General features: G+C 45.5%; 49 protein-coding genes (1 of these 49 cut by a window edge). 23 read left to right on the top strand and 26 right to left on the bottom strand.

Annotated features, from left to right (window positions below; genetic code table 11):
* The first annotated feature begins 243 nt into the window (after nucleotides 1-243).
* The 5 genes from Q1Q15_RS12590 (at nucleotide 244) to Q1Q15_RS12570 (ending at nucleotide 5,108) form a co-directional block, all read left to right on the top strand.
* Nucleotides 244-1,359, top strand: a complete 1,116-nt coding sequence (locus tag Q1Q15_RS12590; protein ID WP_300460339.1) for a branched-chain amino acid ABC transporter substrate-binding protein — start codon at nucleotides 244-246, stop codon at nucleotides 1,357-1,359.
* 119 nt (nucleotides 1,360-1,478) lie between these two features.
* Nucleotides 1,479-2,393: a branched-chain amino acid ABC transporter permease LivH gene (locus Q1Q15_RS12585; RefSeq protein ID WP_300460336.1), complete on the top strand. Its 915-nt coding sequence runs from the start codon at nucleotides 1,479-1,481 to the stop codon at nucleotides 2,391-2,393.
* 3 nt (nucleotides 2,394-2,396) lie between these two features.
* Entirely contained in the window at nucleotides 2,397-3,593 is a 1,197-nt protein-coding gene (gene livM, locus Q1Q15_RS12580; protein WP_300460333.1) for a high-affinity branched-chain amino acid ABC transporter permease LivM, read from the top strand.
* A gap of 26 nt (nucleotides 3,594-3,619) precedes the next feature.
* The gene (locus tag Q1Q15_RS12575; protein WP_300460330.1) at nucleotides 3,620-4,408 is read left to right on the top strand and encodes an ABC transporter ATP-binding protein; all 789 of its coding nucleotides are present in this window, start codon (nucleotides 3,620-3,622) and stop codon (nucleotides 4,406-4,408) included.
* Nucleotides 4,401-5,108, top strand: a complete 708-nt coding sequence (locus Q1Q15_RS12570) for an ABC transporter ATP-binding protein (protein ID WP_300460328.1) — start codon at nucleotides 4,401-4,403, stop codon at nucleotides 5,106-5,108. The genes Q1Q15_RS12575 and Q1Q15_RS12570 overlap by 8 nt, the downstream gene beginning before the upstream one ends.
* Before the next feature lie 68 nt (nucleotides 5,109-5,176).
* On the opposite strand, the gene Q1Q15_RS12565 is transcribed toward Q1Q15_RS12570, so the two are convergent.
* From Q1Q15_RS12565 to Q1Q15_RS12525, 9 genes are all read right to left on the bottom strand, one after another.
* Nucleotides 5,177-5,632, bottom strand: coding sequence for a GNAT family N-acetyltransferase (locus tag Q1Q15_RS12565; protein WP_300460326.1), 456 nt, complete (start codon nucleotides 5,630-5,632; stop codon nucleotides 5,177-5,179).
* A 2-nt stretch (nucleotides 5,633-5,634) separates the two neighbouring features.
* Nucleotides 5,635-5,820, bottom strand: coding sequence for a DUF2080 family transposase-associated protein (locus tag Q1Q15_RS12560; RefSeq protein WP_300460323.1), 186 nt, complete (start codon nucleotides 5,818-5,820; stop codon nucleotides 5,635-5,637).
* A 396-nt stretch (nucleotides 5,821-6,216) separates the two neighbouring features.
* Complete coding sequence (locus Q1Q15_RS12555) at nucleotides 6,217-7,128, bottom strand: DMSO reductase (protein ID WP_300460320.1); 912 nt, start codon at nucleotides 7,126-7,128, stop codon at nucleotides 6,217-6,219.
* Between the two features lie 18 nt (nucleotides 7,129-7,146).
* Nucleotides 7,147-9,756 carry a molybdopterin-dependent oxidoreductase gene (locus Q1Q15_RS12550; RefSeq protein WP_300460317.1) on the bottom strand — a complete coding sequence of 870 codons (2,610 nt, stop codon included), beginning with the start codon at nucleotides 9,754-9,756 and terminating at the stop codon, nucleotides 7,147-7,149.
* 15 nt (nucleotides 9,757-9,771) lie between these two features.
* Nucleotides 9,772-10,428 carry a 4Fe-4S dicluster domain-containing protein gene (locus Q1Q15_RS12545; protein WP_300460314.1) on the bottom strand — a complete coding sequence of 219 codons (657 nt, stop codon included), beginning with the start codon at nucleotides 10,426-10,428 and terminating at the stop codon, nucleotides 9,772-9,774.
* A 60-nt stretch (nucleotides 10,429-10,488) separates the two neighbouring features.
* Nucleotides 10,489-11,034 (bottom strand): 2-oxoacid:acceptor oxidoreductase family protein, encoded by a 546-nt coding sequence (locus Q1Q15_RS12540; RefSeq protein ID WP_300460311.1) that lies wholly within the window; start codon nucleotides 11,032-11,034, stop codon nucleotides 10,489-10,491.
* A gap of 15 nt (nucleotides 11,035-11,049) precedes the next feature.
* Nucleotides 11,050-12,009 carry a thiamine pyrophosphate-dependent enzyme gene (locus tag Q1Q15_RS12535; RefSeq protein WP_300460308.1) on the bottom strand — a complete coding sequence of 320 codons (960 nt, stop codon included), beginning with the start codon at nucleotides 12,007-12,009 and terminating at the stop codon, nucleotides 11,050-11,052.
* Nucleotide 12,010: 1 nt separating this feature from the next.
* The gene (locus Q1Q15_RS12530; RefSeq protein ID WP_300460306.1) at nucleotides 12,011-13,237 is read right to left on the bottom strand and encodes a pyruvate synthase subunit PorA; all 1,227 of its coding nucleotides are present in this window, start codon (nucleotides 13,235-13,237) and stop codon (nucleotides 12,011-12,013) included.
* Nucleotides 13,234-13,521, bottom strand: a complete 288-nt coding sequence (locus Q1Q15_RS12525) for a 4Fe-4S binding protein (protein WP_300460303.1) — start codon at nucleotides 13,519-13,521, stop codon at nucleotides 13,234-13,236. Before Q1Q15_RS12525 ends, Q1Q15_RS12530 begins: the two co-directional genes overlap by 4 nt.
* Nucleotides 13,522-14,035: 514 nt before the next feature.
* Here Q1Q15_RS12525 and Q1Q15_RS12520 point away from each other — a divergent pair.
* The 3 genes from Q1Q15_RS12520 to Q1Q15_RS12510 all read left to right on the top strand — a co-directional run bounded on the left by Q1Q15_RS12520 (nucleotide 14,036) and on the right by Q1Q15_RS12510 (nucleotide 15,896).
* The gene (locus Q1Q15_RS12520) at nucleotides 14,036-14,404 is read left to right on the top strand and encodes a VOC family protein (RefSeq protein WP_300460301.1); all 369 of its coding nucleotides are present in this window, start codon (nucleotides 14,036-14,038) and stop codon (nucleotides 14,402-14,404) included.
* Nucleotides 14,405-14,536: 132 nt separating this feature from the next.
* On the top strand, nucleotides 14,537-15,028 hold the full coding sequence (locus Q1Q15_RS12515) for a universal stress protein (RefSeq protein ID WP_300460298.1): 492 nt from the start codon (nucleotides 14,537-14,539) through the stop codon (nucleotides 15,026-15,028).
* Between the two features lie 130 nt (nucleotides 15,029-15,158).
* Entirely contained in the window at nucleotides 15,159-15,896 is a 738-nt protein-coding gene (locus Q1Q15_RS12510) for a winged helix-turn-helix domain-containing protein (RefSeq protein ID WP_300460295.1), read from the top strand.
* Nucleotides 15,897-15,924: 28 nt separating this feature from the next.
* On the opposite strand, the gene Q1Q15_RS12505 is transcribed toward Q1Q15_RS12510, so the two are convergent.
* The 6 genes from Q1Q15_RS12505 to Q1Q15_RS12480 all read right to left on the bottom strand — a co-directional run bounded on the left by Q1Q15_RS12505 (nucleotide 15,925) and on the right by Q1Q15_RS12480 (nucleotide 20,812).
* Nucleotides 15,925-16,380, bottom strand: a complete 456-nt coding sequence (locus Q1Q15_RS12505; RefSeq protein ID WP_300460292.1) for a universal stress protein — start codon at nucleotides 16,378-16,380, stop codon at nucleotides 15,925-15,927.
* Nucleotides 16,381-16,556: 176 nt separating this feature from the next.
* Nucleotides 16,557-17,327, bottom strand: coding sequence for an endonuclease/exonuclease/phosphatase family protein (locus Q1Q15_RS12500; protein ID WP_300460289.1), 771 nt, complete (start codon nucleotides 17,325-17,327; stop codon nucleotides 16,557-16,559).
* A 308-nt stretch (nucleotides 17,328-17,635) separates the two neighbouring features.
* On the bottom strand, nucleotides 17,636-17,923 hold the full coding sequence (locus Q1Q15_RS12495; RefSeq protein ID WP_300460287.1) for a hypothetical protein: 288 nt from the start codon (nucleotides 17,921-17,923) through the stop codon (nucleotides 17,636-17,638).
* Nucleotides 17,910-18,299 carry a type II toxin-antitoxin system RelE/ParE family toxin gene (locus Q1Q15_RS12490; RefSeq protein ID WP_300460284.1) on the bottom strand — a complete coding sequence of 130 codons (390 nt, stop codon included), beginning with the start codon at nucleotides 18,297-18,299 and terminating at the stop codon, nucleotides 17,910-17,912. Before Q1Q15_RS12490 ends, Q1Q15_RS12495 begins: the two co-directional genes overlap by 14 nt.
* 24 nt (nucleotides 18,300-18,323) lie before the next feature.
* Nucleotides 18,324-19,124 carry a thymidylate synthase gene (locus tag Q1Q15_RS12485; RefSeq protein ID WP_300460282.1) on the bottom strand — a complete coding sequence of 267 codons (801 nt, stop codon included), beginning with the start codon at nucleotides 19,122-19,124 and terminating at the stop codon, nucleotides 18,324-18,326.
* Between the two features lie 437 nt (nucleotides 19,125-19,561).
* On the bottom strand, nucleotides 19,562-20,812 hold the full coding sequence (locus Q1Q15_RS12480) for an amidohydrolase (RefSeq protein ID WP_300460281.1): 1,251 nt from the start codon (nucleotides 20,810-20,812) through the stop codon (nucleotides 19,562-19,564).
* A gap of 156 nt (nucleotides 20,813-20,968) precedes the next feature.
* Here Q1Q15_RS12480 and Q1Q15_RS12475 point away from each other — a divergent pair, with 156 nt between their 5' ends.
* The 3 genes from Q1Q15_RS12475 (at nucleotide 20,969) to Q1Q15_RS12465 (ending at nucleotide 23,938) form a co-directional block, all read left to right on the top strand.
* Complete coding sequence (locus tag Q1Q15_RS12475; protein ID WP_300460279.1) at nucleotides 20,969-21,328, top strand: metalloregulator ArsR/SmtB family transcription factor; 360 nt, start codon at nucleotides 20,969-20,971, stop codon at nucleotides 21,326-21,328.
* A gap of 153 nt (nucleotides 21,329-21,481) precedes the next feature.
* On the top strand, nucleotides 21,482-22,558 hold the full coding sequence (locus Q1Q15_RS12470; RefSeq protein WP_300460344.1) for an SO_0444 family Cu/Zn efflux transporter: 1,077 nt from the start codon (nucleotides 21,482-21,484) through the stop codon (nucleotides 22,556-22,558).
* Nucleotides 22,559-22,588: 30 nt separating this feature from the next.
* Nucleotides 22,589-23,938, top strand: a complete 1,350-nt coding sequence (locus Q1Q15_RS12465; RefSeq protein ID WP_300460277.1) for an MFS transporter — start codon at nucleotides 22,589-22,591, stop codon at nucleotides 23,936-23,938.
* A 99-nt stretch (nucleotides 23,939-24,037) separates the two neighbouring features.
* On the opposite strand, the gene Q1Q15_RS12460 is transcribed toward Q1Q15_RS12465, so the two are convergent.
* The 4 genes from Q1Q15_RS12460 to Q1Q15_RS12445 form a co-directional block, all read right to left on the bottom strand.
* Entirely contained in the window at nucleotides 24,038-24,805 is a 768-nt protein-coding gene (locus Q1Q15_RS12460; RefSeq protein WP_300460275.1) for a TSUP family transporter, read from the bottom strand.
* A gap of 79 nt (nucleotides 24,806-24,884) precedes the next feature.
* Nucleotides 24,885-25,448 carry an isochorismatase family cysteine hydrolase gene (locus Q1Q15_RS12455; RefSeq protein WP_300460272.1) on the bottom strand — a complete coding sequence of 188 codons (564 nt, stop codon included), beginning with the start codon at nucleotides 25,446-25,448 and terminating at the stop codon, nucleotides 24,885-24,887.
* Between the two features lie 242 nt (nucleotides 25,449-25,690).
* Nucleotides 25,691-26,461 (bottom strand): enoyl-CoA hydratase/isomerase family protein, encoded by a 771-nt coding sequence (locus tag Q1Q15_RS12450; RefSeq protein WP_300460270.1) that lies wholly within the window; start codon nucleotides 26,459-26,461, stop codon nucleotides 25,691-25,693.
* A 33-nt stretch (nucleotides 26,462-26,494) separates the two neighbouring features.
* Nucleotides 26,495-28,228, bottom strand: a complete 1,734-nt coding sequence (locus tag Q1Q15_RS12445) for a carboxyl transferase domain-containing protein (RefSeq protein ID WP_300460267.1) — start codon at nucleotides 28,226-28,228, stop codon at nucleotides 26,495-26,497.
* 223 nt (nucleotides 28,229-28,451) lie between these two features.
* On the opposite strand from Q1Q15_RS12445, the gene Q1Q15_RS12440 reads away from it, so the two are divergent.
* The 5 genes from Q1Q15_RS12440 (at nucleotide 28,452) to Q1Q15_RS12420 (ending at nucleotide 31,823) form a co-directional block, all read left to right on the top strand.
* Nucleotides 28,452-28,667, top strand: a complete 216-nt coding sequence (locus tag Q1Q15_RS12440) for a biotin/lipoyl-containing protein (protein ID WP_300460264.1) — start codon at nucleotides 28,452-28,454, stop codon at nucleotides 28,665-28,667.
* Nucleotides 28,668-29,011: 344 nt separating this feature from the next.
* On the top strand, nucleotides 29,012-29,794 hold the full coding sequence (locus tag Q1Q15_RS12435; protein ID WP_300460262.1) for an IclR family transcriptional regulator: 783 nt from the start codon (nucleotides 29,012-29,014) through the stop codon (nucleotides 29,792-29,794).
* Nucleotides 29,795-29,810: 16 nt separating this feature from the next.
* Nucleotides 29,811-30,974 (top strand): glutaryl-CoA dehydrogenase Acd, encoded by a 1,164-nt coding sequence (gene acd / locus Q1Q15_RS12430; RefSeq protein ID WP_300460259.1) that lies wholly within the window; start codon nucleotides 29,811-29,813, stop codon nucleotides 30,972-30,974.
* Nucleotides 30,975-31,050: 76 nt separating this feature from the next.
* Nucleotides 31,051-31,437 carry a carboxymuconolactone decarboxylase family protein gene (locus Q1Q15_RS12425; RefSeq protein ID WP_300460256.1) on the top strand — a complete coding sequence of 129 codons (387 nt, stop codon included), beginning with the start codon at nucleotides 31,051-31,053 and terminating at the stop codon, nucleotides 31,435-31,437.
* 182 nt (nucleotides 31,438-31,619) lie between these two features.
* Nucleotides 31,620-31,823 carry a cold-shock protein gene (locus tag Q1Q15_RS12420; protein ID WP_300460253.1) on the top strand — a complete coding sequence of 68 codons (204 nt, stop codon included), beginning with the start codon at nucleotides 31,620-31,622 and terminating at the stop codon, nucleotides 31,821-31,823.
* Nucleotides 31,824-32,012: 189 nt separating this feature from the next.
* On the opposite strand, the gene Q1Q15_RS12415 is transcribed toward Q1Q15_RS12420, so the two are convergent.
* The gene (locus tag Q1Q15_RS12415; protein WP_300460250.1) at nucleotides 32,013-32,837 is read right to left on the bottom strand and encodes a 50S ribosomal protein L11 methyltransferase; all 825 of its coding nucleotides are present in this window, start codon (nucleotides 32,835-32,837) and stop codon (nucleotides 32,013-32,015) included.
* A 123-nt stretch (nucleotides 32,838-32,960) separates the two neighbouring features.
* On the opposite strand from Q1Q15_RS12415, the gene prmA reads away from it, so the two are divergent.
* On the top strand, nucleotides 32,961-33,893 hold the full coding sequence (prmA, locus tag Q1Q15_RS12410; protein ID WP_300460248.1) for a 50S ribosomal protein L11 methyltransferase: 933 nt from the start codon (nucleotides 32,961-32,963) through the stop codon (nucleotides 33,891-33,893).
* Here the strand turns inward: prmA and Q1Q15_RS12405 are convergent.
* Nucleotides 33,865-35,394, bottom strand: a complete 1,530-nt coding sequence (locus Q1Q15_RS12405; protein WP_300460246.1) for a sigma 54-interacting transcriptional regulator — start codon at nucleotides 35,392-35,394, stop codon at nucleotides 33,865-33,867. The genes prmA and Q1Q15_RS12405 overlap by 29 nt on opposite strands.
* A gap of 236 nt (nucleotides 35,395-35,630) precedes the next feature.
* Here Q1Q15_RS12405 and Q1Q15_RS12400 point away from each other — a divergent pair, with 236 nt between their 5' ends.
* Nucleotides 35,631-36,113 (top strand): hypothetical protein, encoded by a 483-nt coding sequence (locus Q1Q15_RS12400; protein ID WP_300460244.1) that lies wholly within the window; start codon nucleotides 35,631-35,633, stop codon nucleotides 36,111-36,113.
* Between the two features lie 65 nt (nucleotides 36,114-36,178).
* On the opposite strand, the gene priA is transcribed toward Q1Q15_RS12400, so the two are convergent.
* Nucleotides 36,179-38,617 carry a primosomal protein N' gene (gene priA, locus Q1Q15_RS12395; protein WP_300460241.1) on the bottom strand — a complete coding sequence of 813 codons (2,439 nt, stop codon included), beginning with the start codon at nucleotides 38,615-38,617 and terminating at the stop codon, nucleotides 36,179-36,181.
* Nucleotides 38,618-38,760: 143 nt separating this feature from the next.
* On the opposite strand from priA, the gene upp reads away from it, so the two are divergent.
* Complete coding sequence (gene upp / locus Q1Q15_RS12390) at nucleotides 38,761-39,387, top strand: uracil phosphoribosyltransferase (protein ID WP_300460238.1); 627 nt, start codon at nucleotides 38,761-38,763, stop codon at nucleotides 39,385-39,387.
* 149 nt (nucleotides 39,388-39,536) lie between these two features.
* Here the strand turns inward: upp and Q1Q15_RS12385 are convergent, their stop codons facing one another.
* The 3 genes from Q1Q15_RS12385 to Q1Q15_RS12375 all read right to left on the bottom strand — a co-directional run bounded on the left by Q1Q15_RS12385 (nucleotide 39,537) and on the right by Q1Q15_RS12375 (nucleotide 42,456).
* Nucleotides 39,537-40,892, bottom strand: a complete 1,356-nt coding sequence (locus tag Q1Q15_RS12385) for a uracil-xanthine permease family protein (protein WP_300460236.1) — start codon at nucleotides 40,890-40,892, stop codon at nucleotides 39,537-39,539.
* A gap of 242 nt (nucleotides 40,893-41,134) precedes the next feature.
* Nucleotides 41,135-41,572 carry a YqaA family protein gene (locus Q1Q15_RS12380; RefSeq protein WP_300460235.1) on the bottom strand — a complete coding sequence of 146 codons (438 nt, stop codon included), beginning with the start codon at nucleotides 41,570-41,572 and terminating at the stop codon, nucleotides 41,135-41,137.
* Between the two features lie 5 nt (nucleotides 41,573-41,577).
* On the bottom strand, nucleotides 41,578-42,456 hold the full coding sequence (locus tag Q1Q15_RS12375; RefSeq protein WP_300460234.1) for an NAD(P)-dependent oxidoreductase: 879 nt from the start codon (nucleotides 42,454-42,456) through the stop codon (nucleotides 41,578-41,580).
* Between the two features lie 384 nt (nucleotides 42,457-42,840).
* Between Q1Q15_RS12375 and Q1Q15_RS12370 the strand changes: the two genes are divergently transcribed.
* Complete coding sequence (locus Q1Q15_RS12370; protein ID WP_300460232.1) at nucleotides 42,841-45,972, top strand: NAD-glutamate dehydrogenase domain-containing protein; 3,132 nt, start codon at nucleotides 42,841-42,843, stop codon at nucleotides 45,970-45,972.
* 95 nt (nucleotides 45,973-46,067) lie between these two features.
* Here the strand turns inward: Q1Q15_RS12370 and Q1Q15_RS12365 are convergent, their stop codons facing one another.
* Nucleotides 46,068-46,781, bottom strand: coding sequence for a GntR family transcriptional regulator (locus Q1Q15_RS12365; RefSeq protein WP_300460229.1), 714 nt, complete (start codon nucleotides 46,779-46,781; stop codon nucleotides 46,068-46,070).
* A 202-nt stretch (nucleotides 46,782-46,983) separates the two neighbouring features.
* Between Q1Q15_RS12365 and Q1Q15_RS12360 the strand changes: the two genes are divergently transcribed.
* The 3 genes from Q1Q15_RS12360 to Q1Q15_RS12350 all read left to right on the top strand — a co-directional run.
* Nucleotides 46,984-48,699 (top strand): thiamine pyrophosphate-binding protein, encoded by a 1,716-nt coding sequence (locus tag Q1Q15_RS12360; protein ID WP_300460225.1) that lies wholly within the window; start codon nucleotides 46,984-46,986, stop codon nucleotides 48,697-48,699.
* A gap of 44 nt (nucleotides 48,700-48,743) precedes the next feature.
* Nucleotides 48,744-49,769, top strand: a complete 1,026-nt coding sequence (locus Q1Q15_RS12355; RefSeq protein WP_300460223.1) for a TAXI family TRAP transporter solute-binding subunit — start codon at nucleotides 48,744-48,746, stop codon at nucleotides 49,767-49,769.
* Between the two features lie 83 nt (nucleotides 49,770-49,852).
* A protein-coding gene (locus Q1Q15_RS12350) for a TRAP transporter fused permease subunit (protein WP_300460220.1) crosses the window boundary here: on the top strand, nucleotides 49,853-51,573 show its 5' portion. Its footprint extends 193 nt past the window's final position; 1,721 of the gene's 1,914 nt are visible here — the first part of the coding sequence; it begins with the start codon at nucleotides 49,853-49,855; its stop codon lies beyond the right edge, outside the window.

Genomic DNA, 51,573 nt, shown 5'->3' with positions numbered 1-51,573 from the left:
AAGTGTAAAAACGAAAAGATTGAATGCAGCTTTAGACCCGAAATATCTGGAGGAAGTCATGTTCGGCTGACCATTGCCAGTTACCAAGACCATAGGGACCTTATAATATTTACTTGCGTTGGCCCTGAGGATTGCCGTAAAATGACTTGACTAAGGGATGCCATATTTTTATAGTCAAAAAATAATATTTTTAATGGTAGGCCAGCTGTAAAAACAACTATATTTTAAAAAAGGGAGAAAAAGATGAAACTGTATTTCAAAATTTTAGTGCTGTCATTATTTGTCTTGATTGGTTTTTCCGCCCCCGGCTTTGCCGGTGATACAATCAAACTGGGTGTTGCCGGTGCACACAGCGGCGATCTTGCATCGTATGGAATTCCATCGGTACACGCAGCTGAACTTGTTGTGAAAAAGATCAATGCCCAGGGCGGGGTTCTGGGTAAAACCGTAGAACTGTTAGTGGAAGATGATGTCTGTAAACCTGAAGTTGCGGGCAATACGGCAACAAAACTTGTTTCAGACGGGGTTGATGTCGTTATGGGTCACATCTGCAGTGGCGCAACCAAATCAGCCATGGGAATTTACAAGGATGCAGGGATTATTGCCATATCCCCTTCTGCCACAAATCCTGATTTAACCCTGTCCGGCGAATATCCCAATTTTTTAAGAACCATTGCCCACGATGCGGTCCAGGCCCAACTCCAGGTAAAATTTGCCACCAACGTTCTCAAGGTTAAAAAAATTGCCATTCTCCATGACAAGGGAGATTATGGCAAAGGACAGGCCGAGCTTGCCCAGAAATATTTTACCACTGCCGGTGTTGATGTGGCGCTGTTTGAAGGGGTAACACCCGGCGCTGTGGATTACTCAGCCATTGTCATGAAAGTCAGACGCGTAAAACCGGATCTTGTTGTATGGGGCGGGTATCATCCGGAAGCATCCAAAATTGTCACATTGATGCGCAAGAAAAAAATGGACACACTTTTCATGGGTTCTGACGGTGTAAAAGATGATACCTTTATAAAGGTTGCAGGAAAGTATGCTGAAGGCGTTTTTGCCACAGGCCCCATGGATGTTTCCGGCAACGCCATGGCCATTGCAGCAAAAAAAGCCCATCAGGAAGCATATGGGTCTGACCCCGGCGCCTTTTTTGATGCCGCATATGCCGCAACCCTTGCCCTGCTCAACGCCGTTGAAAAAGCAGGCAGCACCGATTACAATGCTGTAATGAAGGCCCTTAAATCAGAATATGTTGACACGCCTCTTGGAAACATCAGCTTTGATGCGAATGGGGATGCCATTGGCATCGGCTTTTCTGTTTACCGGGTAGAAAACGGTGTGTTTGTTGAACAAAAATAAAACACAAGATAATTATCAATTCAATCATTTCAGGGGATAGGGCCTGTTTGGCCCCCCCCCTGATTCTTGCTTAAAACTCAGAAAAAGATCTGAACCAGGTAGAAAGAAAAGCAGGTTATATGGATTTTGACTATTTTTCATACCTTTTTTTTGGCGGGCTTACCCGGGGCAGTATCTATGCCCTTATAGCCTTAGGCTATACCATGGTCTATGGTATCATACAGCTTATCAATTTTGCCCATGGTGAAATCTACATGATTGGTGCGTTTACCGGCCTGATCATCGCCAGTGTCCTGACAATGATGGGACTTCCAAGCCTTGCGGTTATTATTATTGCCGCTGCAGCCGCCATTATCTATGCCAGTGCCTATGGGTTCACCATTGAAAAAATTGCCTACAAACCGCTGAGGGATGCCAATGCACCCCGTCTTTCCGCACTTATCAGTGCCATAGGCATGTCACTGTTTCTCCAGAACTATGTGCTGTTAGCCCAGACATCTGATTTCCTGCCGTTTCCAAGCCTGATTCCGGATTTCGAATTCTGGGAACCTTATTCACATATCTGGACGTCTGCTGAACTTGTTATTTTCATTACAACGGTTATTGTAATGATCCTTCTCACCTTTCTCATCAAATTTACAAAAATCGGTAAAGCCATGAGGGCCACGTCCCAGGACAAGACAATGGCATCCCTGCTGGGCATCAATGTCAACAGAGTGATCACTTTCACTTTTGTTGTGGGGTCTGCCACGGCGGCCATTGGCGGTATTTTAATTGCTTCCCACATCGGGCAGATCAATTTTTACATGGGATTTATTGCAGGGATCAAGGCGTTTGTTGCAGCCGTTCTTGGCGGCATCGGTTCCATACCCGGAGCGGTGATTGGCGCATTGATCCTTGGATGGACAGAAAGCTTTTTTACCGGGTATATCTCCAGTGATTACGAGGATGTGTTTGCATTTTTATTTCTTGTGGGGATCCTGATACTGAGACCTTCAGGAATTCTGGGCAAATCTGAGACACAGAAGGTATAAATTATGACAGCAACAGGTGAAATAAAAAAATCGGTACTGGTATCCTTGTGGTTTATGTTTCTGACATTTCCCATAATGGTGATCCGTGTAAATACGGTACAGGATGTTGTGGAGTGGCGCTGGTTAAATATGGCCTATATCGGGATAGGCACTTTTTTTATCAGTATGCTCTGGCGATATATGATACGACGAAAAGAGAGGGAAGGGAAAAAAGAAAAAACGGATAACCTCTCTTTTGCTCAAAAGATTATCCTGGACAAAAAGATCTTTATTCCCTTGGTCGCCCTGACGGGACTTTTCATTATTGTCTTCCCGCACATGTTCTCCATGTACCAGACCAATATCATGATATCCGCATTGATCTATGTCATGCTGGGGCTTGGCCTCAATATTGTCATCGGCCTTGCTGGCCTCCTGGATTTAGGATATGTGGCCTTTTTTGCCGTGGGTGCATATTCCTATGCCCTGCTCAACCTTCACTACGGGTTAGTTTTCTGGCTGGCACTGCCCCTGGGTGGATTTTTAGCCCTGATATTCGGTGTCATTCTCGGCTACCCTGTATTAAGGCTCCGGGGCGACTACCTGGCCATTGTGACCCTGGGATTTGGAGAAATCATCCGTCTGGTTCTTGAGAACTGGAACGAATTTTCCTTTGGCCCCAGCGGCATCCCCAATATTCCCAAACCGCCACTTTTCGGCGTGGACCTCTCCCTTTCAGGGTCCATCATTTATTTGTACTATATTATTGTGGGACTGGTTATCTTTACCATTTTTGTGATAAACCGGCTGGAGAATTCAAGGATCGGCAGGGCCTGGATTGCGCTTAAAGATGACGAGATCGCCTGCCAGGCCATGGGCATTGACAAGGCAAGGACAAAATTAAGGGCCTTTGGACTGGGTGCCATGTGGGCCGGCATGGCAGGGGTTATTTTTGCAGCCAAAACCACCTTTATTAATCCGGCAAGTTTTACTATCTGGGAGTCGGTGATTATTCTGTGCACCGTTGTTCTCGGGGGTATGGGCTCCATCACCGGTGTTATTTCCGGGGCATTGCTTCTCATTCTTTTGCCGGAATACTTAAGGGCCTTTTCCGAATTTAGAATGATCATATTTGGTGCGGTTCTCGTATTGATGATGGTCTTTAGACCCGGTGGAATCATAAATAATGTGCGCAAAACCTATAAATTCCAAAAAACATAACTCTTTTCACATGGCAAAGTGTTTAAATGAAACCAATTCTTGAAGTAAAAAATATGACCATGGCGTTTGGGGGCCTGAAGGCAATTGACAGCCTTGATATCTCCATTCATCAAGGGGAGATTGCGGCACTGATTGGTCCCAACGGGGCCGGAAAAACAACCTTTTTCAACTGCATTACAGGCATTTACAAGCCAACCAGCGGGGATATTTTTATCTGTCCCCATGAAAAGCAGGAGCGGTTGAACGGGCTGAAACCAAACATTGTGACCAAAAAAGGCCTGGCCCGGACGTTTCAGAACATTCGCCTCTTCAGTTCCATGACCGTTCTTGAAAATGTCATGATAGGATGCCATTCCATTACAAAGGCTGGCGTTCTGGGTGCCATATTCAAAAACGCTGCCACAAAGGCCGAAGAAAATTTCATTGTTGAAAAAGCCTATTCCATCCTTGAAAAAATCGGCATTGAAATGTATGTGGACGAACTGGCCACAAATCTTCCCTATGGTGCCCAGCGACGACTTGAAATTGCCAGGGCAATGGCGACGGATCCGTTTCTGCTTCTCCTTGATGAGCCTGCAGCCGGCATGAATCCCATGGAGACCAAAAGCCTGGATGATCTTATCATAAAGCTCCGTGATGAGGAGAATGTCTCAATTCTTCTCATTGAGCACGATATGAAACTTGTCATGAGCCTTTCTGATAATATACATGTTGTGGATTATGGCAAAAAAATTGCAGAAGGTACCCCGGAACAGATAAAGTCTAATCCAGATGTAATCAAAGCCTATCTTGGAGATGAATCTGAAGATGCTTAAATTAAACAATGTACACTCATTTTATGGCAATATTCACGCCCTCAAGGGGATAACCCTTGAGGTGATGGAAGGAGAGGTTATTTCTTTGATTGGCGCCAATGGTGCCGGCAAATCCACCGCGTTAATGACAACATCCGGCATCGTCCCTGCCAAAAGGGGCAGTGTTGAATTCAAGGGGGAGGACATCACCCACATGCCGCCGGATGAGATTGTTAAGAAAGGCATCTGCCAGGTGCCTGAAGGTCGAAGGATTTTTTCCTACCTTACGGTGGCAGAAAATCTTGATATGGGTGCTTTTTTGAGGAATGACACCCGAAAAATCAAAACCGACATGGACTATGTTTACGATCTTTTTCCCATACTAGCGGAGCGGAAAAACCAAGCCGGGGGAACCCTCAGCGGTGGGGAACAGCAAATGCTGGCCATATCCCGGGCCTTGATGAGCCACCCCAAAGTTCTTCTGCTGGACGAACCCTCCCTTGGGCTGGCCCCCATCATTGTCAAACAGATTTTTGGCATCATCAAAAAAATAAATGAAGAGCAGAAAACCACTATTTTTATTGTTGAACAGAATGCTAACCTGGCCCTGAAAGCAGCCCACCGGGGATATGTCATGGAAAATGGGTTGATTTCACTATCAGACACCGGTGAAAACCTATTGGCCAACGAAAATGTTAAAAAGGCCTATCTGGGCATATAAACAAAAGATAATGGACATATGAAAGCCGCTGAATCCCACTGTATTCAGCGGCATGCAATCCCCTTGATTTATAATTTTTTCTTAAGATTGATAAAATCGCTTCGCTCAAACCCCAGTTTTTTAAAGAAAGAAAGAACATCCGTGGAATCCCAGACCACAGAGGAGTATATATTCTCAATCCCTTTTTCTTTGTATATCTCACAAATTCTTCTGCCCAGTTGCAATCCAATGCCCTGTCCCATATAATCCGGATGAACACCAATGGCCATTATCCAGGCGCTCTTTTTAATCCCAAACCCAGCGTAAAGACTTGTGCTGATCATATATCCGATTACATCCCCATTGATTTCAGCGACCAGGCTTGACTTGCCTGCGCCTTCTAAAACCTGCTGCTCAATAATCTTCTCAGAATCCACTTGTGCATCATCTTCTGAAATGGCTTTTCGTATCGCTTGAATTGCCGTTGAGTCATTGCGCGTGATTGCCCTTATTTTGACTGTGCCATCCTCCACTAAATCCTCCATTTTTATTCCACTTTTATGATCTTCACAATATGTCCAACCCAGTTGGGCGGTAGATAAATCCGGCCACTGTTACCACTTGATTTTACTTCTTTTTCAATCATCTCCTCACCATACACCTCGAATTTTACCTTGGTCTGGCTTAAGGATTGCTTTTCCGTAATTTCATCTTTTGTCTCTTTGTCTGCCATAGAACATCCTAAGTTTTACAAATGTTTGATATCGGTTTTTTGGTCCACAGTCAATTTTTTTGTTTAACAATAGCTTATTTTCATCTGTTATATAGCTACATTATATCTTCCTGTGATTATTTTCAACATCAAAATCATTTTTTTCGCATAATCAATGACTCCCCTTTGGGTCTTCAGCTTTAATGGCCAGCCCCGAAAGTTGAATCAATGAGAAATAAAAAAGGGCAGGCAGAAATAATTTTCCTGCCTGCCCTTTTGAAAAACGATCGGACAAATGGATGAGGCCCGGGCAACGCCTTACCCCATTTCCATCCGCTCTATTTTTTTCAAACTCTCAATGGATCTATTGGGACAGGGAGAACCGTTGCCTCCTTGTCCCAATGTCTTAAACATGACCTATTGCCGTGTGAGCAATGGTTTATATAATGCACTTTTCATGATCACATAACGAAGGGCCAAATCCCCGGCAAAAACGCATGCCAGTCTTAAAAAAATCAAAACCCCATTGGTATCTCCCCCCCACATGATAAGGGTAAACAGCAGGGGAAGGACAATACCCAGCCCCCCAACACCGATCCATGTTATTTTTTTAAGTTCGTCATCAGTTGCCTGCATGACAATGGATGCTTTCCCAATGTCATCACTGTGATAGGTTCCCCAGGCATAGAGCAGGACACACAGGAAATACGCAAAAAAGAATGTTTCTGCCCAGATCTCCATTCCCGATGCCATTGCAGCAGAACCTGACACCGCAACCATAAACTGAAGGACCTGTTGTCCCACCCATATCCCTGAAACAATGGACAGGGGCAGCACCATGGTGGAACTCCATGCCGGCAGCGCCCGGACCACATTCATGGTGGCGAATCCATGGGAAATGATCAAAAGGCAAAGAATGCCCGAAATAGTATTTAACACAATATTAAAGCTGCCGGTCACCATCTGCAAAAAGCCGAACACGGCATAAATTCCGATAATCCATATCCCCCGGGACAGTTCCGAGGTCTGGGGTTTCATGATCATCCGCCAGGCCCTCATGGGCTTACCCAGATACAGCACGTGAATAAACCCGCCCAGGACAAGGGTGATCAGCCACCCCAGGATCAAACCGGCTTTATATTCATAAAACATGGAGACAAAGTAAAGTCCTGCCCCTATTTCTGAAAAAAAGAATGCCAGCCACAGGAAAATGCCTTTGTCATCGATCCATTGCTGTTGGCGGGTGGGCAGCACCATCCATTCGTATGGCTTTAAGCCATTGCCGGAAGAACGGAACATAATTTTTTCAAGTTCATTTAATTCCTTCATAATTGTTCAATCCTCCTTTTAGTCTTTATAAACTTTAACAGCAACAGACGTTTCGATGTTTCCGGTGATGGGGTCATAGTGTCTCAAGTATGACGGAAGCAGTTTACAGAAATTACTACCCTTCCCCTTGGCAATCGGTCGTCCATCCGCCCATAACCCCCCTTGTCCACAAATGCCGATTACTTTTGGATGCTGAGCTTCCATTGTCTTTACGATACCGTTTTCTTTGACGCCATATTTATTTTCCAGCCAGATAATATCACCATCTTTGAATCCTTTTTTATCTGCCAGGCCTTTATTCAAGGTAATGGTGAATGTATAAGGACTCATCTGGCTGACTTCATCAACCAGCGGATTTTGAAATGTAGAATTATTCGTGTGGAGTACATCCCGATAAGAAAAAGCCAGAAGATCATATTCATCATCCAGTTCTTTGTGAGATGTCGGCCAGAACCAGTTCGGCAACGGACCATATTGATCCATATCCATCTCAAGTTCAAACCCGGTATCTTTAATTATTTTTTCAGCAGCTCTTCTGTCATGGATGAGGAATTCCATATAAACCGGGCATCTTGTCGGCATGTTCCATCTCCAATAGACATCTTCGATGGGTTTATGCCAGGTGGCAAATCCCTGTTCTTGAATTTTTTCTTTATCATCCCCATACACCCATTCCAGAACTCTTTCACCAATTTCCTTCCAGGTCAGGACTTCTCCATGCTTGAGCTGAAGCCGTTCATCGGTAATGCTGTAATAATCGTTAAGGAGGTCATGGTATTTGTCAAGAACACCCACACGATTGGCAACATCCAGGTAAACGTTCATGAAGTCTCTGGATTCACCAATCGGTTTTGCAACAGGATTTTGCAAATGAACATACCAGTCTTCATTGGAGGGGCTTCCATTAAAGAAAAAACTGTCAATCTCAGAAGACCAGGTATCTTTTTCAAGATAACACGTATCCGGAAGGATGATATCACCGATGGCCTGGTCAGTTTCATTGACCCATATATCGCTTTGTACAACAAAACAATCTTTAAAATTATCCAGAGCAGCACTCCAGTCAGCTTGACTGATAAGAAAATTGACTGAGATGCCAAAAATCATCTCGGGCTGGACATTTTTAACACCGAATTTTTCCTGGATATAATCTTTTTCTTTAACATAGGGTATATGGGAAAGCGTAGAATGTGACCAGAATTCAACACATCCTGAATTGGTGCACGGATAACTTGGCGAATGCACAGGCCATGGATCATGTGAATAAAATACCGAAGGTACTATAACGCCGTCTTTCCCTACCTTAGGCAAACGTTCGTATTGACCACCCGGATATTTGCGCCGGATAGACGGCCACCCCATTGTTCCACCCGGAACATCTTCAGCACCGACAAGCTGGCTGATAAGGTCTATTGCCGCCACCTGATGAATCCCATTGGAATGTCCCTGGGAGCCACGGAAGGTGACAGAGGAAACCGGTCGGTAAGGAAATGTCTGGCCTTCGATTGTAATGGTGGATCCAATCTGGGCATTATCCACCCAGCCCTTGGCAACGTCAAGAATGGTTGCCACAGGAACCGTACTGATCTTAGAGGCCCATTCCGGGGTGAATTTTTTTAAATGCTCTTTTAAAGCCATAAAGCAAGGCCGGCATTTTTCCCCTTTATACTCACAGTCAGCCTCAAGGGCAAAATCTTCAAACGCCATGGATGGATCATCAAAGAGTTTGATCTTTTTTTCATTTTCATCATAAACAAGCGGCTTATCCGTTTCTTCGTCCCGGACAAACGTACCATCTTCCCGGATCAGGTAAACAAAATTTGTCTTTGCTCTAAGGTAAAGTTCGTCGATTTCTCCCCGGGTATTGAGGATGTAATTTGCGATGGCAAGTCCGACTGCCGTGTCGGTTCCAGGAAGTATCCCCACCCATTGTGTTGCTTTACCGCCTGCAAAGTTACCCATTGGATCAAAAACGATTTCTTTTAGTCCCCGTCTGATACCATCGGCTCTCAGTCTTGCATTGGTCATGGCAGAATGTCCGGAACCGGTACCTTTACTGGACCCCCATTTCAGAACATAATTGGTGTATCGCCAATCCGGTGCGATTGACCATGCACCATGAATCAACCCCCCCAGCATATGCGCTGCATTACCGCAATGCAGACTGCCGCCGCCAATGATAAAGTTACCATTGTTGGGTATGCCAAACGCCTTTGCATAGAAATAAAGATGATTATGAGGACCATCACTGGCGCGATTGGTCTGGTTTGTAAAAAGGATCTTGTTGGGATTGTCTGCCATGATCTTCTTCATGCGGGTGGAAATCTCTTCCAGCGCCTCTTCCCATTCAATTTCTTTCCACTTGGGATCAACCCCGAATCCCTTTTCAGGATTGGTACGTCGCAATGGTTTTTTAATCCGGCTGGGATCATGGTAGTACATCAATCCGGCAATGCCTTTGCCGCAGAGACCGGCACCGGTCCCCCCCATGGTACTTTCTTTAATCCCTTCGATTTTTACCGGCATACCGTTCACCACCCGAACCCTTGCCGCACAGCCGCAATAACATACGCCACAGGTGGTATTTACCCATTTGTCTTCCCAAATTTCATCTGTTTTATAGGTCATATTTCCCCCTGTTCATTAATCAATATAATAGACGGCCGGTTCAGTCCCAAATTCTTTCCGGAGTTGTTTCCCCTTCTTCTCCATGATCAGATGATTCACCTCACTGTCAGGATCATCAAGATCTCCAAAAATTCTTGCCCCCACCGGGCAGGCATTTACACAAGCAGGCGTGGCGTCATCGTCCTTACCCGGTATAAGCCCTCTTTTAAGGCCGGCATCAACTCTTTCCGAGCAGAAATTGCATTTGATCACGGTCCCCACTTTCAAGGGGTACAATTTTTCCCCGAGCAATTCCATCTCAGTTTTGCCCTGACCTGGAAAATATTCTCTGTCTTTTGTTTTCTGGTCATAATAGGTTCTTTGCTGATATGGACAAGCAACAAGGCAGGCCCTGCAACCGACACATTTGTCATCATCAACGGCCACAATCCCATCTTCCCTTACATATGTCGCACCTGTTGGACAGGCTTCCACACATGCCGCATCCGTGCAATGATTGCAGAGAATCGGATAAATCAATTTGCTGGATGATGGAAATTTGCCGCTTTCTCCAATCAATACCCTGTTAAAGAATACTCCCGGAGGAAGAAAATGTTCCTCTTTACATGCGATAGTACAGCCCCAACAAGCGATACATCTTTTTACATCAATTACCATTCCCCATCTAGGCATAACGGCTCCTTTAATACTGTTAATATTATCCCTTTATTGACCCTCTAAAAGATTATAGTTTTAAAGGTCAAACAATTCCACTTCTTCAAACCCTCTTTTGGCACACACGATATTGGCTGTAAGCTTTTTCCCGGAAAAATAATCCTGCAGCGCATCACAACACGGCTCAATATCCAACAACCCTGACATCCGGGCAAAAGCACCTACCACAACAGTGTTGGGGATGACCAGGCCGATCTCTTCCACCGCAATTTTATTGGCATCTATAATTCCCATTTTTTTAAGATTATCATGGGAAATAATCGTGTTATCGGAATCATTTAATAGCATCATCCCACCGGGCAACAAGCCTTGAAAAACCAATTCAGAGTTTCTCTGACTGGGATCAAGCACCACGATAATGTCCGGATTATAAATCTGTGTTTTTTCCCGGACGGGCTTGTCGGAAAATCTTCCAAAAGCCGTAACAGGTGCGCCCCTTCTTTCAAATCCGAACATGGGAAAACTGGCGCCGAATTGCCCGGTTCTGGCAAAAGCATTGGCAAGAATTTTTGATGTCGTTACGACACCCTGCCCCCCCCGACCATGAAATCTGACTTCACTCATTTTGCATTTCCTCCTTTAATCTTCTGAAGATACCGGAAGCTGACATTCGCCTTCCAGCGCGCTCAACCCACCCAACATGCAGAATTCATAATCCACGTCATCCTGAAGGATCTGGTGATCTTCTTTTGTCAAATGCACGAACTTCTTACTTAATTCAGTATAGGTTGATATCGGCTTGGGTTTTTTGACGGTCTTCGTCATTCTGATTTTGCCGTTTACCGCTTCCCAAAGGGGAAAGTAGTTTGTTTTTACCGCCCTTCGGCAGACCTCAATGGTATCTTCCGGGGCAAATCCCCATCCGGTGGTGCAGGGCGTAAAAATATGGAGAAAAGCAAAGCCTCTTTTTGTCGCTTCTTTGGCTTTTAACAATTTCTTGGCAAGATCGTCCAGATCACTGAGCGTTGCGGTGGCAGCATAGGGAATCTTGTGCATGGCCATTTTCAGGGCCAGATTCATGCGTCGCAAGTTCTTCCCTTTGGACGTCTTTCCATACGGCGTGGTGGTGGTGGTGGCGCCAAAAGGGGTGGTGCCGCTTTTCTGGATACCGGTGTTCATATAGCCTTCATTGTCATAACAGATATAAAGAAACGGTTCATTTCTTTCTGCCGCACCGGACAGGTTCCCAAACCCGATATCTGCCGCCGTTCCATCCCCGTTGAAACAGACAACCGTGTTATCAATACCCGCCTTTCTATAATATCTGGCAAGTCCGGTGGCATTGGCCGCAGCACCGGTCATCAAGGTTCCATAATAGGCCAGTTTATGCCAGGATTGATTGTTCTGTCCCAGCAGGACAGGCGCGGAACAGGAGGGCGTACCGGTTATGACGATATCATTGCCCAATACCTGGGGGATAAATCGTGCCAACAGTTCAAGACCGCAACCCGGGCAGAATGCCACACCTTTTGAAAAGGGATCCTCATGTTTGAGGTGATCCAAAACCTTTGTCAGTTTGCCTTTCTTTTTTTCTGTCATGCTAAAGCCCTCCATCTTCCTGGGCTTCAGGATATGAAACCCATGTGACTTCACGGACGTCTTTTCCCTCCGCCAGATCACAAGTTGTATCAATCATTTGCTCGACATTGGTTATGGTAATATCTGTATTGGCAATTCCATCAATAAAGCTGATCATCTTTGAACCGCCCAACTGTGTTTCAAAGGCTTTTAACTCCGTATAAATCGGGCCGCCCTTAAATCCAAAGCACAGACTTCTGTCCACCACACCAATGGCTTTTTTACCCTTTAGGGCTGCAATCATGGCTTCACTGGGAAAGGGTCTGTACATTCTCATTTTCAAAAGACCGACCTTGACGCCTGCTTCTCTTTTCGTATCAATCACCGTTTTAATGGTGCCGCACATGGAACCGGAACCCACCAGAACCACATCGGCATCCGCCATTCGATATTCTTCAACCAGACCGCCATAGCCGCGACCAAAAATCGCTTCATATTCTTTGTCAATCTCGTTAAATTTCGCTTTGGCCCGCTCCATGGCAGATACATGTTTGTACCGAAGTTCCATATAGCCCCCAAGGATACCATGGCTACCACAGCCCAATCCTGATCCGGGCAACAGTTTTGTTCTTTCGGGTTGATCTTTTAAAACAGATAAAAATTGATCCACATCTTCCTGGAAGGGAACATTTACACCTTCGGACAGATAGGACAGGTAGAATCCATCATAATGAACCATGACCGGCACCTGAATGTCGTAATCCTCTGCCAGGCGATAGGCCTGGAGAACCAGATCAAGCACTTCCTGGCAATCCTCGGCAATCAGGAAAATCCATCCGGCATCCCGTGTGGAAATCATATCCTGCTGGCCGGAGGATACGGCAATAATCCCGGGTGTTTCCCGGTTGACATTGACCATAACCACCGGTGCCCGGGCACCGGCTGTTGCCAGAACCGCATCATACATAAAGGCAAGCCCCCATGAAGAGGTGGCGGTAAAGACCCTTCCACCGGCAAGGCAGGCCGCTGTAACCGCATTCATGGCAGAGTTTTCACCCTCAACCGTAATCAGCTCGCAGTCCATTTCTCCGTTGGCATGAAACTGGGAGATTTGCTCAATAATTTCTGTCTGGGGAGTAATCGGGTAGGCTGCCACCACATCCGGGCGGGCTAGTTTGGCAGCAATAGCAGCTGCGGCATTTCCGGTGATAACCTTAATCTGTGATTTTTCTCGTGCTTTTGTATTCATTTTTTAAAATCCCCCTCCGGCTCCATGGTAATCGCATCCTTGGGACATTCTTTGGCACAAATCCCGCAACCTTTACAAAAGTCAAGATCAGGCGAAAAATGTGATTTTTCAACCATCTCCATGACCTGAACCGGACAATAGATCGCACAAAAACCGCAGAAAATGCATTTTTCCTTGTCGACTACCGGCCGTTTACTTCGCCAATCCCCGGTATCAGAACACATCAGGGGATCCTTTGCATCCGACCACGGTCCTTCATGTTTAAAATATTTATTTGATGACATACAACCCTCTCCTCCTTAGAAAATTTGATAACCCTTTATGAAATAGAACCCTGCTTTTTTATCAATTTCACAGATAATACATAGCGACAGTTCAATTGCATTGTCAAGTAAAAAATTTGTCTATAATTAAAAAAATATCAAATTTGAACAATAAGAAGTGATAGTTATAATATTTCTATCCATTTTAAAATTTTACGGATAGTTGATTGATCAACTATTTCTATAACATAGAACCCTATTGATGATTTCATTGAGATTATCCTTAATATAAACCGTCTTTTCTAAAAAAAGATCCTCACACAAATCGATTTATTCCAGTTGAAAAATAAATTTTGGCGGGATGGAATTCATCCCGGTCTTCAGGGGGCAATAAGATACAATTGGGGATGTTTAATTTTTTTAGTTCTTTTTCTTTCGTCACCTTTTTTTTATGCATTATTTTTTCTTCTTGACCTGTTAGAGATAATCTGGAATGAAATAACAATATGCCAACCATTAAAAGATAGGGGCCTCCATGAAATTTACCATCGACCATTTTAATATTAATGTACTTGATCTTGAAAAAAGTCTGTCCTTTTACAGTGCCGCATTGGGGTTAAAAGAGATCAGGCGAAAAGAAGCCCCAGACGGCAGCTATCGTATTGTTTTTCTGGGTGATGATTCGTTTGGCAGCAACATCGAATTAACGTGGTTAAAGGCGATGGATCGGCCTTATGACTTAGGGGATGAGGAATTTCATATTGCCTTTAAAACCCCTGATTTTGATGCGGCTCACCAACGCCACAAGGAGATGGGCTGTATCTGCTACGAGAATACAGATATGGGCATTTACTTTATCAAAGACCCTGATGGCTACTGGCTGGAAATCGTTCCAGAGCGGTAACCCCGTCTACGGACAACCAACAAAACCGGGTCAAAGACCTTGAAAAAACAAAACAAATGTCTATTACTTAGGCATAGATTTACAGTACAGGAATGCCCTGTATCTTTGGTTGATCAATCAAAAGGAGGCAAGATGGTCCCTGATATAAAAAAAATACTCTATGCAACAGATCTTTCCGAAAGTGCCAGGTATGCGTTTGCTTATGCCGCTGACCTGGCCCAACGCTATGATGCCATGATGACAATTTTATATGTCATGGAAAACATGAATCATACAGTGGAAATACAGATCAAAGATATGATGGGACAGGAAGAATGGGACCGGTTAAAATCGGAAAAGTCTGACTTTTTAACCCAACAGATAAGATCAAGACTGGAATCCTTTTGCCAGGAAATGGATTCCCAAATTGACTCCTGCCGGCTGCTGGTGGAAGACATCCGGATAACAAAAGGAAATCCCACGGAAGAAATCCTCAATTTATCAAAACAGATGGATGCAGACATGATTGTTATGGGCAGTTACGGACATAACATATTGTTGGACTCGCTGATCGGTGGAACGGCTCGAAAAGTGGTGAAAAACAGTCAGATTCCAGTGCTTGTCATCCGGCTGCCCAAGAATTAACTCAAGCTGGCAAAAGTGTCAATAACGAAAGCCTGAACCATTATCCGGTGACTGTTGCGTTTTATAATGGAAGAATTGCTGATTCTTTTTAATTGACAGATAAACAGGCAAATATGTATATAGACTTCCCATGAATATCAAAAGTCTGAAAAACTTTCCCATGGGGATCAAAGACCAAATAAAAAGACAGATAAAAGCCATGATAGACGACAATAGTTTAACCGCTGGTGAAATGCTGTTATCCGCCAAAGACATGGGACGGTTACTGAATATAAGCCAAAAGACTGTGGTCTCTGCTTACCAAGCGCTTGAGAGGGAAGGGTTTCTTAAAATCATCAAAGGGTCCGGGACCTTTGTCAGAGAAACGACCCTCAACAAAAGCATGGATCCGTTAAAAGAAATATTTCATCGGGCCTATGAACAGGCAGTCGAATCGGGTTATTCAACAGAAAGCATCAACCGTTTTTTTATCACAGAACTGTTAGAGAAATCTAAAGCCGCCCAGGAAAACAAAAAAATCATTCTCGTCGACAGTACCTACGAAGTATTAAAAACCCTGGATGAAAAGATAAAAAATCGATGCGATATTGATTCTCATTTCATGCTGATCCAGGATATTGAAAACATTCCCGATAAATTCTTAAAAAGGGCTAAAGCATGCGATCTGATCCTTTGCAGCACAAACCATATGGAATCGCTCAAAAAAATTTCACCCGATCTGCCGGTTGAAACGATTGGATTCCGCATCAATACCGATTTTCAAACCATGAATCAGGTCATACAGTTGCCGGACAAAAAAACCCATTGTGTGGATCTGGATATTGATCCGGAAAACCTTGATTTTATCCTATCAAAGCTTGACGTCTGAATACTGCCATGGGGCTCAATTCAATTGATCACGCAGGGATATCCGGAACCATGGGAACAAGCGTCACCGGCACAGGAGAATTCTTCAACACTTTTTCACTGACTGATCCAAAACGAAAGGTGCCTTTTTCGCCATGACTGGCCATCACAACCATATCAATGTTCTCCGTGTCTATGAGGTTTAAAATTTCTTCTGCAGGATCTCCCACTGCCACCCGTTTAACATACAGATGGCATCCATCCATGTATTTGTCACAAATTTGATTTAGCCTTTTGGTTGCAGATTTGTGAGCCCATTCCATGAGTTCGTTCATATGACTCTTTTCAAACTCCCCATACCAGGATTCATGATGCGCCATATCCTGAATAACGTAAAGGACGTATATTTCAGCGTCATATTGCTGGGTCAAAGATTGAACATACGGCAGTGCTTTTTCAGCATTTCCTGAAAAATCAGTGGGCCAAAGTATTTTTTTGATTTTCATGATAACTCCTTATTTTCAGTTAGGATGGAGATGTCATTGTTCTCCTTAAAATAACGACAAAATCCCCATTGTAAATATAAGAAATGACGATATGACCCATTATCTTCTGCTCTCATGATGCATTTGCAGGACAGGCACAGATGAAAAAGACCTTATTGTGCCGGTGTTGATTTCGTTTAGCCGTTATGATTCGGCATCATTGAAAAAGTTGCCATGACCGGATAATGGTCTGACGGATACCGGCCGGAAAAGGCATCTGTGATGATTTTTTTTTGAACCATTCTGATCTTACCACGATACAGGATCCAATCTATATGGTCCTTGGTTGGTTGGCCGGTGAATTTGTGGAAGGTTGTTGAGTGCTGATTATCAAACGCTTCACAAAAGCCGTTGGTCTGGAAACAGACATGGGCCTTGCTGCCCGGATTTGAATTAAAATCTCCGGTGATGATGACCGGACAGTTATGGGGAAATTCCGACAGGAAACGGATCACAAGGGCAGCGCTTTTCTGTTGAACGGATTCTGAAAAATCAAAATGGGTATTGGCCACAATAATGGTATATGATGCTCGTTGAAACAGCCCGATAACACATTGCCGGGGCCATTTGCTGCCGGGCAATGCAGACTCGACATCTGGTTTAGGACTTAAAAAGTAATGATTGCTTTTCAGGCATTTCCAGGTGTTGTGATAAAAAATAAGATTGCTTTGCCATCGTTCATTACCAAGGTTGTGCCAGCCGATGAAATGATGATCCGTTAACGTCTGAATTAGAAATCGGGTCTGGAAATGATTGGACTCTTGGACACCGAGAAAATTTGGGAAATACCGGTTGAGCACGGCTGCACATAATGGTTTCCGGTTTTGCCATGCATTCTCCCCATCATCGGCAAGGCCGAACCTGAGATTCATTGTCATCGCCGTGACATCACACGCTTTTAAATTCATTCTTTTCCCTGTTCCCCTTTACCCGCTAGTTTCAATAACGGCCATGCCCTAGCGGGCACAACAAATCATGAAAAATGTTTTATGCCGACCCCGAAGGGCGATCGGATCGGCCCCGGACCGTCGGCGGCCCATTTGCCCTACCGGTCTAAAGCGCAGGAACTGCGGGCAGGTGTGTCCTCAAGCAGCCTGCGCTTCTTAACGCCCGGCAGGGCAAATGGGCTGATCGCCTTTGGGTCCGAACGGGCCGATCCGGTCGCCCTTCGGGGGCTCTGCTGTCGCATTTTCATATAAAACCGTACAAAAAGAGATTATTTTAAGTTTGGACAGTCTTTAAACAGTCCCGGCTTCTGCAGGCCAAGGTAGCTGCAAAGCCGGTTGACCTGTTCAGGATCACATTTTTCCCCCTCCCTAAGGTCTTTATACGCCGTCTTTGAGATATTAAGGGTATCCAGAATATCAAAAAGCGATCGGTCTTTGTGTTCAAGAGATGCAATCACTTGCAGGGTAATTGAACAGATGTGGCATTCTTGTTCATAAAAATCCCTGAAATCTTTCTTTCCAAGCTTCTCGTCCATTATCTGCTTAAAAAACAGCATGCCAGCTTTCCTCTAATTTTTTTCGGGACGCTCTTTCCAGGAAATCGGTTCTATAGTCTATCACCTTTTTAATGAACTTTTCAGGAACCTTTTGGGTGGCTTTAAAAAATACATAGTACAGGACAATAAATTTCTGATAGCAGAAAAAATAAAGAACCCGGACCTTTGTCCGGGACAGGGTAAACCTGAGTTCATGGATTCCGTCATATAAGACATCAGCGTAGGGCCTGGGTAAAACAGGGCCCTGCTCCTCGAGCAGAGACAAGAGTCTCAACACCTTTACCTGGTGTCGGGGAGGACATTGGTTGATAAATTCCGTCACCGGGCAGGCCTGTTCTATTTCGTCACAAAACAGGATATGCCATTTTTTCTGCATGCTGTTCTTCCTTTCCACCCGCCGTTAAACGATTTCCCGGAATTCATCCATTGACCGCCCCCTGATGGCCTCGGCAATTTCAAACACATAATCGTAAATATGAAGCCCTTTGGACGATGCGATAATCTCACCGTTTTCAACCCCGATGGCCTGGGCACAGTATTGTTTCATCATTTCAATGGCTGCAAGATTTGCAGGGAATCCGCCAAACAAATCCCATGACCTGAAATAAGGGAAAAAGTGAAGTTTGCCATCCTGAATCCGGGTATCAATATGTCGAAGACAAGGGGGATCAAGCAGCACCATGTCAGATGGTTGGCCCACCTGGAGAATCATCTGGTTGTTCCGAAACCCCTTGTTTTTATAGGTCCAGATCATCAACTCCATCTGGTTTAAAAAATAGGTGCCATTTTCCTCAATTAAAATATTTTTATCTTCCCAGATGTCCTTTTCCCGAACCAGGATGTCTGGGAAATGTTTATAATCATCCGGCAGATATTCCAGATCACATTTACAGATTCGCTGTCCATAGGTATACGACTCTCCCTGCTTTTCTTCACCGGTCATGAGATACGGCAGATAATCATCCAGATACCCTTCTTCCACTGGATCTGGAAATCCCAGTGCCGGATTTACTTTTGGCAGCAAAGGAAGGGCGGACGGATGCGTGATATGAAGGGTGATAAAATCAAACTCCAGTCTTTTCTGCCCTTCAAATGATCCGCGATTGATGGTAAAGGGCCTGCCTTGCTCCACGCACCTGTACAGGGTTTGAAACCAGGCATCGGAAAGGCTTGTGGCATTTATAAACAGCGGGTGTAACATGGATTGCTCCTTCTCTTTTGATATGCACATGTTCAGCGTTAAAGAATATACTTTTATCTAAAAGGTGACAACCCTATTCCTGAATTCTTTTTTCCAGCGTGCCTGAATTGTTTGTCATACCCACAAATAAGTTATTATTGGTTATTATTGGTTATTATTATAGTTTAAATATTTTTTTAAAAAAAGATATTGACAATTAATTACCTTTAATATAATTATACTTACCAGTGATGAGCAACGGTGAATAAAAATTAAATGAGACAGACATGACAGGAATCAAAAAGATTGTGAAAACAAAAAAACATGACCACTGAAATATCACCCTCATGGATAATGACAGGAAATTGTTAATCTAACAACAAATCCCCATCTCCTTGGCAAGCATTATCCAGCAGCCTGTTCTGTTCCTGACCCTGACAGAACAGGCTGCGCTTTTTTTACAGGACGATTCCCTGGCGAACCAATACTATTCCATCCACCATAACAAGGCTGACATCAGAGGCTTTTGCAGAATAGACAAGACTTGAATAGGGATCATACATGGGGATCATATGGGGCTTATCCCTGTCAACCAATATCAAGTCCGCCCTTTTCCCCTTTTCCAGAGAACCGGTAACATGCCCCAGTCCAATGGCTTTGGCACCCTGGATAGTGGCCGTCTTAAGGGTTGTTCTCGCATCCATGACACACGGATCAAGCAACGCCACCTTGTGCAGCTTGGCAGCCGTGTCCATTTCGGCAAAAAGGTCATGATCATTATTGGACGCACACCCGTCGGTTCCCAATCCCACCGATACACCCTTTTCAATCAACCGTGGTATCGGTGCGATCCCGGATGCCAGCTTCATGTTGGATTCAGGACAATGCGCCACAGCAGCATTATTTTTTTTGATCCTATCAATGTCCTGATCATCAATCCAGACAGAATGGACCAGCAACGTCTTTTCGTCCAGGATACCGATGGATTCGAGATATTCGACAATTGACATTTTACCGATCCCTTGCACCATCTTTTTTTCATTTTTTGTTTCCGCCGCATGGATCTGGAAAAGGACCCCCAGGGAATGGGCTGACTGTTTTGCTGCCACAAGGGTTTCTTTTGAACAGGTATAAGGAGAATGACAGAATATGGAGGGGTACAGTCGCGGTGATACATCCTTAAACTGCTCAACAAAGTCAATGGCTGTTTGTATATTCTGGCGGGGGTCCGGAACCCCGGGTGCGGGGAAATCAATTACCCCCTGGCCCGTTACCACCCGGATGCCGGATGCCATGACCGCCTTTGCCACACTTGCTTCATAAAAATATCCGTCACAGCAGGTTGTGGTTCCGGAAAGCAGCATCTCCATACAGGAATGCCGACTCCATTTTTCAACAGATTCAGGATTGATATGTTTGGCCTCTGCCGGGAAAATATGATCATTGAGCCAGACATCCAGGGGCAGATCATCGGCCAATCCCCGGAACATGGACATGGGAAGGTGGGTATGACAATTGATCAACCCGGGCAGGATAATTTTCCGGTCTGCAGGAATACGGGTTTTCACATTGACCCTGGAAAATTCTGTTGTCCGGCCGCAGGCTTCAATGATGCCATCCTTTATCAATACGGCACCCGCCTCAATGACCGGTAGCCCTTCTTCCATGGTCAGCAGCAGGCCATTACTGATTAACGTATCATATTCCATATTTTCTTCCTTTTTTTTAACTGTAACCCATCACCATCTCCTGTCTGTTTTAAATCAGTTTTTTGGATTGGACAATCTTAAAAATCACATCACGTATTGACATCATATACGAATTGCGTTAATATACGAACAATTGTTCATATGAATAGGTGTATAATGGATATATGTGCTGAAAAATGTATTAACCAAGCAACGGTAAAAGAAACAATGGAAAAGATTCCCCAGCCTAAAGCAATTGAACAGATGGCGGATATCTTTAAAGCGTTAAGCGATCCGTCCCGGCTGAAAATTGTTCTGGCCCTCTTAACCCAGGAACACTGCGTCTGTGACATTGCCGTTATTTGTAACCAGACAGATTCGGCCATCTCTCACCAACTGCGGATATTGAGAACATTAAAAATTGTAAAAACCCGCAGACAAGGCAAAGTCATTTACTACTCTCTTGATGATGACCATGTTGCGTCGTTGATCAATATGAGTCTTAACCATGTAACCCACTCAACTTTTGGACGTTAGCTTTAATCGACGGGGTCGGCTTTTTTTGTGGTGCTGTTTATCACTGTTTCATAACCAGGCGGGTAAGAAATACCATAAGGAACGCCTGACCCCATATAGAAATGGCCACCGCCGAAAGTTGAATAACCCATTAAAATTAAGGATCCCTGGATGATGGACATACTATATGAGATACTCGTGGAGTCCTGGCATATTTACTTGGATGTTGCCATCTATATGTTGTTTGGTTTTTTTATCGCCGGCATTCTCTATGTCTTTTTTAAGGCAGATAAAATAAAAAAATATCTGGGAACCGGCAAAGTCAAACCTGTTATATTGTCTGCCCTTTTTGGGGTTCCCATCCCCTTATGCTCCTGTGGGGTTGTCCCGGTTGCCGCAGGCCTTAAAAAGCAGGGAGCCAATAACGGGGCCGCCCTTTCCTTTATGATCGCGACTCCCGAGTCCGGTGTGGACTCCATTGCCATCTCCTGGGCCATGCTGGACCCGATCATGACGGTCATCCGACCGGTTGCCGGATTTATTACCGCTATTTCCACCGGGATTGTCCAAAACTATCTGGGAACCGATGATACACCCGACAAAACATATGACCCCAAGGTTCCTGGTGGCTGAGGATGCGCAACCAACATATGTGCAGTTGCACCCCAAAAAACCGAAACACTTCCAGAACGGCTGATAAAGGGTCTCAAATATGCCTATGGAGAATTGTTGACCGATATTGCCAAACCATTTATCATCGGCATTTTTATTGCCGGTGGCATCACTTTTTTTTTCCCGGATGACCTGACGGTCTGGGCCAATAATCACCAGTTTTTATCCATGTTGATGATGCTGGTGGCCGGGATTCCCATGTATGTGTGTGCCACCTCCTCCACACCCATTGCAGCCGCCTTGATCCTCAAGGGCCTGAATCCTGGTGCGGCACTGGTCTTTTTACTGGCCGGTCCTGCAACCAATGCCGCCACCATAGCCATTGTCAAAAACATATTCAATACCCGGGCACTTGTCATCTATCTGTCCATGATTTGCCTCTGTTCCCTTGCCATGGGATTTTTTGTGGACTGGATATATGCCATATCCGGTGTACAGGCAAGTGTCGTCGTCGGTCAGGCGTCGGAAATCATTCCCTATGCTGTCCAGCTGATTTCGGCTGTGATCCTTACCACACTCATTGTTTACAATCGGGTGTCCCATATGAATCAGGCCGGAAAACCGGCCCATTCCCACTAGATCACCATAACAATGGAAAGGTAACTCAAATTGAATACAGCATCAAATACGCCCACCCCTTTTTCCATTCCCAACATCCGGTTGTTTATAGCGTTTAAAGTACTTTTCAATTCACGGTTCTACTATCCGGTGTTCACCATCCTCTTCCTTGATTTCGGCCTTACCGTGGCCCAGTTTTCCATCCTCAATGCCGTATGGGCAGCCACCATAGTCTTTGCCGAAGTCCCCTCGGGGGCCCTGGCGGACATTATCGGAAGAAAGCGCTTGCTGGTCTTTGCCTCGCTCACCATGTGCGTTGAAGTCGGCATCATCAGTTTTGTCCCCAAAACCGAACCCAGTGTTATTTTCTTTGTTTTCCTGGTCAATCGTGTTTTAAGCGGCCTGGCAGAAGCGGCTGCCAGCGGAGCAGATGAGGCCATTGCCTATGATTCCCTTACAGCAGAAGGCAAATCTGATCAATGGGGCCGGGTACTGGAAGTCTTAATGCGATTCCAGTCCCTGGGGTTTATTGTTGCCATGAGCATCGGGGCCGCGGTTTACGACCCGCATCTGCTTGAAACTCTGGGCCGGTTTTTCGGTGTCACCATAACCCTTTCCCAGGAAACCACCATGCGGTTCCCCTTATACTTGACATTTATCCTGGCCATATTTACCTGTATCACCACGTTAAAAATGAAAGATCCGGAGACTGGATCTCCATCCGATCTTGAAACAAAACAGGCCCGGCAGGCTTTTGGCTTAACCATCAAGGCGGCTGTCTGGATTTTCAAAACCCCCTTTGCCTTGTCGGTTATTCTTTTTGGAATGCTGTTTGACGGCCTCATCCGGATGGTCATTACCCTTTCCAGCCAGTACTACAGGATGATTGAACTGCCGGAATCCACGTTCGGTATCATTGGGTCTTTTGTGGCCATGCTGGGACTTGTGATTCCCAAAATAGCAAAAAAAATAGCAGAAACCCGCTCCCCATCCGCTGCCCTCTGGATCACCGCTTTTTTAACCGTCACGGGTCTTGGCACCATGAGTTTTTTCTGGCCCTATGCCGGATTAATACCGGCCTTGATCACTTTTAGCGCCATGCATTTCACAGGGTTTTTTGTCAGCTTCTATATCAACCGGATCACCGCTTCAGACCAGAGAGCCACGGTCCTTAGTTTTAAAGGCCTGGCCTACAATATTTCCTATGGTGTCTTAGGCATTCTTTATGCCCTTCTTTTAAAAATGAAAAAACAGGGCATTGATTCAGGAAATTTGGAAAATACCGTTTTTATGGACACCTTTTCCTGGTTTCCCATTACCTTTATTGTCTGGCTCTTTGTATTATTGATCCTATATTTTTTCTGGTTGAAAAAATCGTCACCGTCCGGTCAAGGCAAATGACACCGCAGTCCCCATTCGACTTAAGGTGTTTGCTGTTGAAGTTTTTCTAACCGGCAAAGCCGAAAAACCATTTAGCCGGCATTTTTTTTCTTATAGAAGTCACCGGAAATAGGTAAGATATACCAGCCTTACAATGGTCAGGAAGACCACTGTCAAAAAAATGGGGCGGATGAATCCAACCCCTTTTTTTATAGCAAGACTTGAGCCGGCCCGGGCACCGATGACCTGACCGACCGCCATGCAGAAACCCGCAGAATAGAGGACATTGCCGCCGATGATAAATACCGTCAATGCCACGATGTTGCTGGTGAAATTCATAATTCTTGTAATACCCGAAGCCTTTTTCATGTTCAATCCCAGAAGGATCAACAACGCAGCTGTCCAAAATGATCCGGTACCCGGACCAAAGAACCCGTCATAAAAGCCAAGACCGAGGCCGAACACGACATAAAATAGATGGCGGGGCATCCTGGGGTGGCCGAACCCATATCCCAAGTTTTTTGAAAAAAGGGTATAGATAAAAACCAGGAACAAAAGAACAGGAACCAGTTCTGCAATAACGCCGGCTGCCATCCACTGGATCGTCAAAGCACCGAGCATGGCCCCAATGAGGGTGAACAGGATACCGATGAGGCTTTCATCGAATTTCACAACCCCTTTTTTAATGTAATTATACGAGGCCGCGAGTGTACCGAAACTGCCCTGGAGTTTGTTGGTGCCCAGGGCGATCTCCGGTGGCAGCCCCACGGAAAACAATATGGGCAGGGCAATCAACCCACCGCCACCGGCAATGGAATCCACAAAACCGGAACAAAGCCCGGTTAGAAACAAAAGGAGATACGTTTGAATTGTCAGGTCCGGCACCATGGCTCAGATCAACCTTTAAGTTGTATCAAATTGATCTTGCGCACCCTCAATACCGTTGTTCGATTTGAAACACGTTAATCTAGACTTCCGATATAAATGCATCGGACGTCATGACCCGGAACAGGGGATACAAGGGATTTTTTCTATAGGTGTCCAGACATTGGGCATGCATCTGTTCGGAAAAAGCGGCCGAACAGTCCTCTAAAATAACAGCCTTGAAATCATGACACAGGGCATCCATGACAGTGGTCAAAACACAGAAATTAGTGGCAATCCCGGCAACGGCACATAATGTAACCTGCTGATCTCTGAGAATCGTTTCAAGACCCGTATCAAAAAAGGCTGAGAATCTGGGTTTGGGAAGCCAGAGATCTTCCGGTGCCATGTCAAGATCAGCAACGACTTCGGCTCCTTTGGACCCCTTGATGGCATGGGGGTGCATTTTGCCTTTAAAGATAAAATCGGTTTCATTAAAGGCATCGGTGGAAAAAATAACGGGAAAACCTTTTTGCCGAAACGCCTTTATCAGGATATTGATCGGGGGAATAATCTTTCTGGCCAGAGGGGTGATGGGATAATGATTTTCTTCCACAAAATAGTCTTCGACCATATCAATGATCAATAACGCCGGTTTTTCTGCCATGACCGCTCCTTTAGAACTTTTTAATGACTCAACTTTCGAACTTTAGCTTTAATCGACGGGGTCAGGCTTTTTTTATTGTACTTTTTATCACTATTTCATATCCAGAAGGGTAAAAAATGCCATAAAGAAAGCCTGACCCCATGTAAAAATGGCTAACTCCGAAAGTTGAGTTAATGAGAGGAGAAAAACCCCAGGGCAAGGAGGCTGATTAACCCTTGCCCCGGGGAATCGGAGTGATTTTTTTATTTATTTTTCCAGGTCGCTTTTCTTCTTTCCTCGAAAGAGGCGATACCTTCAAGGGTATCTTCTGTTTTCATCAAGGTTTTAAGAAAATAATTACTGACCAGATCCACGCCCTGGGAAAAACTGGTTCCGATATGTCGTTTTACCGCCCGTTTATTGAGCCGGATAATCAAGGGGCTTGCCATAACGATCTGTTTAACAGTATTGTCAATCGCCTCCTGGAAGCCTTCCACTGAAGCCACCTGGGTTACAAATCCAAGATCTTTGGATTGCTGGGCCGTGTAATTCTGACCCGTGGTAACAATTTCAATGGCCTTGGCAACCCCCACAAGCTCGGGAAGCCTTAAAGCAGCATAAGGCGGGAAAAATCCCAGTTTAATTTCCGGTTGTCCAAAGACGGCTTTTTCCGAGGCGATAACGATATCACAGGCAATGGCCAGTTCCATACCGCCGCCCAGACATGCGCCATTTACCGCCGCAATAATGGGGATATCGATCATGTTGATCAGTTCAAAAATTCGGTTGAATGTGGAAACCATACTATCCACATTATCCGGTTTATGGTCACCCACTTCAACGCCTGCGCAAAAACTTCTTCCTTCACCCGTGATCACGACGCATTTGAGCGCATCATCGGCAGCAATGGTTTCCAGCGCTGCATTGAGTTCACTCATCATGGGAATGTCCAGGACATTGTGTTTGGGTCTATCCAGGATAATCCTGACAACCTGATCATCTTTTTCAATTTTTAAAAATTTAGGGTCTGCCATATCGACCTCCTAACTAAAGTATTGAGTTTGATTTTATCCTCTGATAACTCTGGGGGTAATCATATGATGCTGGGGACAAATGGATTTTGGATTCTGATAACAAGCCCCGGCAAAGGCTTTCAGATAATCACGCAACGCACTCATTTTCACCACTTCATCCACCATACCATGTTTTGCACAATAGGCCGGTCTTGAGTTATCATAGTATTCTTTGGCCTGTTGATTCATTTTATCGATAATGGGCTCCAGGGGACGGCCTGCGGCTTTCTCTTTCACAAGTCTTCTGGAATAACTTGCGGCGGCTGCTGTTTCACCGTGCATAACATAAATTTCAGTTGTCGCTATCCCTAAGGTAAAGGCATTATGGCGGTTGGCTGTGGGCCCCCCCATGACATAATGGGCTGCTGCAGTGCCTTTTCTCAAGGTAATCAAGGTCATGGGCACGTCGGTCTGCTGGATTGAGTAGATCAAGGACTGTCCAAGACCCAGGAGCTCTGCTTTTTCAGCGATATCTCCTACGTCAATACCGGAAGTATCCTGGAACCAGATCACAGGGATTCTGTCACGGCCGCAAAACGTAATAAATTCGTTCATTTTGATCAGGCCCTGGCGATAGAGCTTGCCCCCGATGCCGCCGTAATCCGCATACTCAGGATAATCTTCTCCCAGCCAGCCCTGATTGTTACCGATCATGCCCACAAGGAATCCATCCATTTTCACAAGCCCGGTATAAATTTCCGGCCCATATTCCGCTTTATATTCCATGTGTTCACTGCCATCAACCAAGCGGGCAATGATTTCTCTAAGATTATAAATCTGCTTCTGGTTATGGGGAATGAGACGGTAGAGATCTTCTATGGGGAACCTGGGCGCTTTGGGTTCCGCCACCCTGAAAAATTTAGGGTTGTAAGCCGGCATATCTTTCATATACTCTTTGATCCCGTCAAGAACCCCTTTTTCTTCTTCATACACATACCTGAAAAACCCAGTTACGTCATGATGAACCTCGACGGACCCCGGCGGTTTTTCCGTGAATTGCTGTGCTGAAGAAATCAGCTGCTCCGCACCTTCCAGGTCAAAAAAACCTTTGGGAGACATGCCGCTTAAGATCCCACCACCCCCCACGGCCATATTGCAATCCTTATGAGCAAACAGAATGGTGGGGCTGACGCCCTGGTATCCGCCACCGGCCGGGTTCGTACCATAAATACCGGCCAGGATGGGGATTCCTTCCTGCTCAAGTTCTGCATGACGGTAAAAGGTAGTACCGCTTCCCCTTCTGTTGGCATAAAATTTTTCCTGCTCAGTCAACTTTACACCGCTACAGTTTACCAACCAGACCAGGGGAATATTCAATCGTTTTGAAAGATCAGTGACCCTTAAAATATTTTCAGGCTGACCCGGAAGCCAGGCACCGGCCATGACTTTATTATCAAATCCAGCCACAACACACCATTTGCCGGATATTTTTGCCAGGCCGTCAATGACATTGGTGGTGCCTTCAACATTATTTTCAGGGTTGAAAATCGTATGAAGAGGGGTCCACGTACCTGGATCTACCAAGTATTCAAGCCGTTGCCAGACTGTCATTACACCCCTTGCATTAATTTTTTCAGTGGGCAGCCCGGCATTTTTCACTTTCTCGATTTCAGCATCGATCCCGGCTTCCACTTCCCGGACATTTTTCACATTTTCTTCCGAACTTAACAATTGCCCTTTATTAAGTTCTACACCAAATTCCGTCATTTTTTCAAAATATTGTCTCATTCTGTACTCCTGCTGCAATTAATTATTATTTTCAAATCAATACTCCCCTTAAGGGAGAGTCAATCGCTTATCGTAAAATTTGAACCTGATATTCCGCCTTGTTGGAACACCTCCCCCTTGACTTTAAACATTTCTTTAAGTATAGACCCCAATTATCTTGTTTATGAAAAAGTTTTTTTCTGACAAGGATAGAAAAAATATCACACGAACTAAGGAGAAAAAAATGAGTACTGAAATCTTAGCCCCAATGCCCGGAAACGTCTGGAAGGTGCAGGTAAAAGAAGGCGACGCTGTTGTTGAGGGACAGGAACTGATCATCCTTGAAGCAATGAAAATGGAAGTTCCTATTATTACAACATCAGCCGGCACGGTATCAAAAGTCAATGTAAAAGTAGACGACAAAGTCGCCACTAAACAAGTGCTTATGGTCATTGAATAAGCCTCACCACCTTGAATACCAAATTTTGTATCTGCAGAGAGCATTGTTGTTTACGCTCTCTGCAGGATATAAAATTGTTCATTTTCTTCTTTGTACAACGCTTTTTTCATTTGACTTGTCCGCCACACCTAATCAGCTCAGGAAGGCTCTTTCCGTTCTATAATGTCATAAAACAAAACCGCATTTTAATATCGGCTAAAGATTAAATAATTCCCCTTCTTTGTCAAGCTATTTTTTAGCTATATTTTGACTTTTTTCTTGACAAGTGTATCAAATTTTAGTTTATGCTACAACCACAGTACGGAACAATGTTTTGATATATAGAACAATTAAGGCAATGGTATATGATCCAGGAAACAAAAAAACTAACCTCCATTGAAAAAGCACTGGAAATCATGCTCAAGTTCCAGGACATCAAACCGTCCTGGGGCATCCGGGAGTTGAGCACAGAGCTGAAGTTCAGTCCTGCAACAGTGCAGAGAATTCTGCAGGTTCTCAAATCCTATGAATTTATTCGGCAGGACGTTAAAACGCGACAATATTTCATTGGTAACATCTTTTACAAGTTTCTTGAAAACCTGAACAGCTCAAACAATCTTGCCCGCATTGGCCGAAGATTCATGGAAGAAGTAGCTGCCGCATCCCTGGAAACCGTGCACCTGAACATCATCGAAGGGCACCTTCGTATCTGTATCGATACCATTGAATCCCACAAAGTATTGAAGGCCGGCATGACCGCCGGAACCCAGTCTCCCCTCTATGCCGGGGCGTCTGCAAAATGCCTGCTGGCCTATTCCACCGAGGAATTTAGAAACAATTATTTTAAAACCACCCGGATCAAACCCCTCACAGAGAAGACCATCATTGACAAGGACAAGTTATTTAAAGAATTTAACAAAATAAAAAAACAGGGATATGCCATCAGCCTGGGGGAAAGAACACCGGGTCTGGGGTCATTGAGTGCCCCTGTTTTTGATTTTAAAGGGCAGATCCTCGCAGGCCTGAGTCTTGCCATACCTGAAATCAGATTCAAACAGGAGGATCATCTTTCGAATTGTATTAACATACTGACCCGTGCTGCAAAATCTTTTTCAACCGAGATGGGATTGGGCACTGGAAAATTTTAATTATTTAGGAGGAACAATGGATTTTAAATTATCAAAAGAACTTCAAATGCTTCAAAAAGAAATCAGAAATTTTGCAAAAAAACAGATCGAACCGAACGCAGAGGAATGGGATGAAAAACACTATCTTCCCGTTGATGAGGTCATGAGACCCCTTGGCGAACTGGGGTTTTTCGGAACCGTCATCCCAGAAGAATATGGTGGAGAAGACATGGGGTTTATGGCTGCCATGATCGTGACAGAAGAGCTTGCAAAGGTCTCTTCTGCATTAAGGGTCCAGGTCAACATGCAGGTGTTGGGATGTGCCTATACCATTTTCAGGTACGGTACAGAAGAACTTAGAAAAAAATATGTGGAAAAACTGTGTACCGCAGAATATATCGGTGGATTCGGCATTACAGAGTCTGACGCGGGATCTGATGTTATGGCCATGGCCTCAACGGCTGAAGATAAAGGAGATCACTGGCTCCTGAACGGATCTAAAACCTGGATTTCCAATGCCAATGTCGCAGACGTTCTGATCTGCTATGCTTACACAGACAAGGCAGCCGGATCAAAAGGACTTTCCGCCTTTGTTATTGAACCTAAAAACTTTGCCGGTATCAAAACCTCTGGACTGGACAAACTGGGTTCCCATTCCTCCCCCACAGGAGAGGTGTTTCTGGATAATGTAAAGGTTCCCAAGGGAAATATTCTGGGCAAACCCGGAGACGGCGCAAAGATTGTCTTCTCCTCCCTGAACCAGACCCGGTTGTCTGCTGCCGCCGGTGGCGTGGGTCTTGCCCAGGCCTGCCTGGATGAGGCCACCAAATATTGCAATACCAGAAAACAATTTGGCAAAAAAATCGGTGAATTCCAGATGAATCAGGATATGATCGCCCAGATGGCAGCTGAGATCGAAGCGGCCCGTTTGATTGTTTACAAGGCAGCCTGCGCTAAAGATGATGGCAAGCTGAACAATGGCCTTGATGTTGCCATGGCAAAATATCTTGCCGGTGAAGTGGCAACCAAAGCATCCAACTATGCCATGAGAATCCTGGGTGCTTACGGATATTCCACAGAATATCCGGTGGCCCGATACTACAGGGATGCGCCAACCTATTCCATGGTTGAAGGATCAGCAAATATCTGCAAATGGATCATTGCTCTGGATCAGCTGGGTATCAGAAAAGCCAATAGATAATCAAGAGATCACCGGGAACAGCAATTCCTTATCGCCTTATGGGGTGATGTTCCCGGTATTTTTTAAGGAGAACAAGGTGGACCCAAAAGAAATCGCAAAAAAAACAGGTGAAACCGCAAAACTATATTTTTCAACTGTTAAAGAAGAGGACAAGCCCTACAACCTGTGGCGGCATTTTGATAAGGGCCTTGCAAAAGACATGTCCCTCTACATTACAGGCCAGATGTACTCCCGGGAAAAAATCCCTCATCAGACCCGGCAGCTGGTTACCGTGGCTGCGTTAACTGTGCTTGCAAAACCCGAGGAACTCAAACTCCATACCCATGCGGCCCTGAACGTGGGATGCACAAAAGAAGAAATTGCGGAAGTAATTTTTCAAACCAGTATTTACGGTGGTGTGCCGGCTGCAAATACCGCCTTGACCGTTCTTAAAGACGTTTTAGAAGAACGGGGGGAAGAATAAAAAACACATTTAGTGTTTGACTTTTATTAACATTCCTAATATTATTATAAGCGTTGCGTTGATATAGATGATGCGCAAAAAGTTTCCTCTTTAAAGGCGGATATCCCAATAGTTAAAAATGTGGTTACCCTCCAAAATTAGAAACTGGTATTTTTTATTTTTTATTACAGGAGATTGCCAATATGGCCAATGGTACAGTAAAATGGTTTAACGACTCAAAAGGTTTTGGATTTATCGAACAAGAAGACGGCGGAAAAGATGTATTCGTACATCACTCAGGCATCAATTCAACAGGATTTAAATCCCTTAATGAAGGGGACCGTGTCACATTCGATATCGAAGAAGGACAAAAAGGGCCTTCCGCAGCAAATGTAACCGTGGTTTAGTTAACCGTTTTATTTGCTTTTAGAAAAATAGTCATCCCAATGACTTGAAAAATAAAATCCCTGGACGAGCAGCTGTTCAGGGATTTTTTATTATTGCAACCGCCCCGGTGCGACCCCTCAAATTCTCCCGTCGAAAGCAGCAGGGGCGGATATGATGAACGAAAACGTGTCCTGCAGGGGGTTTTTAAGTTATGGATATGGTTTTCCGAGGATGGTATTCCAGATACCGTCCGGGCATCGCCGTTCAACAATGTGGACATTTTTTGCAGACAATGATGCCAGCACTTTTTTGGCTTCGGAATTTAAAAGCCCGGATAGGATAAACCATTTTTTCTCCAGGAGATACGGACTTTCAATCATGACCCGCATCACGTCATAATGGATATTGGCCACCAGCAGATCGCAGGGAATGGCCATAATCTCCTCTCCCTTTGCCTGGAAAGCAAGTATCCGGTCTTCAAATTTATTGAGCCGGATATTGTTCAAGGTTGTTTTAACCGCCAGGCCATTAAAATCACAGGCCATGACTCTCTTGCAGTTCAATGCGGCAGCACCCAGGGATAAAAGCCCGGTTCCCGTACCAATATCCAGTACAGAGCGTATGGTATGCTTTGTACACAATCGATGGATAAGGTAAAGGCAGTCTTCCGTTGTCTGGTGTCTGCCGGTGCCAAACACCACACCCGGATCAAGCATGATTTTCTTAATGGCCGCATCAGTTTCCAGGCAATCCATCCATGGCGGATAAATACACAGATCCTTCACATAATAAGGTTCAATCTTATCACCATGCCATTGTTCCCCGGTCATTTCATATTTGTCAATCAGGGCAATACCCTTGTTCTTTTGAAGAATCGTGTCAACAACATCATCCGAAAGAACAGAAAAAAAAAGAAAAGCGATCTGTTCGTCCACCCATGTTCCAAGAAAGGACGTATTGCACTGAACCGTTGCATCAATTGTTGGAACGCCGTCAAAATAGTAAATATAAAGATTGGTATACGGATTGATCATTTTTTATTGTTTTTAACCCTTTTTTTTGCCATGAATGCGCATCTTGAAAAATTAAATTTGACAATTTTTAATGAATGAAAAATAATCTTTTTTTATTTAAAACACAAGAAAGAGTTAACCCCTATGAAATTCAAAAAAGTCATGGTTCAATTTGACACTGAAAATGTAATGTTAGCAGAAGAACTGATCTGTGACATTTTCTTTTCCTTTAATCTCAAAGGCGTGGTGTGTGATATCCCCTTGGATGAGCCGGATGAAGGGTTTGGTATAAATACGCTGCCCACGCCGGAAATCAATTCAATTACCGGCTTTCTTCCCTTGATGGATTCGTCTGACATCATCCTTGAAAAAATAATAGAAAAGACCTCAAAACTGGCAGCCTTAAAAATCACTGTTGATATCAAAACCGAAATCGTTGATGAACGGGACTGGGCTGACGCGTGGAAGACCTATTTTGAAGTGACACCGATTACCGACAGGATCACCATAAAACCCGAATGGAAAAGCCATACACCACGGGAGGATGAGATGGTTATCCACCTTGACCCCGGCATGGCATTCGGCACGGGGACCCATCCATCAACGGCCATGTGCATAAGGCTCATGGAAAAATTTCTGGTAGACGGTTCAACCGTTCTGGATATTGGAACCGGATCAGGAATTTTAATGATTGCAGCTGCCAAACTGGGAGCCGCACACCTTGTGGGGATTGATACCGACGAGATTGCCATACGGGTGGCCCGGCAAAACCTTGCCAAAAATGATATCGACCCGGAAACGTATGATCTGATGTGCACTACCCTGGATAAAACAGCCCCGGGGCACTACCATTTTATTGCTGCCAATATTATTGCCCAGGTCATCGTTGACATCCTGCCGGACATATCCTTGAGAATGACACAAGACACCACAGCGATCCTTTCAGGAATTATTCAGGAGCGTCAAAAAGATGTCCTGGCAGCACTTGAAGCAAACCACCTGTTTGTCATCCATGAAGACCATATGGATGAATGGGTTACCCTTGCCGTTAAGAAGAGCGGTTGCGCTGGAGTTTAAGTTTTCTCATTCGGGAGGCAAAGGTGGACCGGTTGATGCCCGAGGCCCTGGCCGCCCAGGTAATGTTCCAATTGTTTTTTTCCAACAGCGACAGGACATATTCTTTTTCCAATTGAGGCCAGGTCATGCGGCTCAGATTATTCATCAATGCATTGGCATCCTCATGGAATGACTTTTTTGAATCTTCACCTGGAGATAGGAATGCCGCCTGATTTTTGATATGCCCGGGAATATTCACAGCCCCAATAGCGTCCTCCTCTGTTGTTACCATAAGATAGCGGACAAGGTTTTCAAGTTCTCTTATGTTTCCGGGCCAGGAATAGGACACCAGTAACTGAAGGGCCTCGGATGAAATTGTCTTTTCAATGAGTCCGGCTTTTAAAGATTCCTTTTCCAGAAAATGCCGGATCAGCAAAGGAATGTCCTCCCGTCTTTCCCGGAGTGGCGGCAGATGAACCGGCAGTACGGACAACCGATAAAACAAATCCTGTCGAAAACTGTTTTCAGCAATCATCTGTTTGATCGCTCGGTTGGTCGCGGCAACAATTCTGATGTCAATATGCCGCACGCTTGTTGAGCCCAGGGGTTTGATCTCATTTTTCTGCAGCACCCGGAGCAGGCCTGCCTGAAGACTCAAGGGCATATCCCCGATCTCATCCAGAAAAACAGTTCCGCCGTCTGCTGCCTCAAAAAGCCCCATTTTGTCCTGGGAAGCCCCTGTAAAGGCCCCTTTTTTATATCCAAACAATTCACTTTCCAACAGTGTCTCTGGAATGGCACTGCAATTCTGGACCAGGAAAGGCTTATCCCTTCGAGGACTTGACGTATGAATTTTTTCAGCGACCAATTCTTTTCCCGTACCGCTCTCCCCGGTGATCAGCACATGAAATTCCGTACCAGCATAACTTTTGACAAGGTCCATACAGGTTTGAAAGCTGTCGCTCTGGCCAATGATCGGACTCTGATTTCCGGCATCTTTCAGTGCAGTCCTGAGGTTCAGGATCTTTTTCCTTTCCATGGCATATAAAATAGCGTTGCTCAGGGCGATGGAGCAGATGTCCACCAGATTCTGAAGCTGCTCCAGATACCCTTTATCCAGATTAAGCCTGTTTTTTTCCTGGGTGGTATCAATAATCTGCACAGCGCCATACACCTTTTTATCCCGGAAAAAAAGAGGGAAACACAAAATCAAACTGCTTTTAATGGCGAATTGATCTTCCACTTCCTTGTAATGGCGACGGTCACTTTTTGTTTCGGCCACGGTCATTTTTTTGTTCTCAATCACCCACCCAACGATACTGGGTTGCCGGATATTCAAAGAGACACCCTTAATTTGATCACTCTCAGCACCGGCAGCCTCAACACACTGGTATGTATCTTTTTTCTTAATCCATATGGACCCCCTTTGGACGTTCTGGATTTTTAACAAAGAGTTTAGAAATTTTTTCTGCAACATCTCCGGGTTAAGTTCCTTAAAAAGGTCGAGATTGGGTTGATTCATTAAAATACCTTTTTTGAGTGATTAAATACGATTAATTTAACTAAATAAAAACACCTCATATGAAATAAAACCAATCCTTCTTTTAAGCGTGGCTATGGATTTCACTTTACCATCAATATATCCTATAAATTCAGTATGATCAAATATATTTTAATATAGTTGGCATAAAAAATGAATTAATGATTATTCAACGAGAACCCTTAACCCCGTGATAAAATCGAAAACAGGAGCAGAAAATGGAACAGCAAGCGTTAATCGACAGCCTTGATACAGCCAGGTTTGCCTGTCCAAAGTGCCATCAGGGAAAAATCATACAAATTTCAGAGTACAACATAAAGAAAAAAAAGGTTAACGTAAAAGTTAAATGTCGGTGCGGAAATACCTATGGGGTCATCCTTGAAAAAAAAAGCGTGTCAACACAAAACACCCTGCTGCTGGGTACCTTTACATCAAAAGGCCCTAAAAATTGCAGTGGAAAAGTGATCATCAAACGACTGAACAGTAAAGGCCTTATCATCAAAACCAACATCCAACAGAATATACTGCCGGGATTCAAACTCTTTGTTGAATTTGTTCTGGACGATGCCAAACAGTCCATTGTCAAAAAAGACGTCATTGTCACAGCAAAAAAAGGCAAATATCTGAGTGCTGAGTTCACCTCAAATGAACATTATGACAATTTAGGACCGTATCTATTTTTTAACAAACTTTATTTATAGATCAAGAAGGGGTTCACCTCCTTTGTCCGGACCGGGAAAAAATCTTGAACCCTTTGGGGCCGGGACTACATCAAAGAATAGGGGTCAACATCCACAATCAACCGGATCCCGGACTTGGGCGCTGCCTTGGGATGATCCATCATGGCTTTTATCAAGTGGTTAATCAAGGCGGAAGACGGACTTTTCACAAGGATCTGCCATCTGAACCGTGAAGATATTTTTTGAATACTCGCCTCAATGGGTCCCAGAATCTGAACCAGCGACCGTTGATAGTCCTGGGTGTCCAGCAATGCATTGAGCACCTCGGCAACACTGGCGGCATAGGCTTTTACTTTAGCAACGTCGGTGCCGGACATTTTCAATTGAATCATCCGGGAGAACGGCGGATACATCAATGCTTTTCTAAAAGGGGCCTCGTTGTGAAAAAATTCAAGAAAATCCTGCTTTCTTGCGGCTTCAATAATGAAATGCTCGGGATTATAGGTCTGCATGATCACCCGTCCCGGGGTATCCCCCCTTCCGGCACGACCGGCCACCTGAGCAAGCAGTTGAAAGGTTCGTTCGCCGGCCCTGAAATCCGGCAGGCTCAACGAAAGATCCGCACAAATCACCCCCACCAGGGTAATGGAAGGAAAGTCATGGCCTTTGGCCAGCATCTGGGTTCCCACAATAATATCAACGTTCCGATTTCTGATATTTTTAAGTATTTTAAGGGTGGCCCCTTTTTTGGCGGTGGAATCCTGGTCCATCCTGGCAAGTCTTGCATCCGGGAACAGAACTTTCATCATGGATTCTACTTTTTCAGTGCCAAATCCCAATGGTTTTATTTTTTTTGACCCGCACGAAGGGCATTTAATATTAAGGGGCCGGCTATACCCACACAGATGACATCGATATTCATTGTATCCTTTATGAAAGGTCATGGTGACATCACAATATTGACAGGCAAGACCTTTCCCACAGTCCAGGCAAACCGGAAAAGTTGCAAATCCCCGCCGGTTCAAAAAAATCAATGCCTGGTTTCCGGTATCCAGGCAGATTCGGATCGCTTTTCTAAGTTCCGGCGTGATGATCCGATCCTCCCCTTTACCATCCTTATATTTTTTCAGGTCCACAAGGGTAATCTCCGGCAATGGATACCGGTTGATACGAGTTTTCAGTTTGAGTTCTTCGAACCGCTTCACCACCACATTCTGATAGGATTGTAAAGACGGGGTGGCAGATCCTAAAATCACAGGGCAGGCTTCGAGTTTTCCCCGGACAACGGCCAGGTCTCTTGCATTATACCTTAAACCAGTCTCCTGCTTGTAGGAAGCGTCATGCTCCTCGTCCACAATAATCACCCCGATATTTTCAAAGGGTGAAAAAACAGCAGATCTGGCGCCGATGACAATGTTCACGGTTTTTAAAGCGATCTTCCGCCACTGGTCCAGCAGCTCTCCCTGGGTTAAAGACGAATGGATCACGGCAATCCTCTCTCCAAACCGTGCCCTGAACCGCCTTTCCGTCTGGGAAATCAGGGAAATTTCCGGCACCAGTACAATGGCATTTTTTCCTTTTTTTATCACATCCCAGACCAGCCGCATATACACTTCTGTTTTGCCTGAACCGGTAATACCGGACAAAAGATAGGCATAAAATCCCGGGCCGGATTTCGTTTCTACCTGTTTGACCGCGCATTCTTGTTCCGGGGTGAGTGCTGGAGGGGTATCCGGCTCCACAGGATCACCCAGCGGGTCCCGGAACACCTGACGAAGAATGATTTTAAGATATCCGGCATCTGCCAGCGGTTTTATTAACGCCGGTGCCGTGGGGATATGCACCTTTAACCCGGTCAAGGAAATTTCTTTTTTTTCTTTCACCAACGCAAGCAATTTTTCCCGTTTTTTAGACATGCGAACAGGGGTTTTAACGCCCCGGCCCGGGAGGATAAACTTCTCTTTTTTGATCATTGCCCCGTCTTTTTTTAATACAGCGGAAACCATTATCAACCCCTGTTTTTCCATCTTACGGACCAGGGCATTAAGGGAGATGTTCTTGCTGCTTTTCTTCAATTGTTTCAGGGTACAGGACTCCCGCTGCAAAACAAATTCAAGCACCTGTTTCTCCCCCGGGGTCACCCCGCTGTCATGCAGGCGATCCTGACCCTGTTGTGTAACAAACACACAAGACACATCATGGCGGTCAAAACCGGAAGGCAATGCCGTTTTAATCACATCTCCCAGCGGGTGGATATAATAATCTGAAATCCATTTAAAAAACGATATCTCTGATTCGGGAAACAAGGGGTGATCATCTAAAACATCCAGGATCTTCTTGGCCTCAAACCCGTCACAGCTGTCCTGTCTTTCTAAAATATATCCGGTGACCCGTCTTCTTCCAAAGGGAACCAGCACCCGCATTCCCGGTGAACAAACCGCCTGCAGATGATCTGGAACCCTGTAAGTATAGGTCTTCATTACAGGAAGGGTCACGGCAACTGATATGTAGAAGGCGGGTATCATCGGTCCTATTGTGCACAAAAAAAATAATTTTTCAACACAAGACTGCCCCAAAGACTTATTTGCTTGACTCACTTCCGTGTTTTTAATAGTTTCTAAAGGATATTTTTATCCAGTGAAACACGTTAGACAAAGGAGGCACCACCATGACCGTATTTGTAGAAGATCATCCTCTGATAAAACATAAATTAGGATTAATGCGTCAAAAGGACATCAGCACCAAAGACTTTAGAGACCTTTCATCTGAAGTGGCCAGACTGCTAACCTATGAGGCAACAAAAGACCTTGTAACCGAAAAAGAGGTGATCCAGGGATGGGCTGGAAAAGTTGAAGTTGAAAAAATAAAAGGTAAAAAGATTACCATTGTTCCCATTTTAAGAGCAGGGCTCGGCATGATGGATGGTGTCTTTGACCTGATCCCCTCTGCCAAAGTCAGTGTGGTTGGATTTTACAGGAATGAAGAAACCTTAAAGCCCGTGCAGTATTATGTCAAAACCGCCAGTGCCATGGAAGAAAGGATTGCCCTGATTCTTGACCCAATGCTGGCCACCGGGGGGACCCTGATTGCCACGATTGAACTCTTGAAAAAAGCGGGGTGCAAAACCATCAGAGGACTTTTTCTGGTGGCGGCCCCGGAAGGGATTGCCCAGGTAGAAAAATTACACCCGGATGTGGATATTTATGTGGCCAGCGTTGATGACTGCCTTAATGATATCGGCTATATACTGCCAGGCTTAGGGGATGCTGGTGATAAAATTTTTGGCACAAAATAAACCCATTCATTAAAAACAAAGCAATGAAAACAAAAACCCCCATTCCCGCTTTATCCCAACCGACGGCAATTTTCAGGAAAACCCCCAAAACCATGTGACTTCCAGAAAAGTCTGGAAGCCACATGCGGTCTTATGAAATTAAGTGTACCTTAAGAGACTTCTTTTTTGTCTTTACCGGGAAGCACAAGGTTCAGGATAACGCCTATGATGGCGCCCAGGCCGATCCCCTTGAGATCGGTGACACCAACATTCAAGACCATGCCACCCAGACCGGTGACCATAATGATGGCCACAATGATCATGTTGCGAGACTCCATGAGATCTACCTGGGACCGCACCAGCGTGCCCAGACCAATCACTGTAATGGCCCCAAAGAGCAGCAGCATGATGCCGCCCATGACTGGTACCGGAATCGTGGCAAGCAATCCGCCAAGCTTGCCGACAAATGCCAGCAGGATGGCGGTAATGGCTGCCCACGTCATAATGGCCGGGTTGAAGGCACGGGTAAGCGCCACTGCTCCGGAAACCTCTGAATAGGTTGTGTTTGGGGGTCCACCGACCATACTGGCCAGGGAAGTGGCAATACCGTCACCCAGCATGGTGTTCTGAATACCGGGATCCTTGACATAATCCTTGCCGGTAATGGAGCCGATGGCCAATACATCACCGAAATGTTCAATGGCAGGGGCAATGGCGATGGGTACCACAAAAAGGATGGCATTAAAATCCCAGGTTGGGAAAGTGAAGTTGGGCATGGCCAGCCATGGGCGGTCAGCCAACCCTCCGAAGCTAATCAATACCGTGTCCATCCAGGGTGCTGAAGCCACACCCTGGATCTTACCTTCCACGGCGGTGGCCATGAAGGACGCATGCATGGCGGCAGTAAGACCTGTGATATCGAGCAGCAAAGCGGTGGCATAACCCGCTGCAATACCGCACAAAATGGGAATAAGTTTTAACCAATTTTTGCCAAGCAACGAGACCAGCACGGTGGTGGCCAGTGCCACTCCGGCAATGATCATGGCCGGCGCCTGGGGTTCCAGCCAGATGGAACCATCCCCGGCACGGCCCATTGCCATATGAACGGCCACAGGGGCCAGGATCAGACCAATAAGCATGATCACCGGGCCAGTGACAATGGGAGGCAGCAGGCGGTGCAGGAAACCCGCCCCAAAAAAACGAACCAGCAGGCTAAGGACAATATAGAAAAGGCCCGCAGCGGCTAGACCGCACATGATGCCCGGATAGGTAAATTGTCCCTGCTGAGCTGCGAATAACGGTGGCAGAAAAGCAAAAGAAGACGCAAGGAAAACAGGCACCTTCCCCTTGGTAATGAGCTGAAAGATCAAGGTACCAACGCCAGCCGTAAAAAGGGCCACGTTGGAATCTATGCCCGTCAGGATCGGTACCAGAACCAGGGCGCCAAAGGCCACAAAAAGCATCTGCGCTCCGAGCAGGCCGTCTTTTAGTTGGAATTTATACTCGGTTGAATGGACGTCGCTCATTTTTCCTCTCCTTCTCTGCAAAAATAACCTTTACCAACTGTTTTGGACTGATATTCCGTGCTTGGTGTTTCATCCGCCATTAACTTCCTCCCCTTTTTTATTTTCAAAATTCAACCCCCTTTATCATTACAGACCTTTGATCTTTTTTACAGCCGGTCTTTTCTTAGGATAGGAGGTTGCTTGTTGTCAAGGAAAGTATGAAAAATCATTCCGTCATGAAGGCTTGAAAAAATCTTTTGATATCACATCGACAGCACCGCCCAGCAGACAAAGACATACCTTAAAAATTTTCCAATGCTCACCAGCAGCAGAAATACGATAAAATTTACTTTCAGGATGCCGGCGGCAACGGTCAATGGATCCCCAATCACCGGAACCCATGCAAACAAAAGACTGAAAACCCCGTATTTTTTGAATCGACGTCCAGCCCTGCCCGTTTCCCGGCCGGATCGTCTGAAAAATTTATGAAAAACCATCCGAGTGCCCAAAATCCCCAGACCATAATTGACAACCGAGCCCAGTACATTACCCGAGGTGGCAATAAAAACCATGGCAGAGGGACTGAAATCATGGCGCAACAAAATCCCCAAAACCACTTCAGAACTAAAAGGGAGAACGGTTGCGGCAAGAAATGAGGCCAGAAACAGACCCCAATAACTGTATTCAGCTAAAATCTCCACAGGACTTATTCAAACAGTTTAATCAATGCCTGGGTCCCCTTATTGTCATGCCCCATTTCCGCCATTTTTTGATACAGGGACAGGGCCAGATCAAGCCCCGGGGTTTTAAGTCCCCAGCGGCCAGCAGATGATCGGGCAATCACCATATCCTTTATAAAGTGCTTGATATAAAACCCGGGGTCATCATTACCGGCAATCATTCGGGGGCCAAGATTATTTAATGACCATGATCCTGCAGCCCCGGTTCCGATGCTCTTGAGAACGGTTTGAGGGTCAAGCCCTGCTTTTCCGGCATAGGCAATGGACTCACAGACGGCAACCATTCCGGCTGCAATGGCAATCTGGTTCGCCATTTTGGTATGCTGACCCGATCCTGGCTTTCCCTGGAACACAATATTATCACCCATCACCTGGAACAACGGGAGAACGGCATCAAAGGTCTTTTCATCCCCGCCCACCATAATGGCAAGCCGGGCATTCTGAGCCCCCAGATCTCCCCCTGATACGGGTGCATCAAGGGATTCAACCCCTGACAACTTTGCTTCTTCATAGATCTTAACGGCCAGATCCGGGCTGGAAGTGGTCATATCAATAATGATCGTCCCTTTCTTTGCATGGTTTAAGATACCCGTTTCATCCAAATAAATCGTTTCAACATCCGCGGGAAATCCCACAATGGTAATGATCACATCACAGTGTTGACTCAGCATACTCACGCTCTCTTCCCAGACAGCCCCTTTTGAAAGAATTTTTTCAGCCGTATGCGGTGTACGGGTATAAACATGCAGCGCATATCCGGCAGTTAAAATATGGTTGGCCATGCTTTGGCCCATGACACCCAATCCGATAAATCCCACAATGGTTTTCCCCGGTGCAATGCTCATTTTCATCCCTCCCCAGAATTAATTTTCCACTCCTTTAATGACAGTTTTTTCAGGGTTAATCAATATGTGTGTGCGTCTTCTTACGCCTCACCGAACCGGTGATGGCTATCATGCATCAACGTTGTGCATCTCCGTTGATACCATCAATACACGCAAACAAATTAACACCCGCCTTATGACTTTTTTTTGCATTATTATGCTTTTTCATATAAAAATCAAAACAGGATGATGCCTTTATTGACGATATATCCAAGCCCTGTCAAAATAAAGATTATGGGACTACGATAAATAAACGGATAAAAAATTATTTGAATGGTTGACCTGGCCCAATCAAGAGTATATGAGGATGTCTAAAAGAACCATATCCATAAAATAGGAGATCCAATGGAAGCCAAACCTGACAAATGCTTTCCTGTTTCAGCGGGAGCGCACATCATCCATAAAGCCCAGAGCGTAAAACTTAACCCCAGTGTTTTATACGAAGCTGTAATTGATCTGTCTAGCGAAGGATTGATGACCGCCAACTGCATCAATATGGCTGCCGGTATTCTTCTTGACGACCTGGGGTTGCCCGATTACTTTTTTGAAACCCTTACCAAAGAATCCCTGGAACATATTCTATCGTCCATTGCCAAGAGTATCAAATTTCGGGGCGACAAGGTGGTGCTGAATTCGTGGGTGGCTGACATTGATTTTGACCTGTCCCAGGGCAGCCAGATCCAGCGGGTCAGGATCGCCACCAGAGAAACCCGGGACACCATGGAAAAGGTTTTGGATCCCCAGCTGTCCGGCCGTCGCCGGGAGTACTATTATAATCCGGAAAGTGAATACTATACCTATGTGTTCAGGCCGGAAAGTGTTAAAGATTTCACCGAGACCGACTTTACGGATTCCCGGTTTCTGTTCGGCCTGGACCAGGATTTTACATCCACACCCCGCCTGACCCGGAAGCGATATGAAAAACTCCTGGAAAAGGTATCCACATCTGTCATCCCCTTGATTGAGGTCTTTAACCTCTCGGATATCGGGGAGATCCGCATCATGTTCAATTCGGATTTTGAGCAGCCCCAGCTGCCGGTTTTCAGAAGACTGTTTGCTGATCACGGCCTGGTGATCACCCGGGCCTATTGGGAACCATATTTTACCGAATCAGGCGTCGCCTCATCCATTTGCTCCCTCTATGTCCAGGGAGAAGTGTCCAGGAAGATGGAAACGTTGCTGGTGGATGACCTGCGGGCGTATCTCAGTTTCTCTGTCAGCCGGGTTACACAGCTGTATATCGAGGAAAAGATAACCTTCAATGAAATGCTGTTTGCCGGTAATGCCATTGATTTTACCCATATGTTCATCTTTAAAGAACGGGGAAACCAGACGGACAAAGAGATCATGGACAGCCTTGCCAGTATTGACCATAAGGAAGCTTTTTCAGAACGGATCCACGAGTCCAACAAGTTTACCTATGTTTCCCGGATGATCATGGAGACGGTCTGTGCCCACCCGGATCTGATCACCTTCCTGTTTCGGCTGTTTGATAGAAAATTCAACCCAGCCACCCCCTGTGACCTGACCCCGGAAGAACTGGCGGATAAAGAGAAGGAATTTAACCGGATTACTGCGGTTCGGTTCATGGATTTTTCCATGGGACGGGATATTTTTTCCTTTATGTTTAAATTCATTCCCGCCACCTTGAAAACCAATTTTTATAAACCTGAAAAATGCTCTTTTTCTTTCAGAATGGACAACCGGATTCTGGATCCCCTGGTCTTCAAGCAATTTGTGTTCGGCATTTTCTTTGTCAACGGCCATTATGCCTGTGGGACCCATTTACGGGCCGATGACATTGCCCGGGGCGGGCTGCGCCTGATCCGTGTATCGCCCACCACCCATGCCATGGAACAGGACAATGCCGTTCTGCTCAATTATGCCCTGGGTCCCAAGGCCCAGCGCCTCAAGCACAAGGACATCTGTGAAAGCGGTTCAAAAGGGGTGGTGGTGCCCCATGCCATTTATGCCGGCTACAGCATGAATGCCCTGTACGATTACACCGAAGGGATCATGGACCTCATGCTGCCCGACGATGCAGTGGTGGATTATTATGGCCGCCCGGAAATGGTCTTTTTCGGCCCGGATGAAGGCACGGCTCCCCTGATGGATGCCGTGGCTTTCAGGGCCAAAGAAAGGGGATATCCCTATTGGAGAACCATTACCACGGGAAAAAGCTTTGGCATTCCCCACGATACTTACGGTATCCTGACAAACGGCGATCTATTCGGCCTTACGCCCCATAAGGACAAGAAAACAGAACTCACCATCAACGGAAAATCAGTGGTAGTGGCAGCGGACATGGAAGACATCTGGACGCATATCGGGGGTAAAATCCAGACCAGCGGCATGACCACCACCGGTGTCATGGGCGCTTTCAGAACCCTTATTCACCACTATGACTGCAAAGAAACCGATTTAAACCTCATGATGACCGGCGGTCCTGACGGAGACCTGGGATGCAACGAAATACAGTGTTACAAGGGAAACATCTGCCTGATCCTGGATGGGGGATCTGTCCTCTTTGATCCGGATGGACTGGATAAAAAAGAATTGATAAAAATCGCCTTTATGCGCCACTCTTCCCCCCGGGTGAACTCTTTAGGATATCCCATTGAATGCCTGGGCAAAAACGGGTTCCAGGTAAGGCTCAAAGACAAGAACATTACCCTTCCCGACGGTTCTTTTGTGGAAGACGGGGCCATTTTCCACAGAACGTTTATGACCGACCCTGCCAATCGTCACTATATTGAAAAGGCCAACATCAAGGCCTTTATTCCCTGTGGCGGATTCAAGGATACCATCAATCACGGCAATGTAAGGCAATTTGTCTCCCTGTTCAAAGAGCTGCGGTTTATTGTGGAAGGGGCCAATGTCTTTTTTGATGATGCCTCCCGACGGTATATTGCCACATCCACGGATATCCGCCAGATCAAGGATACCACTGCCAACAAGGGTGGCGTCTTTTCTTCTGCCGTGGCCGAGGTGCTCACCGCTTTTTTATTTGGGAATGACTATGAGAAACGCCTTCTGGAAGACAAGGCAACCCGATGGGCCCTGATCCGGGATATCCTGACCCTGGTCAAGACCTATGCCGTTGCTGAAACCGATATGCTGATCAAAATTCATGAAAAAGATCCCAGTGTTCCCTTGTTCGTCTTGTCTGAAAAAACAAGCGAACAGATCTTTACGTTCCAAAAGATTGTGGCGGACCATCTTGAGACCGTGCTGAAGGATGACACCCTGTTGTGGCATATACTGGAAGCCTATATCCCCGGAATCCTGATAAAAAATCTAGGCCGGGAGGCCATTTTGCAGATCATGAATTCTGAAGAATTGTCTCCCTATCGCAATGCCATTATCACCAAAAAGCTGGCTGCCATGGCATTTTATCAGAATGGCCTGGACTGGGACGCGTATGTGGAAAAGACGGGAACAAATTTTTCAGGCGTCATGAATGCCCTGTTTGACTAACGCCCATGCCCTGGCGGCACAACAAAATATGAATGTTATGAGAAGTGAATACTTATTTATTTCCGAGTCCCTAACTTCTCATGACGTAACCCTCATTAAAATATATAGGTATCGGCAAAGGATTCTTTTGCATCAACAACGAGACGGGCCATCCCTTTGACAATATGATCCCTTACTGTGGTAATATGATAGGTAAGGGCATTGCAGACGCCCTTTTCATCTGCTTGCTCAAGGCGATCAAACACGTCGAAATGTTCCTTCAAGGACGTATCCATGACACTTGAAAAGTAAAGGTTTCTGCTGTACCTTAACAATAGAACATCAAATAATTCCTGAAGCATGTTCAACTGAATTTTACAATCCGCCAACGAAGCCAAACACATGTGATACTCCATATCAGTGATAATACGCTTGTAATAGTTGTCTTCAACCACGGCACTTTTATAGTTTTCCAGGGCAGTTTTCAATTTTTCAATTTTTCCGGGAGTCAGCTTCTTTATCGTATCAGAGACCAGGGATACTTCTATCAGTAGCCGGGTATCATAAACTTCTGCAATTTCTTTGAGACTGACCTCATTAATATAATATCCTTTGTTGGGTTCGTGCCGAACAATATTCCTGAATTCCAGCCATTTGATAGCTTGGATCACAGGGGTCATGCTAACCCCTATAAGGTTGGCAAGGTCTTTATATTTGATTTTTTGCCCTGGCAGGATCTTATTGAGAAAAAGCATCTGGCGAATGGCAGAATACGCTTTATAAGTCAAATCTGATTTTTCAGTCTGCTTGTTTGTTTGTTTTTGAGGCATTATTATCCTTTTCTGATTTTAACATTATATTATAATTTATTAAAAAATTAATTAAATAGCAAGTTGAATTCATCCATCCCATTTTTTAAATCCCCTATCATTTGTTCCAATAAATATTTTTTTATTAACTTGACACAAAACTTTTTTTTTGCAATTAATTATTTAATTAAATAATTAATTAAATCTTGAAAGGAACATCGAAATGATTGGTGCCCAGGCGATTGTCAAAATGTTGGAAAAATATCATGTCGACTATATTTTTGGTGTCCCAGGTGATACCAGCATCAAACTCTATGAAGCGCTTTACGATAACCAATCCTGTATCCGCCACATCATGGCCAGGGACGAACGCTCTGCATCTTTTATGGCAGATGCCTATGCCCGCCTGAGCCATAAGCCCGGCATCTGTGAATGCCCCAGCGGTGCCGGTTCGCTTTATACCGTTCCCGGAGTCGCCGAAGCCAATGCCTCTTCCATCCCTCTCATTGTCATCACATCGGATATCCCCCTTTCGGGTGAGGGCAAACAGACCATAACCGAACTGGATACACAAAAGCTGTATGAGTCCATCACAAAATGGGCTTCCGTGGTTAAAAGTGTTCACAAGATTCCAGAGGTGATGCGGCGGGCTTTCCGGATTGCCACAACCGGTCGGCCCGGGGCGATTCACCTGGCGTTTCCCAAGGAAACGCTGTATGATGAGTTTTCAAAAGAAACAACAGAATTGTACGCTGATGAAAACTGCTGCACCTACCCGGCTTTTCGCACACGGGGGGCCCGGGTTGAGTTGGAAGCCATGGTAGAGCTTATGGCAGGGGCAAAAAAATTGGTCATTATTGTGGGGGGCGGTGCTAACCATTCCCAGGCAGGTGAATCCATTCGGTCCATGGCAGAATGGATGGCAGCACCAGTTGTTTCAACCATTTCAGGCCAGGGGATTATGCCCGATGACCACCCCATGGCATTAGGTGTTATCGGCGATAACGGTTTTCACCCTCATGCCCACCGGGCAATGGAAGAAGCAGATGTCCTCTTGTATATCGGATGCAAAATGGGGTCTGTTTCCACTATCAACTGGTCCATGCCATCTGAGAAGCCGGGTCGGAAAATTCTCCAAATTGATCTGAACCCTGAAATGCTGGGTAATAATTTTCAAAATACATTGAGTGTGGCAGGAGATGCAAAACTTGTAGTGGAAGACCTTGTCACACTTTTAAAAGGCAAGACAACTCAAAAAGAAACATCAGAATGGACAAACAAATTGAACAGCCAGCGACAGACGTTCTGGAAGGAAGCTGAACAAGCGTTTCAGGTTGATTCAACACCCCTGAAACCGCAACGAATTATTGCCGAACTCAACCGTCACTTGAATGAATCCACCATCGTGATCTCTGATGCCGGTACACCGACACCCTATATTACCCGATATCTGAAACTTGCGGCCAAAGATTCCAGATTTATCATTCCCCGGGCTTATGGTGGACTGGGCTATGCCATCCCGGCGGTGGTCGGTGCCCACTTTGCACGGCCTGACGCAAAACTGGTTGGGCTTTTCGGGGACGGATCCCTGGGTATGTCAGCCGGAGAACTTGAAACAATTTCCAGGCTCAATATTCCAGCCGTGCTCATTCATTTCAATAACAGCTCATTTGGCTGGATCAAGGCCTTGCAGAAACTCCATTGCAATGAAAAGTATTTTTCCGTGGATTTTAATGCCAATGACCCGGCAAAGGTGGCACAAGGATTCGGTCTAAAGGCACTGTCCATTGAAACGGCTGAAGAACTGGTTCAAGGCCTGGATATCGCATTCAAATCCAAAGACCCTATTTTCCTGGATGTGAAAAGTGAACCTGAATCAGATGAAATCCCGCCTGTTTATTCCTGGATGCAGCGTCAAAAAAAGCATGACAATAAATAGATGTAGGGTGTAACTATATCAACAATCAAAAAAGGAGAAAGAAAATGAAAAAAGCAATTATCTGTTTGTTAACCCTTTTAATGGCAGCTTTTCTATCATTGCCTGCAGTAACCATGGCCGATGCAAACAAGGTGACAAAATCCACAACCATGACCTGGGTGGCCGGCGGCGTTGGCGGTGGCTGGTATGTCCAGGCCGGCGGTATTGCAAGGATGATCGCAGAAAAAGAGCCCAACCTGATCCTGAAAGTGGTTCCCGGCGGTGGCGTGGTCAATCCGGTCCGGGTCTCCAGACACAAGGACGACCTTGGCTGGGGCATTACGTTTGTGGACAAAATGGCTTTTAAAGGGCTGGCACCTGTCTATAAAAAAGCCAATCCAGATGTCCGTTCCCTGGGGGGAATTTTCGGTATTTATCACATCCATGTCCTGGGGGCAAAAGACAAAGGGATCACCTCCATGGACCAGTTGGCAGAAATGGTCAAGGCAGGCAAGAAAATCCATTTGGCGGCTCCCATGAAAGGCACATCTGACCTGCCGTTAATGAATACCATTCTGGATTTTTACGGCATTTCTCTGGAAGATATAAAAAAAGCCGGTGGTAAGGTTTTCCATGCGGTTTATTCAGACATGGTCAACCTGTACAAAGACAAACATGTTGACTTTGTATTCACCCATCTGGGTCTTCCCGGTGCTGCAATTACCGAGATGACCGTGAGTCGGGATTCTTCCCTTGTGTCTCTGTCTGATGCCTGTATTGATCATCTCAACAAAGCGCTTGGGACGCTGTCCCGGGATTCAGGCAGAAGCATTATTCCCAAAGGGACCTACAAAGGCCAGGAAGCGGATGTCCCCACGGTTGTATCTGCGGGAGAACTGATCATTAACAAGGATGTACCTGATAACATTGCCTATACCATCATTAAAATCATCTGTGAAAATACGGACGAACTGTATACGATCAATCCGGCGAACAAGAATTTCAAGCCTGAAACCGGATGGAAAAATGTGGCCCTTCCCCTCCATCCCGGTGCCGAAAAATATTATAAAGATGCGGGTCACATGAAGTAAAGGCGGCTGCTTGACCCAGGTCTTGCACCTTAACACGGCAGGGCATTTTTTTTAGCCCTGCCTCCAAATCCGGAGGGTTATTCATGAAAAATCTTAATACCTGGCAGAGCAAAGCAATTGGTGTCTGGCTTGTTATCCTTTCCATTTTTCAACTCTATACTGCCACTATGGGAATTTTTCAGCCCCGCATCCAGAGGGGGATCCATCTGTTGTTCCTATTGCCGGCAGCCTTTGTCCTGTTTCCGGCATTCAAAAAGAACAGCCATCGAAACGTGGGGATCGTCAATTGGATTCTTGCCGGCCTTTCCATGTTACCGCCCCTTTATATTATATATTTCTATGAACGGCTCACCGAACGGCTGGAGTTTGTGGATGATGTTCTGACCATTGAACTGGTTTTGGGCACGCTGATGATTGTCTTGCTCCTGGAAGCTGTCCGGCGGGCCGTGGTCCCAGCCATGGCAGCTCTCATTGCCGGTTTTTTTGTCTATCTTTATGCCGCACCATATCTTCCCGGGGTATTTTATGCCAAACCCGTTATTTTTGCCGAAGTTGTTGAAATGCAATATCTTATAACCGATGCCGGTATTTTCGGATCCATTACCGGTGTTTCTGCTACCTTTGTGGCCGTATTTGTCATTTTCGGGGCGTTTATGGAGGTCACCAAAACGGGTCAATTTTTTACCGATCTTGCCTGCAGGATCGCCGGCAAGAGTAATGGTGGGCCAGCAAAGATTGCCGTCATTTCCTCAGGGCTTTTTGGCTCTATTTCTGGTGTGGCAGCCGCCAATGTTTATTCAACAGGTGTCTTCACCATTCCATTAATGAAAAAACTTGGGTACAAGCGCAGATTTGCCGGAGCAGTGGAAGCCGCTGCCTCCACCGGAGGGATGCTCATGCCGCCGGTCATGGGGGCGGGGGCCTTTGTCATGGCAGAGATCACCGGCATATCCTATATCAACATCGTCATTGCTGCCATGCTGGGATCATTGCTGCTTTACATCAGCATGGTGGTACGGGTCCATTATACTGCCCAGAAGCAAAAACTTAGAGGCGTGGAAGAAGCAAATATCGTCTCTTATAAGCAAATTCTCAAAGATTCCTATCTCCTCATTCCCATGGTTTTTCTTGTGGCGATGCTCCTGAAGGGGTATTCACCTTTTATGGCGGCCACCGCTGCCATTGCCATAGTTTTTTTGGTCAGTTTCATAAAAAAAGAGACCCGGATGACACCCGCCAGAATCTTTGAAACCCTCCGCCTCGCCGGTCAGAATATGATCATGATTGCCCTTGCCTGTGCCGGTGCAGGCATGGTGGTTGCCATTGTCACCCATACCGGTCTTGCCCTGGGGATTGCCACGGTCATCACAAACTGGTCTGGGGGCCAGCTATTGCCGGCCATGTTCCTTGTCATGTTCACCTCCCTGGTGATGGGTATGGGACTGCCCTGTACACCCGCTTACATTATTGCCATAACCATCGGCGGACCTGCCCTGCTGGCCATGGGGGTCGATATGCTGCCGGCCCATCTGTTTGTTTATTATTTTGCCGTTCTGGCCGGGGTGACCCCGCCGGTGTGTGTGCCTGCCTTTTGTGCCGCCTCTATTGCCGGGTCCAAGCCACTCCAGACGGGTTTTGAAGCGTTTAAACTCGCTTTGGCAGGATTTGTGATCCCCTATGTTTTTGTATTCAACCCGGCATTGCTGATGCAAGGTACCCCCCTTGAAATTATCACGGTCACCCTCATGATTTTGATAGCGATTATCTTTTTTGCAGGAGCACTGAGCGGCTATTTTTTCAAGCC

Origin of the sequence: Desulfobacula sp. (assembly GCF_030145145.1) — a bacterium.
Lineage (GTDB): Bacteria > Desulfobacterota > Desulfobacteria > Desulfobacterales > Desulfobacteraceae > Desulfobacula.
Note: the sequence above shows the minus strand (reverse complement) of the source record. Positions and strands in the feature narration are given on the sequence as shown.

Excerpts from the sequence above, each read along its gene's own strand:
- livM (WP_300460333.1), top strand. The coding sequence starts at position 2,397 with ATGACAGCAACAGGTGAAATAAAAAAATCGGTACTGGTATCCTTGTGG.
- Q1Q15_RS12400 (WP_300460244.1), top strand. The coding sequence starts at position 35,631 with ATGGAACAGCAAGCGTTAATCGACAGCCTTGATACAGCCAGGTTTGCC.
- Q1Q15_RS12445 (WP_300460267.1), bottom strand. The coding sequence starts at position 28,228 with ATGAGACAATATTTTGAAAAAATGACGGAATTTGGTGTAGAACTTAAT.
- prmA (WP_300460248.1), top strand. The coding sequence starts at position 32,961 with ATGAAATTCAAAAAAGTCATGGTTCAATTTGACACTGAAAATGTAATG.
- Q1Q15_RS12450 (WP_300460270.1), bottom strand. The coding sequence starts at position 26,461 with ATGGCAGACCCTAAATTTTTAAAAATTGAAAAAGATGATCAGGTTGTC.
- Q1Q15_RS12510 (WP_300460295.1), top strand. The coding sequence starts at position 15,159 with ATGAATATCAAAAGTCTGAAAAACTTTCCCATGGGGATCAAAGACCAA.
- Q1Q15_RS12550 (WP_300460317.1), bottom strand. The coding sequence starts at position 9,756 with ATGACCTATAAAACAGATGAAATTTGGGAAGACAAATGGGTAAATACC.
- Q1Q15_RS12355 (WP_300460223.1), top strand. The coding sequence starts at position 48,744 with ATGAAAAAAGCAATTATCTGTTTGTTAACCCTTTTAATGGCAGCTTTT.
- Q1Q15_RS12535 (WP_300460308.1), bottom strand. The coding sequence starts at position 12,009 with ATGACAGAAAAAAAGAAAGGCAAACTGACAAAGGTTTTGGATCACCTC.
- Q1Q15_RS12585 (WP_300460336.1), top strand. The coding sequence starts at position 1,479 with ATGGATTTTGACTATTTTTCATACCTTTTTTTTGGCGGGCTTACCCGG.
- Q1Q15_RS12385 (WP_300460236.1), bottom strand. The coding sequence starts at position 40,892 with ATGAGCGACGTCCATTCAACCGAGTATAAATTCCAACTAAAAGACGGC.
- Q1Q15_RS12515 (WP_300460298.1), top strand. The coding sequence starts at position 14,537 with ATGGTCCCTGATATAAAAAAAATACTCTATGCAACAGATCTTTCCGAA.
- Q1Q15_RS12555 (WP_300460320.1), bottom strand. The coding sequence starts at position 7,128 with ATGAAGGAATTAAATGAACTTGAAAAAATTATGTTCCGTTCTTCCGGC.
- Q1Q15_RS12525 (WP_300460303.1), bottom strand. The coding sequence starts at position 13,521 with ATGTCATCAAATAAATATTTTAAACATGAAGGACCGTGGTCGGATGCA.
- Q1Q15_RS12500 (WP_300460289.1), bottom strand. The coding sequence starts at position 17,327 with ATGAATTTAAAAGCGTGTGATGTCACGGCGATGACAATGAATCTCAGG.
- Q1Q15_RS12375 (WP_300460234.1), bottom strand. The coding sequence starts at position 42,456 with ATGAGCATTGCACCGGGGAAAACCATTGTGGGATTTATCGGATTGGGT.
- Q1Q15_RS12530 (WP_300460306.1), bottom strand. The coding sequence starts at position 13,237 with ATGAATACAAAAGCACGAGAAAAATCACAGATTAAGGTTATCACCGGA.
- acd (WP_300460259.1), top strand. The coding sequence starts at position 29,811 with ATGGATTTTAAATTATCAAAAGAACTTCAAATGCTTCAAAAAGAAATC.
- Q1Q15_RS12505 (WP_300460292.1), bottom strand. The coding sequence starts at position 16,380 with ATGAAAATCAAAAAAATACTTTGGCCCACTGATTTTTCAGGAAATGCT.
- upp (WP_300460238.1), top strand. The coding sequence starts at position 38,761 with ATGACCGTATTTGTAGAAGATCATCCTCTGATAAAACATAAATTAGGA.
- Q1Q15_RS12475 (WP_300460279.1), top strand. The coding sequence starts at position 20,969 with ATGGATATATGTGCTGAAAAATGTATTAACCAAGCAACGGTAAAAGAA.
- Q1Q15_RS12490 (WP_300460284.1), bottom strand. The coding sequence starts at position 18,299 with ATGCAGAAAAAATGGCATATCCTGTTTTGTGACGAAATAGAACAGGCC.
- Q1Q15_RS12495 (WP_300460287.1), bottom strand. The coding sequence starts at position 17,923 with ATGCTGTTTTTTAAGCAGATAATGGACGAGAAGCTTGGAAAGAAAGAT.
- Q1Q15_RS12485 (WP_300460282.1), bottom strand. The coding sequence starts at position 19,124 with ATGTTACACCCGCTGTTTATAAATGCCACAAGCCTTTCCGATGCCTGG.
- Q1Q15_RS12570 (WP_300460328.1), top strand. The coding sequence starts at position 4,401 with ATGCTTAAATTAAACAATGTACACTCATTTTATGGCAATATTCACGCC.
- Q1Q15_RS12520 (WP_300460301.1), top strand. The coding sequence starts at position 14,036 with ATGAAATTTACCATCGACCATTTTAATATTAATGTACTTGATCTTGAA.
- Q1Q15_RS12405 (WP_300460246.1), bottom strand. The coding sequence starts at position 35,394 with ATGAATCAACCCAATCTCGACCTTTTTAAGGAACTTAACCCGGAGATG.
- Q1Q15_RS12365 (WP_300460229.1), bottom strand. The coding sequence starts at position 46,781 with ATGCCTCAAAAACAAACAAACAAGCAGACTGAAAAATCAGATTTGACT.
- Q1Q15_RS12480 (WP_300460281.1), bottom strand. The coding sequence starts at position 20,812 with ATGGAATATGATACGTTAATCAGTAATGGCCTGCTGCTGACCATGGAA.
- Q1Q15_RS12440 (WP_300460264.1), top strand. The coding sequence starts at position 28,452 with ATGAGTACTGAAATCTTAGCCCCAATGCCCGGAAACGTCTGGAAGGTG.
- Q1Q15_RS12370 (WP_300460232.1), top strand. The coding sequence starts at position 42,841 with ATGGAAGCCAAACCTGACAAATGCTTTCCTGTTTCAGCGGGAGCGCAC.
- Q1Q15_RS12565 (WP_300460326.1), bottom strand. The coding sequence starts at position 5,632 with ATGGAGGATTTAGTGGAGGATGGCACAGTCAAAATAAGGGCAATCACG.
- Q1Q15_RS12560 (WP_300460323.1), bottom strand. The coding sequence starts at position 5,820 with ATGGCAGACAAAGAGACAAAAGATGAAATTACGGAAAAGCAATCCTTA.
- Q1Q15_RS12420 (WP_300460253.1), top strand. The coding sequence starts at position 31,620 with ATGGCCAATGGTACAGTAAAATGGTTTAACGACTCAAAAGGTTTTGGA.
- Q1Q15_RS12455 (WP_300460272.1), bottom strand. The coding sequence starts at position 25,448 with ATGGCAGAAAAACCGGCGTTATTGATCATTGATATGGTCGAAGACTAT.
- priA (WP_300460241.1), bottom strand. The coding sequence starts at position 38,617 with ATGATACCCGCCTTCTACATATCAGTTGCCGTGACCCTTCCTGTAATG.
- Q1Q15_RS12575 (WP_300460330.1), top strand. The coding sequence starts at position 3,620 with ATGAAACCAATTCTTGAAGTAAAAAATATGACCATGGCGTTTGGGGGC.
- Q1Q15_RS12540 (WP_300460311.1), bottom strand. The coding sequence starts at position 11,034 with ATGAGTGAAGTCAGATTTCATGGTCGGGGGGGGCAGGGTGTCGTAACG.
- Q1Q15_RS12460 (WP_300460275.1), bottom strand. The coding sequence starts at position 24,805 with ATGGTGCCGGACCTGACAATTCAAACGTATCTCCTTTTGTTTCTAACC.
- Q1Q15_RS12360 (WP_300460225.1), top strand. The coding sequence starts at position 46,984 with ATGATTGGTGCCCAGGCGATTGTCAAAATGTTGGAAAAATATCATGTC.
- Q1Q15_RS12435 (WP_300460262.1), top strand. The coding sequence starts at position 29,012 with ATGATCCAGGAAACAAAAAAACTAACCTCCATTGAAAAAGCACTGGAA.
- Q1Q15_RS12545 (WP_300460314.1), bottom strand. The coding sequence starts at position 10,428 with ATGCCTAGATGGGGAATGGTAATTGATGTAAAAAGATGTATCGCTTGT.
- Q1Q15_RS12415 (WP_300460250.1), bottom strand. The coding sequence starts at position 32,837 with ATGATCAATCCGTATACCAATCTTTATATTTACTATTTTGACGGCGTT.
- Q1Q15_RS12590 (WP_300460339.1), top strand. The coding sequence starts at position 244 with ATGAAACTGTATTTCAAAATTTTAGTGCTGTCATTATTTGTCTTGATT.